Annotated in this window: 58 protein-coding genes (1 of these 58 only partly in view); 37 read left to right on the top strand and 21 right to left on the bottom strand. The window is 66.3% G+C overall.

Translation table 11 applies throughout. From position 1 onward, the window contains the following. The 5 genes from typA to AC3WRC_RS13895 all read left to right on the top strand — a co-directional run. Positions 1 to 923, top strand: partial view of a translational GTPase TypA gene (typA, locus tag AC3WRC_RS13915; RefSeq protein WP_055755091.1) — the 3' portion only. Its footprint begins 910 nt before the window's first position; the window shows 923 of its 1,833 coding nt (coding positions 911–1,833); its start codon lies beyond the left edge, outside the window; its stop codon occupies positions 921 to 923. A gap of 51 nt (positions 924 to 974) precedes the next feature. Beyond that, positions 975 to 3,680: a [protein-PII] uridylyltransferase gene (gene glnD / locus AC3WRC_RS13910; protein ID WP_492304232.1), complete on the top strand. Its 2,706-nt coding sequence runs from the start codon at positions 975 to 977 to the stop codon at positions 3,678 to 3,680. A 36-nt stretch (positions 3,681 to 3,716) separates the two neighbouring features. Next, positions 3,717 to 5,312, top strand: a complete 1,596-nt coding sequence (gene murJ / locus AC3WRC_RS13905) for a murein biosynthesis integral membrane protein MurJ (RefSeq protein ID WP_153924247.1) — start codon at positions 3,717 to 3,719, stop codon at positions 5,310 to 5,312. A gap of 125 nt (positions 5,313 to 5,437) precedes the next feature. Then, on the top strand, positions 5,438 to 6,481 hold the full coding sequence (gene trpS, locus AC3WRC_RS13900; protein WP_492304231.1) for a tryptophan--tRNA ligase: 1,044 nt from the start codon (positions 5,438 to 5,440) through the stop codon (positions 6,479 to 6,481). Beyond that, positions 6,481 to 6,945 (top strand): OsmC family protein, encoded by a 465-nt coding sequence (locus AC3WRC_RS13895; protein ID WP_492304230.1) that lies wholly within the window; start codon positions 6,481 to 6,483, stop codon positions 6,943 to 6,945. The genes trpS and AC3WRC_RS13895 overlap by 1 nt, the downstream gene beginning before the upstream one ends. A gap of 5 nt (positions 6,946 to 6,950) precedes the next feature. Here the strand turns inward: AC3WRC_RS13895 and AC3WRC_RS13890 are convergent, their stop codons facing one another. From AC3WRC_RS13890 to AC3WRC_RS13880, 3 genes are read right to left on the bottom strand one after another with little or no spacing between them, the layout of a single operon-like run. Beyond that, positions 6,951 to 7,757, bottom strand: a complete 807-nt coding sequence (locus AC3WRC_RS13890) for a dienelactone hydrolase family protein (RefSeq protein WP_492304229.1) — start codon at positions 7,755 to 7,757, stop codon at positions 6,951 to 6,953. Next, positions 7,754 to 8,392 carry an alpha-ketoglutarate-dependent dioxygenase AlkB gene (locus AC3WRC_RS13885; RefSeq protein WP_492304228.1) on the bottom strand — a complete coding sequence of 213 codons (639 nt, stop codon included), beginning with the start codon at positions 8,390 to 8,392 and terminating at the stop codon, positions 7,754 to 7,756. Before AC3WRC_RS13885 ends, AC3WRC_RS13890 begins: the two co-directional genes overlap by 4 nt. Continuing rightward, entirely contained in the window at positions 8,355 to 8,723 is a 369-nt protein-coding gene (locus tag AC3WRC_RS13880) for a hypothetical protein (protein ID WP_055755085.1), read from the bottom strand. The genes AC3WRC_RS13885 and AC3WRC_RS13880 overlap by 38 nt, the downstream gene beginning before the upstream one ends. Positions 8,724 to 9,013: 290 nt before the next feature. Between AC3WRC_RS13880 and dnaK the strand changes: the two genes are divergently transcribed. From dnaK to dapB, 3 genes are all read left to right on the top strand, one after another. Next, positions 9,014 to 10,921, top strand: a complete 1,908-nt coding sequence (gene dnaK / locus AC3WRC_RS13875) for a molecular chaperone DnaK (RefSeq protein WP_492304227.1) — start codon at positions 9,014 to 9,016, stop codon at positions 10,919 to 10,921. A 175-nt stretch (positions 10,922 to 11,096) separates the two neighbouring features. Next, positions 11,097 to 12,299 (top strand): molecular chaperone DnaJ, encoded by a 1,203-nt coding sequence (gene dnaJ / locus AC3WRC_RS13870; RefSeq protein WP_055809618.1) that lies wholly within the window; start codon positions 11,097 to 11,099, stop codon positions 12,297 to 12,299. Continuing rightward, entirely contained in the window at positions 12,296 to 13,045 is a 750-nt protein-coding gene (dapB, locus tag AC3WRC_RS13865; RefSeq protein ID WP_066553577.1) for a 4-hydroxy-tetrahydrodipicolinate reductase, read from the top strand. The genes dnaJ and dapB overlap by 4 nt, the downstream gene beginning before the upstream one ends. Before the next feature lie 68 nt (positions 13,046 to 13,113). On the opposite strand, the gene dnaQ is transcribed toward dapB, so the two are convergent. From dnaQ to AC3WRC_RS13840, 5 genes are read right to left on the bottom strand one after another with little or no spacing between them, the layout of a single operon-like run. Then, the gene (gene dnaQ / locus AC3WRC_RS13860) at positions 13,114 to 13,836 is read right to left on the bottom strand and encodes a DNA polymerase III subunit epsilon (RefSeq protein ID WP_492304226.1); all 723 of its coding nucleotides are present in this window, start codon (positions 13,834 to 13,836) and stop codon (positions 13,114 to 13,116) included. 24 nt (positions 13,837 to 13,860) lie between these two features. Next, on the bottom strand, positions 13,861 to 14,493 hold the full coding sequence (gene coaE, locus AC3WRC_RS13855) for a dephospho-CoA kinase (protein ID WP_492304225.1): 633 nt from the start codon (positions 14,491 to 14,493) through the stop codon (positions 13,861 to 13,863). After that, on the bottom strand, positions 14,490 to 15,320 hold the full coding sequence (locus tag AC3WRC_RS13850) for a shikimate dehydrogenase family protein (RefSeq protein ID WP_492304224.1): 831 nt from the start codon (positions 15,318 to 15,320) through the stop codon (positions 14,490 to 14,492). Before AC3WRC_RS13850 ends, coaE begins: the two co-directional genes overlap by 4 nt. Then, complete coding sequence (locus AC3WRC_RS13845) at positions 15,317 to 15,913, bottom strand: Maf family protein (RefSeq protein ID WP_492304223.1); 597 nt, start codon at positions 15,911 to 15,913, stop codon at positions 15,317 to 15,319. The genes AC3WRC_RS13850 and AC3WRC_RS13845 overlap by 4 nt, the downstream gene beginning before the upstream one ends. After that, positions 15,910 to 16,779 (bottom strand): pyruvate, water dikinase regulatory protein, encoded by an 870-nt coding sequence (locus tag AC3WRC_RS13840; protein WP_055809600.1) that lies wholly within the window; start codon positions 16,777 to 16,779, stop codon positions 15,910 to 15,912. Before AC3WRC_RS13840 ends, AC3WRC_RS13845 begins: the two co-directional genes overlap by 4 nt. 449 nt (positions 16,780 to 17,228) lie before the next feature. Here AC3WRC_RS13840 and hemE point away from each other — a divergent pair, with 449 nt between their 5' ends. The 11 genes from hemE to AC3WRC_RS13785 all read left to right on the top strand — a co-directional run bounded on the left by hemE (position 17,229) and on the right by AC3WRC_RS13785 (position 27,600). Then, positions 17,229 to 18,287 carry a uroporphyrinogen decarboxylase gene (hemE, locus tag AC3WRC_RS13835; protein ID WP_492304222.1) on the top strand — a complete coding sequence of 353 codons (1,059 nt, stop codon included), beginning with the start codon at positions 17,229 to 17,231 and terminating at the stop codon, positions 18,285 to 18,287. Then, positions 18,284 to 19,345: a ferrochelatase gene (gene hemH / locus AC3WRC_RS13830; RefSeq protein WP_492304221.1), complete on the top strand. Its 1,062-nt coding sequence runs from the start codon at positions 18,284 to 18,286 to the stop codon at positions 19,343 to 19,345. The genes hemE and hemH overlap by 4 nt, the downstream gene beginning before the upstream one ends. Then, positions 19,342 to 19,809, top strand: coding sequence for a CopD family protein (locus tag AC3WRC_RS13825; protein WP_492304220.1), 468 nt, complete (start codon positions 19,342 to 19,344; stop codon positions 19,807 to 19,809). Before hemH ends, AC3WRC_RS13825 begins: the two co-directional genes overlap by 4 nt. Positions 19,810 to 20,016: 207 nt before the next feature. Continuing rightward, positions 20,017 to 21,450 (top strand): transcription termination factor Rho, encoded by a 1,434-nt coding sequence (gene rho / locus AC3WRC_RS13820; protein WP_492304219.1) that lies wholly within the window; start codon positions 20,017 to 20,019, stop codon positions 21,448 to 21,450. A 40-nt stretch (positions 21,451 to 21,490) separates the two neighbouring features. Beyond that, positions 21,491 to 21,715, top strand: a complete 225-nt coding sequence (locus AC3WRC_RS13815) for a DUF6489 family protein (RefSeq protein ID WP_017505399.1) — start codon at positions 21,491 to 21,493, stop codon at positions 21,713 to 21,715. Positions 21,716 to 21,751: 36 nt separating this feature from the next. Continuing rightward, positions 21,752 to 23,062 carry a tRNA uridine-5-carboxymethylaminomethyl(34) synthesis GTPase MnmE gene (gene mnmE / locus AC3WRC_RS13810; RefSeq protein ID WP_492304218.1) on the top strand — a complete coding sequence of 437 codons (1,311 nt, stop codon included), beginning with the start codon at positions 21,752 to 21,754 and terminating at the stop codon, positions 23,060 to 23,062. Between the two features lie 102 nt (positions 23,063 to 23,164). Next, positions 23,165 to 25,045, top strand: coding sequence for a tRNA uridine-5-carboxymethylaminomethyl(34) synthesis enzyme MnmG (gene mnmG, locus AC3WRC_RS13805; protein ID WP_492304217.1), 1,881 nt, complete (start codon positions 23,165 to 23,167; stop codon positions 25,043 to 25,045). Next, on the top strand, positions 25,045 to 25,677 hold the full coding sequence (gene rsmG, locus AC3WRC_RS13800; RefSeq protein WP_055755071.1) for a 16S rRNA (guanine(527)-N(7))-methyltransferase RsmG: 633 nt from the start codon (positions 25,045 to 25,047) through the stop codon (positions 25,675 to 25,677). Before mnmG ends, rsmG begins: the two co-directional genes overlap by 1 nt. Beyond that, on the top strand, positions 25,658 to 26,476 hold the full coding sequence (locus tag AC3WRC_RS13795; protein ID WP_039246649.1) for a ParA family protein: 819 nt from the start codon (positions 25,658 to 25,660) through the stop codon (positions 26,474 to 26,476). Before rsmG ends, AC3WRC_RS13795 begins: the two co-directional genes overlap by 20 nt. Positions 26,477 to 26,500: 24 nt before the next feature. Next, positions 26,501 to 27,391 (top strand): ParB/RepB/Spo0J family partition protein, encoded by an 891-nt coding sequence (locus AC3WRC_RS13790; protein WP_492304216.1) that lies wholly within the window; start codon positions 26,501 to 26,503, stop codon positions 27,389 to 27,391. Positions 27,392 to 27,417: 26 nt separating this feature from the next. Continuing rightward, positions 27,418 to 27,600, top strand: coding sequence for a hypothetical protein (locus tag AC3WRC_RS13785; protein ID WP_292076810.1), 183 nt, complete (start codon positions 27,418 to 27,420; stop codon positions 27,598 to 27,600). A gap of 2 nt (positions 27,601 to 27,602) precedes the next feature. Here AC3WRC_RS13785 and holA read toward each other — a convergent pair whose 3' ends face one another. The 4 genes from holA to AC3WRC_RS13765 form a co-directional block, all read right to left on the bottom strand. Beyond that, positions 27,603 to 28,655 (bottom strand): DNA polymerase III subunit delta, encoded by a 1,053-nt coding sequence (gene holA / locus AC3WRC_RS13780; RefSeq protein WP_492304215.1) that lies wholly within the window; start codon positions 28,653 to 28,655, stop codon positions 27,603 to 27,605. Continuing rightward, entirely contained in the window at positions 28,652 to 29,131 is a 480-nt protein-coding gene (gene lptE, locus AC3WRC_RS13775) for an LPS assembly lipoprotein LptE (RefSeq protein ID WP_066627101.1), read from the bottom strand. The genes holA and lptE overlap by 4 nt, the downstream gene beginning before the upstream one ends. After that, positions 29,131 to 31,710: a leucine--tRNA ligase gene (gene leuS, locus AC3WRC_RS13770; protein WP_492304214.1), complete on the bottom strand. Its 2,580-nt coding sequence runs from the start codon at positions 31,708 to 31,710 to the stop codon at positions 29,131 to 29,133. Before leuS ends, lptE begins: the two co-directional genes overlap by 1 nt. A 160-nt stretch (positions 31,711 to 31,870) precedes the next feature. Next, positions 31,871 to 32,335 carry a DUF3576 domain-containing protein gene (locus AC3WRC_RS13765; RefSeq protein WP_066553623.1) on the bottom strand — a complete coding sequence of 155 codons (465 nt, stop codon included), beginning with the start codon at positions 32,333 to 32,335 and terminating at the stop codon, positions 31,871 to 31,873. 363 nt (positions 32,336 to 32,698) lie between these two features. On the opposite strand from AC3WRC_RS13765, the gene AC3WRC_RS13760 reads away from it, so the two are divergent. Then, complete coding sequence (locus tag AC3WRC_RS13760; RefSeq protein ID WP_066553626.1) at positions 32,699 to 33,079, top strand: NtrZ family periplasmic regulatory protein; 381 nt, start codon at positions 32,699 to 32,701, stop codon at positions 33,077 to 33,079. A 10-nt stretch (positions 33,080 to 33,089) separates the two neighbouring features. Here the strand turns inward: AC3WRC_RS13760 and AC3WRC_RS13755 are convergent, their stop codons facing one another. Beyond that, positions 33,090 to 33,734: a thiamine phosphate synthase gene (locus AC3WRC_RS13755; RefSeq protein ID WP_492304213.1), complete on the bottom strand. Its 645-nt coding sequence runs from the start codon at positions 33,732 to 33,734 to the stop codon at positions 33,090 to 33,092. Between AC3WRC_RS13755 and AC3WRC_RS13750 the strand changes: the two genes are divergently transcribed. Together AC3WRC_RS13750 and AC3WRC_RS13745 are read left to right on the top strand one after the other, a co-directional pair. Beyond that, on the top strand, positions 33,733 to 34,449 hold the full coding sequence (locus AC3WRC_RS13750; RefSeq protein ID WP_492304212.1) for a YggS family pyridoxal phosphate-dependent enzyme: 717 nt from the start codon (positions 33,733 to 33,735) through the stop codon (positions 34,447 to 34,449). The two genes, AC3WRC_RS13755 and AC3WRC_RS13750, sit on opposite strands and share 2 nt — an antisense overlap. A 65-nt stretch (positions 34,450 to 34,514) precedes the next feature. Continuing rightward, positions 34,515 to 35,201 carry a response regulator transcription factor gene (locus AC3WRC_RS13745; protein WP_066553631.1) on the top strand — a complete coding sequence of 229 codons (687 nt, stop codon included), beginning with the start codon at positions 34,515 to 34,517 and terminating at the stop codon, positions 35,199 to 35,201. A 4-nt stretch (positions 35,202 to 35,205) separates the two neighbouring features. On the opposite strand, the gene yczE is transcribed toward AC3WRC_RS13745, so the two are convergent. Then, entirely contained in the window at positions 35,206 to 35,805 is a 600-nt protein-coding gene (yczE, locus tag AC3WRC_RS13740) for a membrane protein YczE (RefSeq protein ID WP_492304211.1), read from the bottom strand. Positions 35,806 to 35,816: 11 nt separating this feature from the next. On the opposite strand from yczE, the gene yczR reads away from it, so the two are divergent. After that, positions 35,817 to 37,316: a MocR-like transcription factor YczR gene (gene yczR / locus AC3WRC_RS13735; protein ID WP_492304210.1), complete on the top strand. Its 1,500-nt coding sequence runs from the start codon at positions 35,817 to 35,819 to the stop codon at positions 37,314 to 37,316. A gap of 3 nt (positions 37,317 to 37,319) precedes the next feature. Here the strand turns inward: yczR and AC3WRC_RS13730 are convergent, their stop codons facing one another. The 4 genes from AC3WRC_RS13730 to AC3WRC_RS13715 all read right to left on the bottom strand — a co-directional run bounded on the left by AC3WRC_RS13730 (position 37,320) and on the right by AC3WRC_RS13715 (position 40,986). After that, complete coding sequence (locus tag AC3WRC_RS13730; protein WP_492304209.1) at positions 37,320 to 38,117, bottom strand: exodeoxyribonuclease III; 798 nt, start codon at positions 38,115 to 38,117, stop codon at positions 37,320 to 37,322. 217 nt (positions 38,118 to 38,334) lie between these two features. Further along, entirely contained in the window at positions 38,335 to 38,838 is a 504-nt protein-coding gene (locus AC3WRC_RS13725; RefSeq protein WP_492304208.1) for a hypothetical protein, read from the bottom strand. A gap of 47 nt (positions 38,839 to 38,885) precedes the next feature. After that, positions 38,886 to 39,818: a Gfo/Idh/MocA family protein gene (locus tag AC3WRC_RS13720; RefSeq protein ID WP_492304207.1), complete on the bottom strand. Its 933-nt coding sequence runs from the start codon at positions 39,816 to 39,818 to the stop codon at positions 38,886 to 38,888. A gap of 4 nt (positions 39,819 to 39,822) precedes the next feature. Next, the gene (locus AC3WRC_RS13715) at positions 39,823 to 40,986 is read right to left on the bottom strand and encodes a DegT/DnrJ/EryC1/StrS family aminotransferase (RefSeq protein WP_492304206.1); all 1,164 of its coding nucleotides are present in this window, start codon (positions 40,984 to 40,986) and stop codon (positions 39,823 to 39,825) included. A gap of 176 nt (positions 40,987 to 41,162) precedes the next feature. On the opposite strand from AC3WRC_RS13715, the gene AC3WRC_RS13710 reads away from it, so the two are divergent. The 3 genes from AC3WRC_RS13710 to AC3WRC_RS13700 all read left to right on the top strand — a co-directional run bounded on the left by AC3WRC_RS13710 (position 41,163) and on the right by AC3WRC_RS13700 (position 43,690). Beyond that, a complete protein-coding gene (locus tag AC3WRC_RS13710) occupies positions 41,163 to 42,239 on the top strand; it encodes an AGE family epimerase/isomerase (RefSeq protein WP_492304205.1) in 1,077 nt (358 codons plus the stop codon). Further along, positions 42,236 to 42,745, top strand: coding sequence for a D-glycero-alpha-D-manno-heptose-1,7-bisphosphate 7-phosphatase (locus AC3WRC_RS13705; RefSeq protein ID WP_492304204.1), 510 nt, complete (start codon positions 42,236 to 42,238; stop codon positions 42,743 to 42,745). Before AC3WRC_RS13710 ends, AC3WRC_RS13705 begins: the two co-directional genes overlap by 4 nt. A gap of 63 nt (positions 42,746 to 42,808) precedes the next feature. Then, positions 42,809 to 43,690, top strand: a complete 882-nt coding sequence (locus tag AC3WRC_RS13700) for an alpha/beta fold hydrolase (protein ID WP_055755054.1) — start codon at positions 42,809 to 42,811, stop codon at positions 43,688 to 43,690. Here AC3WRC_RS13700 and AC3WRC_RS13695 read toward each other — a convergent pair. Next, positions 43,687 to 44,661, bottom strand: a complete 975-nt coding sequence (locus AC3WRC_RS13695; RefSeq protein ID WP_045810932.1) for an ABC transporter ATP-binding protein — start codon at positions 44,659 to 44,661, stop codon at positions 43,687 to 43,689. The two genes, AC3WRC_RS13700 and AC3WRC_RS13695, sit on opposite strands and share 4 nt — an antisense overlap. A gap of 185 nt (positions 44,662 to 44,846) precedes the next feature. On the opposite strand from AC3WRC_RS13695, the gene AC3WRC_RS13690 reads away from it, so the two are divergent. The 5 genes from AC3WRC_RS13690 to polA all read left to right on the top strand — a co-directional run bounded on the left by AC3WRC_RS13690 (position 44,847) and on the right by polA (position 49,516). After that, positions 44,847 to 45,131 (top strand): hypothetical protein, encoded by a 285-nt coding sequence (locus AC3WRC_RS13690; RefSeq protein ID WP_492304203.1) that lies wholly within the window; start codon positions 44,847 to 44,849, stop codon positions 45,129 to 45,131. Between the two features lie 56 nt (positions 45,132 to 45,187). Continuing rightward, positions 45,188 to 45,427 carry a zinc-finger domain-containing protein gene (locus tag AC3WRC_RS13685; protein WP_017505425.1) on the top strand — a complete coding sequence of 80 codons (240 nt, stop codon included), beginning with the start codon at positions 45,188 to 45,190 and terminating at the stop codon, positions 45,425 to 45,427. A gap of 81 nt (positions 45,428 to 45,508) precedes the next feature. Then, positions 45,509 to 45,949, top strand: coding sequence for a VOC family protein (locus AC3WRC_RS13680; RefSeq protein WP_165114650.1), 441 nt, complete (start codon positions 45,509 to 45,511; stop codon positions 45,947 to 45,949). Then, positions 45,949 to 46,566 (top strand): DUF6655 family protein, encoded by a 618-nt coding sequence (locus AC3WRC_RS13675; protein WP_017505427.1) that lies wholly within the window; start codon positions 45,949 to 45,951, stop codon positions 46,564 to 46,566. The genes AC3WRC_RS13680 and AC3WRC_RS13675 overlap by 1 nt, the downstream gene beginning before the upstream one ends. Positions 46,567 to 46,603: 37 nt before the next feature. Beyond that, positions 46,604 to 49,516, top strand: a complete 2,913-nt coding sequence (gene polA / locus AC3WRC_RS13670) for a DNA polymerase I (protein WP_492304202.1) — start codon at positions 46,604 to 46,606, stop codon at positions 49,514 to 49,516. A 7-nt stretch (positions 49,517 to 49,523) separates the two neighbouring features. Here polA and AC3WRC_RS13665 read toward each other — a convergent pair whose 3' ends face one another. After that, positions 49,524 to 50,678, bottom strand: coding sequence for a hypothetical protein (locus AC3WRC_RS13665; RefSeq protein ID WP_492304201.1), 1,155 nt, complete (start codon positions 50,676 to 50,678; stop codon positions 49,524 to 49,526). A 157-nt stretch (positions 50,679 to 50,835) separates the two neighbouring features. Here AC3WRC_RS13665 and AC3WRC_RS13660 point away from each other — a divergent pair, with 157 nt between their 5' ends. Further along, positions 50,836 to 51,039 carry a twin transmembrane helix small protein gene (locus tag AC3WRC_RS13660; protein WP_055755048.1) on the top strand — a complete coding sequence of 68 codons (204 nt, stop codon included), beginning with the start codon at positions 50,836 to 50,838 and terminating at the stop codon, positions 51,037 to 51,039. A 2-nt stretch (positions 51,040 to 51,041) separates the two neighbouring features. Beyond that, the gene (locus tag AC3WRC_RS13655; RefSeq protein ID WP_039246607.1) at positions 51,042 to 51,614 is read left to right on the top strand and encodes a cob(I)yrinic acid a,c-diamide adenosyltransferase; all 573 of its coding nucleotides are present in this window, start codon (positions 51,042 to 51,044) and stop codon (positions 51,612 to 51,614) included. 10 nt (positions 51,615 to 51,624) lie between these two features. Here AC3WRC_RS13655 and AC3WRC_RS13650 read toward each other — a convergent pair whose 3' ends face one another. Further along, positions 51,625 to 51,969 (bottom strand): hypothetical protein, encoded by a 345-nt coding sequence (locus AC3WRC_RS13650; protein ID WP_492304200.1) that lies wholly within the window; start codon positions 51,967 to 51,969, stop codon positions 51,625 to 51,627. Positions 51,970 to 52,085: 116 nt separating this feature from the next. Between AC3WRC_RS13650 and AC3WRC_RS13645 the strand changes: the two genes are divergently transcribed. The 4 genes from AC3WRC_RS13645 to AC3WRC_RS13630 all read left to right on the top strand — a co-directional run bounded on the left by AC3WRC_RS13645 (position 52,086) and on the right by AC3WRC_RS13630 (position 54,403). After that, positions 52,086 to 52,850 carry an electron transfer flavoprotein subunit beta/FixA family protein gene (locus AC3WRC_RS13645; protein ID WP_017505433.1) on the top strand — a complete coding sequence of 255 codons (765 nt, stop codon included), beginning with the start codon at positions 52,086 to 52,088 and terminating at the stop codon, positions 52,848 to 52,850. Between the two features lies 1 nt (position 52,851). Then, positions 52,852 to 53,781 (top strand): electron transfer flavoprotein subunit alpha/FixB family protein, encoded by a 930-nt coding sequence (locus tag AC3WRC_RS13640; protein ID WP_492304199.1) that lies wholly within the window; start codon positions 52,852 to 52,854, stop codon positions 53,779 to 53,781. A gap of 76 nt (positions 53,782 to 53,857) precedes the next feature. Then, on the top strand, positions 53,858 to 54,148 hold the full coding sequence (locus AC3WRC_RS13635; RefSeq protein ID WP_492304198.1) for a DUF167 domain-containing protein: 291 nt from the start codon (positions 53,858 to 53,860) through the stop codon (positions 54,146 to 54,148). Positions 54,149 to 54,202: 54 nt separating this feature from the next. Beyond that, entirely contained in the window at positions 54,203 to 54,403 is a 201-nt protein-coding gene (locus AC3WRC_RS13630) for a hypothetical protein (RefSeq protein WP_055755043.1), read from the top strand. Positions 54,404 to 54,678: the final 275 nt, after the last annotated feature.

Here is a 54,678-nt window from a genome sequence, read left to right as displayed (position 1 = left end):
CCGCCCAGCCGATCGATCCGCCCACCATCTCCATGACCGTCTCGGTTAACGACAGCCCCCTGGCCGGTCGCGAAGGCGACAAGGTCCAGTCGCGCGTCATCCGCGACCGTCTGCTGAAGGAAGCCGAGGCCAACGTCGCCATCCGCGTGACCACGACCGAAGGCGGCGACGCCTATGAAGTCGCCGGCCGTGGCGAACTGCAGCTGGGCGTTCTGATCGAGAACATGCGCCGCGAAGGCTTCGAGGTCTCGATTTCGCGTCCGCGCGTGGTGTTCCAGACCGGCGAGAACGGCGAGAAGCTGGAGCCGATCGAAGACGTCATGATCGACGTCGACGACGAGTTCTCGGGCATCGTCATCGAGAAACTGTCGGCCCGTAAGGCCGAAATGACCGACATGGGCCCGTCGGGCGCCGGCAAGACCCGCATCAGCCTGAAGGCGCCGTCGCGTTCGCTGATCGGCTATCAGGGCGAGTTCCTGACCGACACGCGCGGTTCGGGCGTGCTGAACCGCGTGTTCAGCCACTATGAGCCGCACAAGGGCGCGATCGCCGGCCGTCTGAAGGGCGTTCTGATCTCGAACTCTGACGGTGAAACCGCCGCCTTCGCCCTGTGGAACCTGGAAGACCGCGGCATCATGTTCGTCGGCGCCGGCGAGAAGACCTATCAGGGCATGATCATCGGCGAGAACGCGCGCTGGGACGACCTGGACGTCAACCCGATCAAGGGCAAGCAGCTGACCAACGTCCGCGCCTCCGGCAAGGACGAGGCCGTTCGCCTGACCCCGCCGCGCCAGATGTCGCTGGAACAGGCCATCGCCTATATCGACGACGACGAGCTGGTCGAGGTGACGCCCAAGTCCATCCGCCTGCGCAAGCAGACGCTGAACCCGTCGTTCCGCAAGAAGCGCGTTCGCCCGGAGTAGTCAGCAATCCCTGACTGACGTGCGGTGGGATGCGGCCTATAGACGGCTGACATGAACGCCTCGCCCAGTCTGGATGACCGCCTTGACGAGGCCGCCCGCGCGGAAGACCCGCGCGCGGCGGTCTCTGTCGTTTTGCGCGAGACCTATGACGCCGCCCGCGCCCGGGCGGAGCGCAAGCTGGATGGCGGCATGAAGGGCCGCGATGTGGCGCGTCTGTACGCCGCCGCTGCCGACGAGATGCTGGCCGGCCTGTGGCGGGTGGCGACCCAGACGCTGTGGCCGACCTCGCCGGTCGAGGCCGAGCGGCTGGCCCTGGTCGCGGTCGGGGGCTACGGCCGGGGCGTGCTGGCGCCCCATTCCGATCTGGACCTGCTGTTTCTGAAATCGTCCAAAGCGACGCCGCGCGGCGAGCAGGTGATCCAGTTCGTCCTCTATGTGCTGTGGGACCTGGGGGCCAAGGTCGGGTCGGCGGTGCGCTCGGTCGAAGAGTGTCTGAGCCTGTCGCGCACCGACATGACGGTGCGGACGACCCTGCTGGAGGCGCGTCCGCTGGCGGGGGACGAGGCGCTGGCCCAGCTGATGATCGGCCGGTTTCGCGACATGGTGTCGAAATCCGATTCGCGCCCCTTCATCGCCGCCAAGCTGGAGGAGCGGGCCGCCCGGCACGAAAAGGCTGGCTCGACCCGCTACAAGGTCGAACCCAACGTCAAGGACGGCAAGGGGGGCTTGCGCGACCTGAACACCCTGTACTGGATCGCCCGGTCCCTGGCGCCCGAAAGCCGTCTCGGCGCGACGGTGATGGACGAGCTGTTCACCCCGCGCGAGCGACGGACGTCGGACGAGGCGTTCGACTTCCTGTGGCGGGTCCGCATCCATCTGCATCTGATCGCGGGCCGGGCCGAAGAGAAGCTGACGTTCGACATGCAGCCCGAGGTGGCCCGGCGCATGGGTTGGCGCGGGCGCGGCGACGAACCGGCGGTCGAGCGGTTCATGCGGCGATACTTTCTGGTGGCCCGCGACGTCGGCGCCCTGACCCGCGCCATGTCGGCCAAGCTTGAGGCGCGCCACCAGAAGACGGCGCACGGCCTGTCGCGTCTGATGGCGCCGTTCCGGCCCGCCCCCCGGCGCAAGCTTGAGGTCGAGGGGTTCTGGATCGATCAGGGGCGTCTGTCGGTCGAGGGGCCGGAGGTGTTCGCCGCCGATCCGGTCAAGCTGCTGACCCTGTTCGTCTGCGCCGACAAGCACGACCTGGACCTGCATCCAGACGCCTTTTCGGCGGTGACGCGATCGCTGTCGCTGGTGACGCCCCGGCTGAGGCGCGATCCGGCGGCGACGCGCGCCTTCCTGGACGTTTTGGCGCACGGGCAGCGGCCCTATCGCGTCCTGACCATCATGAACGAGACGGGTCTGTTGGGTCGGTTCCTGCCCGAATGGGGGCGGATCGTCGGCCAGACCCAGTTCAACATGTACCACGCCTATACGGTCGACGAGCATACGCTTCAGGCCATCGGCATCATCAACGACATCGCGCGCGGCAAGCTGAAGACCGACCACCCCATGGCCAGCGAGATCGTGCACCTGATCTCGGACATGGAAGCCCTGATGCTGGGCATGCTGCTGCACGACGTCGGCAAGGGCGGCGAGCGGGGGCAGCTGGAGGATGGCGCTATCGCCGCGCGTCGGGCGTGCGAGCGGCTGGGCGTCGATCCGCGCCGGATCGAACTGGTCGTCTGGCTGGTGCGCAGCCATCTGGCGCTTTCGGACTACGCCCAGAAGCGCGACCTGTCGGACCCGGCGACCATCCGCGCTTTCGCCGAACTGGTCGGCGACCCCGAGCGGCTGCGGATGCTGCTGGTCCTGACCGTCGCCGATATCCGGGCTGTGGGGCCGGGGGTGTGGAACGGCTGGAAGGGTCAGCTGATGCGCACCCTCTACAACCAGGTCGCCGCCCTGTTTCGGGGCGAGGACGTGACGCGCGAGGATCCGCTGGCGGCGCATCCGGCCCTGGTCCAGCGGGCGCGCGAGACGGGCGCGGCGGCCGAGAGCGCGCCCACCGCGCCGGTGCAGGGGCTGACGGTGCAGACCACCGAAATCTCCATCGCAGCGGCCGACCGGCCGGGCCTGTTCGCCGATCTGGCCCAGACCATGGCCGCGCTTGGGGCCGACGTGACCGACGCCCGCGTGGCGACCGAGGACGGCGTCGTTCTGGACGTGTTTCGTGTTCAGGACGGAGCGGGCCTGCCTTATGGCCAGGCCGAGCCGCGTCGCCTGAAGGCTTTGGTCGAGGCCCTGGAAAAGGCCGCGCGGGGCGAGGGCCGTATCGGCCAGGCGCCCGATCCGACCGGCAATGCGCGCAAGGCGGCCTTTGAAGTCCGGCCGGTGGTCATGGTCGATCACCACGCCAGCGAGGTCGCCACGGTGGTCGAGGTGTCCTGCGCCGACCGGCCGGGTCTGCTGGCGGACCTGTCGCGCGTGTTCAACGACGAAGGCCTGAGCATCCGCTCCGCCCATGTCGCCAGCTATGGCGAGCGGGCGGTGGACAGTTTCTACGTCGTGGATCGCAAGGGGCGGAAGATCACCTCGGAACAGCGGATCGCCGAACTGCGCACCGCGCTTGAGGCCGTGCTGGACAGCCGCGCGCCCGCGCCCGCCGGACGCAAGGTCGCCTCGGCCCGCGCCAGCGCGCGCGACGTCTCCGACCTGGGCCGCCGCAGCCCGCGCGCAAAGCCCGTATCGCCCGGCGAACAAGCGCGCTAAGCGACAACCTTCCTCCGCGCCCTGTCGAATGTCCGCATGAGCCTCGCCCGAAACACCCTGGTGCAGTCGACCCTGACGCTGGGCAGCCGAATTCTCGGCTTCGTGCGCGACATGGCGCTGGCGGCGCGCTTCGGCCAAGGGCCGATGATGGACGCCTTCACCACGGCGTTGATGCTGCCCAACATGTTCCGCCGCCTGTTCGCCGAGGGCGCCTTCGCCCAGGCCTTCGTGCCGGTCTATGGCGGGGTTCGGGCGCGCGAGGGCGAGGAAGCCGCCGCCGTCACGGCGTCCGAGGCGCTCAGCTTCATGCTGGCCGTGGTCGCCGGCTTCTGCATCCTGCTGCAGGTCGTGATGCCCTGGATCATGCCATGGCTGCTGTCGGCCTATCAGGGTCAGCCCGAGGTGCTGCGCGCCGCCGTAATCGCGACCCAACTGGCCATGCCTTATCTGGCCTGTATGACCGTGGCCTCGCTTCTGTCGGGCGTGTTGAACACGGGCGGTCGGTTCGCCCTGTCGGCGGCCGTGCCGGTGTTTCTGAACCTGTGCACCCTGGCCGCCCTGATGCCGCCGCTGATCTTGCCGATCCCGCAGGAGACGGTGCTGCTGATGGTGACGGCGGCGGTGACGGTGTCGGGCCTGATCCAGGCCGGTCTGCTGTGGTGGGGCGTGCGGCGTCTGGGCGTTCGGCTGAAGATCGGCCTGCCGCGCATCACGCCGAACGTGCGTCACACCCTGGCGCTCGCCGTGCCCGGCGCCCTGGCGGGCGGGGCGCTGCAGATCAACTCTCTGGTGTCGCAGTTCCTGACCGGGTCGGACGAGGGCGCGCGTTCGGTGCTGTATAACGCCGACCGGCTGTATCAACTGCCGCTGGGCCTGGTGGGCGTCGCTATCGGCCTGGCCCTGGTGCCGCGCCTGACCAAGGCGTTTGTCGATGGGGATCACGAGGGCGGGCAGAAGACGCTGGACGACGGCATCAATCTGGCGATGGCCTTCACCCTGCCGGCGGCCGTGGCCCTGTTCGTCATTCCCTTCTTCATCATCGACGCGACCGTGACGCGCGGCGCCTTCACCTCGGCCGACGCCGCCCGCACCGCCGATGTGCTGCGTCAGTTCGCCTGGGGCGTGCCGGCCTTCGTCCTGGCCAAGGTTCTGACCCCGCCCTTCTTCGCGCGCCAGGACACGCGCCGTCCGATGATCTTCGCCGTGGCCAGCGTGGTCATCACCGTCATCCTGGGCTCGGCCCTGTTCTTCTGGTTCCGCCGTCAAGGTTGGGACGGGGTGCTGGGCCTGGCCATCGCCACCAGCACCTCGGCCTGGGTCAATGTCGCCCTTTTGGGCGGGGTCCTGATCCGCGAGAACAGCTGGCGGCCGTCGCCGGCCTTTTTGTCGCGCATCGCCCGCGTGATCGCCGCCAGCGCCATGATGGCCGCCCTGCTGTTCGCCGCCGACGTCTTCTATCCGCAGCTTAGCCGCCTGTTCCTGGCCAAGGAGATCGCCGTCCTGGTGGTCTGCGGCGCCGGGGCCGGGCTTTACGGCTTCTGCCTGCTGGCGTTCCGGGCGGTCACCATCTCGGAACTGAAGGCCACGCTGAAGCGCGAGCCCGGCGGCGGCGCGGTCTCCGGTCTGGACTGACAGGCGGCGAACCGATAAGCGCGAGGCCATGACGACCTCGGGCCTGATCCATGACCTGCGATGGCGCGGCTGAGCCGCCGCCTGCCTCGCCACGCCTGCCTTTCGACCTTCCGAGACCCGATCCCATGACCGACCAAACCCCCGCCGTTGCGACCTATGACGGCCCTCGCCGCATCCTGTCCGGCATCCAGGCCTCAGGCGCGCTGCACCTGGGCAACTACCTCGGCGCCTTGAAGCGGTTCGTGGAGCTGCAGGACCAGGGCGCGCCGGTCTATGTCTTCGTCGCCGACATGCACGCCGTCACCGTGTGGCAGGATCCCGCCAAACTGACCGCCCAGACGCGCGAGATCGCCGCCGCCTATCTGGCCTCGGGCCTGGATCCGGAAAAGGCGATCATCTTCCCGCAATCGGCCGTGCGCGCCCATGCGGAACTGGCTTGGATCTTCAACTGCGTCGCCCGCCTTGGCTGGCTCGACCGGATGACCCAGTTCAAGGAGAAGTCGGGCAAGCACAAGGAACGCTCCTCGGTCGGCCTCTACACCTATCCCGTGCTCCAGGCGGCCGACATCCTGCTTTACAAGGCCACCGAAGTGCCGGTCGGCGAGGACCAGAAGCAGCATCTGGAGCTGACCCGCGACATCGCCGCCAAGTTCAACAACGACTTCGGCGTTCCCGGCTTCTTCCCCGTACCTGAACCGATCATCCAGGGGCCGGCGACCCGCGTCATGTCTCTGCGCGACGGGGCGGCTAAGATGTCCAAGTCGGATCCGTCCGACAACAGCCGCATCAACCTGACCGACGACGCCGACACGATCGCCTCCAAGATCAAGAAGGCCAAGACCGATCCCAAGCCGTTGCCGGAAACCCTGGAGGGCCTGAACGAACGGCCCGAGGCCAAGAATCTGGTCGCCATCTATGCGGCGTTGGCGGACCTGACCCGCGAACAGGTGATCGCACAGTTCGGCGGCCAGGGCTTCGGCGCCTTCAAGCCGGCGCTGGCGGATCTGGCGGTGTCGTCCTTAGCGCCCGTGACGGCCGAGATGCGCCGCCTGATGGACGATCCGGCCGAGATCGACCGCGTGCTGAAGGCCGGCGCCGAACGCGCCGCCGAGGTCGCCGATCCCGTGGTGGACGAGGTCAAGAAGATCGTCGGCTTCTGGAGGGCGTAATGGGCGTCTATGAAGCCAAGGTCGTCTGGGACCGCGGCGACCAGCCCTTCCTGGACAAGGGCTACAGCCGCGCCCATTCCTGGAGCTTCGACGGCGGGGCGGTGGTGCCGGGGTCGTCGGCGCCCTCAAGCGTGCCCGTGCCGATGTCCGATCCGGCCGGCGTCGATCCGGAAGAGGCGATGGTCGCCTCTCTGTCCAGCTGTCACATGCTGTGGTTCCTCGCCTTCGCCGCCAACGCCGGCCTGGTGGTCGACACCTATGTCGACGAGGCGTCGGGCAAGATGGGCAAGGACGATGACGGCAAGCGCTACCTCGCCGAGGTGACGCTGCGCCCCTTCACCAGTTTCACCGGCCGCAAACCCGACCAGGCCGAGATCGACGCCCTGCACCACCAGGCCCACGACCAATGTGAAATGGCCCATTCGGTGAGGGCGACCATCACGGTCGAGGCGACGATCGGCTAGGCGGCTCAGCCGTGTGGGACGGCGTCGGTCAGGAAGGCGCCGAACCGGCGCAGGGCTTCGGTCGTCAGTTCCGGGTCGTGGCGCATAGGGCCGTTGTTGGTGGGTTCGTCGAAGGCGTGGGTGCCCCCGGCGATCCAGCTTTCGACCTCGGAGCCGCAGTTGCGGATCATGGCGTTGACCTGTTCGGCGTTGCGCACAGTGGTCAGGTGGTCGCGCTTGCAGGTGACGGCCAGGACGCGCGGGCAATGCCGCCAGGGCTTCAACCGGTTGAAGGCGAACGGGCCGATGTAGGGATAGGCCAGCCAAACCGCCTTGACGCCGGACAGGTCGGCCTCGGCGGGATCGATCACGCCAAAGGCGCCGGGCGTCGGCGCGCCGCTCATCATCTCCATGATCGACCAGCCGCCGTGGCTCCAGCCGGCCAGGGCCAGCTTCGTCGCGTCGACATCGGGGCGGGCCGAAACGCCCTGGATCGCCGCCAGGACGTCGCCCACCCGCTCATAGCCCCGGAACGACAGGCCGGTGCAGACCGCCGCCAGGGTGAAGGCCCGGCCCCAGCCGCGCGGGCCGTAGGAATCGACGATGAAGGCGCGCCAGCCCGCTGCCTTGGCGACCTCGGCATAGCGGGACAGGTGATCGCGCAGCCCCCCGCAGCCGTGGAAAAGCAGCACGGCGGGGCGAGGCCGCTCGTCGTCCGGCCCGACGACGGTGACATGGGGCTCCAGCCGGGCCCAGCGGCGCTTCAGATCGTCCATGGCCGACATACGCCGCAGCTTGTCGTCGAAAGCCAGTCCAAAAAATCCGGCGCTCAACCGGCGCAGCGCAGCGTCAGGTTCAGCCGGCCGCCGCCGGGGATCAGGCGCGACGATCCGGCCAGCACGCGGTCGACGCCGTGACGGGCCAGGCGCGCGGGGCCGGTCAGGGCGCAGACGTCGCCGCTGTTCAGCCTCAGCGTCGTGGTGCGTCCGCCCTCCGCCGCAACGATGCGGAACGTCGCCGTGTCTCCGAGTGATACCGACAGGACAGGCGCGCCCAGATCGGCCTCGTCCTTGTCCTGGTGCAGGCCCATCTTCGCCGCATCGCGATACAGATTGACCAGACAGGCGTCCGGCGGCGTGGGCCAGGCGACCGTGGCGTCCCACAGGTCGAGCAGCACAGACGGGATCGCGGGCCAGGGTCGCCAGGTCTCGGGATGGGTCGACTGATAGCGATAGCCGCCCCGGTCGGAGACCCAGCCCAGCGGCCCGAAGTTGCTCATCTGAACCGAAAAGGGCCGCCCGCCCGGCGTAGTCGGCCGATAGAGGGGCGCGTCATCCAGCCGGGCGAACACCTCGGCGACCAGATCAGCCTGCGCCGATGCATCGAGCGCCCCCGGCCAGAGCCGGAAGCCCTCGACGGCGCTCTTCACCTCAACGGGTATAGGTGTATTCGCTGACCTCACAGACATTGATGCGCGACCGCGTCAGCTCCTGACCGTTGGTGAACTCGGCCTTGAAGTCATAGATGCAGGCGCCCGAGCCGTCATCGATGTTGATGCGCACATCCTGCCCGCTTTCCAGAACGTCCGAGCCCAGGATGTCCTCTTCCCAGTCGTCGCTGCGCGAATCCGACGCGTAGAAGCGCAACATGGTCCAGCCGGTGCGGTTCTTGATGGTGACGTGCCGATCATAGCCGTCCTTCGACTGCACCATCGGCGTCGCAGCAGGCGGCGCGGCGGCCGCTGCGGAGCCGACAAGAATGGCTGCGGCGACGACGGCCTTGAGCGTAGTCTTGATCATTGTTTCCTCTCCCTTCCTCGATCGCGTTCCTCAGAGCGCGATGCAAAATCTTATGCGCCGTAATCGCCGCGCCTGCATCTTCGAATTTCAACGTTCTTCGAAAGCGTTGAATCGCATAACGCCCTTGCGGGCCGGGGGGACTTTCCCATATCGGGGCCAGCTTCGGAGAAACCCCGATAACCTTGGGGCTATCCAGCCTGATCCACGCCAACCCAACCGGGGGCGGTCACGCGCGGCGCTTCGTCGAAGGCCGCCGCATCGCCCGCTGAACGAGAGAGACTGAAGAGCACATGGCCAAGATTATCGGCATCGACCTGGGCACCACCAACTCGTGCGTCGCCGTCATGGACGGCAAGACGCCGAAGGTGATCGAAAACGCCGAGGGCAACCGCACGACCCCGTCGGTCGTGGCGATCCAGGACGGCGCGGAAGTGCTGGTGGGCCAACCCGCCAAGCGCCAGGCCGTCACCAACCCGTCCAACACCTTCTTCGCGATCAAGCGCCTGATCGGCCGCAACTTCGATGATCCCGTCGTCGCCAAGGACAAGGACATGGTGCCCTATGAGATCGTCAAGGGCCCGAACGGCGACGCCTGGGTGCGCGCCTTCGGCAAGGACTATTCCCCGCAGCAGATTTCGGCCTTCACCCTGACCAAGATGAAGGAAGCGGCCGAGGCCTATCTGGGCGACAAGGTCACCCAGGCCGTCATCACCGTGCCGGCCTACTTCAACGACAGCCAGCGTCAGGCCACCAAGGATGCCGGCAAGATCGCCGGCCTGGAAGTGCTGCGCATCATCAACGAGCCGACCGCGGCGGCCCTGGCCTATGGTCTGGAAAAGAACGACGGCCAGAAGATCGCCGTCTATGACCTGGGCGGCGGCACCTTCGACGTTTCGATCCTGGAGATCGGCGACGGCGTGTTCGAGGTGAAGTCGACCAACGGCGACACCTTCCTGGGCGGCGAGGACTTCGACCTGCGTCTGGTCGATTACCTGGCCGACGAGTTCAAGAAGGAGCAGTCGGTCGACCTGCGCCAGGACAAGCTGGCCCTGCAGCGCCTGAAGGAAGAGGCCGAAAAGGCCAAGAAGGAGCTGTCGACCACGACCCAGTACGAGGTCAACCTGCCGTTCATCACCATGAACGCCTCGGGTCCGTTGCACCTGAACATCAAGCTGACGCGCGCCAAGCTGGAAAGCCTGGTCGAGGATCTGGTCCAGCGCACGATCGAGCCGTGCAAGAAGGCCCTGGCCGACGCCGGCCTGAAGGCTTCGGACATCGACGAAGTGGTTCTGGTCGGCGGCATGACCCGCATGCCCAAGGTCGTGGAAGCCGTGAAGGCCTTCTTCGGCAAGGAGCCGCACAAGGGCGTGAACCCTGACGAAGTCGTGGCCCTGGGCGCCGCCGTTCAGGCCGGCGTTCTGCAAGGCGACGTCAAGGACGTGCTGCTGCTGGACGTGACGCCGCTGACCCTGGGCATCGAAACCCTGGGCGGCGTGTTCACGCCCCTGATCGAGCGCAACACGACGATTCCGACCAAGAAGAGCCAGACCTTCTCGACCGCCGACGACAACCAGTCGGCCGTGACGATCCGGGTCTTCCAGGGCGAGCGTCCGATGGCGTCGGACAACAAGATGCTGGGCCAGTTCGACCTGATGGGCATTCCGCCCGCACCGCGCGGCATGCCGCAGATCGAGGTCGCCTTCGACATCGACGCCAACGGCATCGTCAACGTCTCGGCCAAGGACAAGGCGACCAACAAGGAGCAGTCGATCCGCATCCAGGCGAACGGCGGCCTGTCGGACGCCGACATCGACAAGATGGTCAAGGAAGCCGAAGCCAACGCCGCGACCGACAAGGCCAAGAAGGATCTGGTCGAGGCGCAGAATGCCGCCGACAGCCTGATCCACTCGACCGAAAAGGCCCTGGCCGAGCACGGCGACAAGGTCGGTGCGGACGAGAAGACGGCCATCGAGACCGGCTTGGCCGAGCTGAAGACCGCGCGCGAAGGCACGGACCCGGAAGACATCCGCGCCAAGACCAACACCCTGGTCCAGGCCTCGATGAAGCTGGGTGAGGCCATGTACGCCCAGCAGCAGGGCGACGCCGCCGCCGAAGGCCAGCCGGCCGACGACGGCGTGGTCGACGCAGAGTTCGAGGAAGTGTCGGACACGGACGGCGACGACAAGAAGAGCGCCTGATCCGTCACAGGTCGCTGAAATGATACGGCCCCGCTTGTCTTGCGATAGGCGGGGCCTTTTCATGAAACTTGCATCATTGGTCCCGGACCCCATGTCAGCCGGGACATCGATTTCGACCAACGCTCGGTAAGAGGCGAGGCGAAAGCGAACGGGGAAGTATGAGGACGAACGCCCGATGGCGCGTGATTATTACGAAGTTCTGGGTGTCGAACGCACGATCGACGCCCCCGGCCTGAAAGCCGCCTACCGCAAGCTGGCCATGGTTCACCATCCCGACCGCAACGGCGGCTCGGAGGAGTCGATGGCCAAGTTCAAGGAACTGTCCGAGGCCTATACGGTGCTGTCGGACGACAACAAGCGCGCGGCCTATGACCGTTACGGCCATGCGGGCGTGAACGGCGGCGGGGGCGGCAATCCCTTTGGCCAGGGCGGCCAGGGTTTCTCGGACATCAACGACATCTTTTCCCAGGTCTTTGGCGATGCGTTCGGCGACGCGTTCGGCGGACGCCAGGGCCGGGGCCAGCAGGGCGGACCGCGCCGGGGCTCGGACCTGCGCTACGATCTGGAGATCACCCTGGAGCAGGCCTACAAGGGCGAGGACGTCGAGATCGACATCCCCTCCACCATGACCTGCGACACCTGCGAGGGGTCGGGCGCCAAGCCGGGCACCAAGCCCGTCACCTGCACCACCTGCCAGGGCGCCGGTCGCGTGCGTCAGGCCAACGGCTTCTTCCAGGTCGAGCGCACCTGCCCCCGCTGCCACGGCCAGGGTCAGATGATCGCCGATCCCTGCACCACCTGCCACGGGCACGGCCAGGTGCGCAAAACCCGCACCCTGAACCTGAAAATCCCCGCCGGTGTGGACGACGGTTCGCGCATCCGTCTGTCGGGCGAGGGCGATGCGGGCCAGCGCGGCGGACCGCGCGGCGATCTGTACGTCTTCATCTCGGTCACGCCGCACGACCTGTTCGAGCGCGACAACCTGGACCTGCTGGTCACCGTGCCCGTGCCGATGACGGTGGCGGCCCTGGGCGGCGAGATCGACGCCCCTTGCCTGGTCTCAACGGCCTGCGACGGCAAGTGCAAGGCCTCGGTCGCCGTGCCGGCCGGCGCCCAGACCGGCAAGACCGTACGCATCAAGGGCAAGGGCATGCCCCATCTGAACGGCCGCAACCGGGGCGATCTGGTGGTCGAACTGTTCGTCGAGACGCCCACCGATCTGACCGCGCGCCAGCGTGAGTTGCTCGAAGAGCTTGCCCTGTCGTTCGGGGAGGGGCAGAACCCCAGGAATTCCAGCTTTGCCGGAAAGGCGAAGCGTTTCTGGGCCGACATCCTGGGCAGTCAGGACGCGGACGGGTCGAAAGAGAACGCGGTTTGAGCGCAATCTTCCACGCCGGCATTTCCGGCTATCGCGGCCGGATGGGGCGTGCGGTCTCTCAGGTTCTGGATGCCCGCGAAGACGTGGTGGTCGCCGCCCGCTTCGATTGGGGCGAAACCGCCGACCTGTCGCTGTGCGACGTGATCATCGACTTCTCGACCCCGGCCGCCTCGGTGGCCCTGGCCCAAAGCGCGGCCGAGCGCGGCGGCCCGGCCTTGGTGATCGGTTCGACCGGCTTCACGGACGAGCAGGAGGCCGACCTGATGAAGGCCGCCGAGAAGGTCGCCATCGTCAAAAGCGGCAACTTCTCCCTGGGCGTGAACATCCTGATCGGCCTGGTCCAGCACGCGGCCCAACGTCTGGACGCCCAGGATTGGGACATCGAGATCACCGAGGCCCACCACCGCCGCAAGGTCGATTCACCCTCGGGCACGGCCTTGATGCTGGGCGAAGCCGCCGCCGAGGGGCGGTTCGCGGATCTGGATGACCTGCGCTCCAAACCCTATGACGGCGTGCAGGGCGAGCGCGAGAGCGGCAAGATCGGTTTTTCCTCGATCCGCGCCGGCGGCATCATCGGCGAGCATACCGTGCTGTTCGCATCGGAAGACGAGGTGCTGACCCTGAGCCACTCGGCGATCGATCGGTCGCTGTTCGCCAAGGGCGCGGTCGCCGCCGCCGCCTGGGTGCGGACGCGAGGGCCCGGTCTCTATGACATGCAGGACGTGCTGGGCTTCCGGCAGGCTTAAGCCTGGGGCGCTGCGCGCCGCGCTATGTTCGCGACGCGGTCGCTCACGACTTGAGCGCTAAAAAGACACTAAGCCGCGTCTTCCTGCGCCGGCAGGCCGTAAGCGTCCCACAGTGATCGGTCCTTCAGCGCCTTGGCGAGGAAGGCGACGTGGGCGGCCTGTTCTTCGGGCGTGGAGCGCGGCGCCAGCTGGCGAGGGCGCTGACCATAGGCGGCGGTTTCGATGACGCCGCCGGGGCCACGACCGACCGGCGCGGACGACAGGTCCAGCACCCGCTCCTTACCGCCACGAAGCTCCAGATAGACCTCGGCAAGCAGACGGGCGTCGATCAGGGCGCCGTGCAGCGTCCGCTCGACCAGCGACACCTTGTAGCGTTTGCACAGGGCGTCCAGCGAGTTGGGCATCCCCGGAAACCGCGTCTGGGCCAGTTTCAGCGTATCGATCCAGCGCGCCTCGCCGGTGATCGGCCGGCCGCACCGCGCATATTCGAAGTCGATGAAGTTGCGGTCGAAGGCGGCGTTGTGGGCGATCATCTGAGCATCGCCGATGAATTCGATCAGGTCGTCGGCGATCTCGGCGAACTTGGGCGCATCCTTCACCTTCTCATCAGTGATGCCGTGAACCCGGATGGCGTCGGGCGGGATCAGCCGCTCGGGATTAACGAACCGATGGAAGGTCCGCCCCGTCGGCAGCAGGTCCTGGATCTCGATACAGCCGACCTCGATCAACCGGTCGCCCGTCTTGGGGTCGAAGCCGGTGGTTTCCGTATCCAGAACGATCTCGCGCGCCATTCGCCCTTAATGGCGGCATTCGCCTCAGCGCGAAAGGCTCGCCGCGCCGCGCCGAGGAGATATCCACGACGGGTCAAGAACGGCGGCGACGATCGCCTCGACCTCGTCCCGCGCGGCCTCCAACCCCCGGCCGGTGTCGATGACGAAATCGGCGCGGGCGCGCTTTTCGGCGTCCGGCATCTGGCGCGCCAGGATGGCGTCGAACCGTTCGCGGGTCATGCCGGGGCGGGCCAGGACACGCTCCGCCTGGATCGCCGGATCGGCGGTGACCACCACCACGGCGTCGACGGCCCTGTCTCCACCCGTCTCGAACAGCAGGGGGATGTCCAGAACGGCCAGTTTCACACCCGCCGAGCGCGCCGCCTCCAGGTCCGCCGCGCGCCCCTGGGCGACCAGGGGGTGGACAATGGCTTCCAGACGATGGAACGCGGTGTCGTCTTTCCCAAGGGCCTCGGCCAGACGCGTGCGATCGACCGCGCCGTCCACGACGACGCCGGGAAAGGCTTGGCCCACAGGACCGACCGCCTCACCGCCGCGCGCGTAGAGGCGGTGAACCGCATCGTCGGCGTTCCAAACGACGGCGCCCAGATCGGCGAACATGGCCGTCGTCGTCGACTTGCCCATGCCGATGGAGCCGGTGAGACCGAGCAGGATCATGCCGTCTCGCCCAGATGGGTCATCAACAGGGCGCGAAGATCGAGAGGCGGCGGCGCGCGGCAGAACAGGGCTTCGAACGACGGCGCCGCCTGGCCGATCAGCATGGCCAATCCATCCACCGTCGGCAGGCCGCGTTCGCGCGCCGCCGTCAGGAAGGGCGTGGCCAGCGGCTTGTAGGTCATATCCATCACCACCGTGCCGGGCGCGATCCGGTCGAAGTCGATGGTCGGCGGGACGCTGAGCGCATTGATGACCAGGGCCGCGCCGTCGAAGGCGTCGCCGTCCGCCATGACCCGAACCGAGGGTCCAAGATCGGCGGCCAGGGCCTCAGCACGTTCGGGCGAACGGTTGACGATGCGCACCTCGGCGCCGGCCTCGACCAAGGCGCCGGACCCTGCACGGGCCGCGCCCCCGGCGCCCAGCATCACCACCGGCCGCCCGGCCACGTCCAGGTCCGGCGCCTGTTCCTTCAGGCCGAGCATCAGGCCGACTCCGTCGGAACTGTCGGCCAGCACCCGGCCGTTTTCGAACTGCAGGATATTGGCCGAGGACGTCAGCCGCGCCGCCGCCGTCGCCTGATCCGCCAGGGCGAAGGCCTGTTCCTTGAACGGGGCGGTGACGTTCAGCCCCATGATCAGACCGGCGCGCCCCGCGGCGACCAAGGCCTGAAACCCGGCCGCATCGGCAGGGGCGAAGGGAACGTAAGCGCCGTCGATCCCGCCGGCCGCCAGCCAGGCGTTGTGGATGACCGGGCTGAGCGAATGGGCGACGGGATTTCCGGCGATCCCGGCGACCATGGCGGCCCCGGTTATGCGGTGCGTACTCATGCCGCGATCACCCCCGCCCGACGCAGCTCTTTCAACACCGGCCAGAGCGGCAGGCCCAGCACCGTGAAATAGTCGCCGTCCACCGCCTCGAACAGCTGCGAGCCCAGCCCCTCCAGCCGGTAGGAGCCGACACAGGACAGCAGGGCCTCGCCCTCGGCCGCCAGATAGGCGTCGAGGAAGGCGTCCGAGAAATCGCGCATCCGCATCTGAACCGTATCGACACCGGACCAGACGATATGGCCCTTGGTCGCCAGCGCTGCGCCGGAATGCAGCTGGTGCGACTTGCCGCGCATGGCTTTCAGCCGCTCGCGCGCCGCGTCCAGAGAGCTGGCCTTGGAGACCAGGCCGCCGTCAAAGGCCAGGGTCTGATCCGAGCCCAGCACCCAGGCGGTCTCGTCATCACGCGAAACGGCCAAGGCCTTGGCTTCCGCGAGACGAACGGCGAGGGCGGCGGCGTCCAGGTTGCTCGACACGGCCTTGATGGCGTCCTCGTCCACATCGGCGACGCGCACCTCAAAGGCGACGCCGGCGTTTTCCAGCATGGCGCGGCGAGCCGCGCTTTTGGACGCCAGGATGAGAGTTTCAGATTTCACCAGGTGGTCCCGATCTTGTGGTTGCGATGCTCGCTCAGCAGATTGGTGATCGCCGCCGCCGTCTCCTCCACCGAGCGGCGGGTCACGTCGATGGTGGGCCAGCCGCGCCGCTCAAAGGCCCGCCGGGCCTTGATCGTCTCGTCGCGCACGGCGTCCTGATCGGTGTAGTTCGACGATTGGCTGGCGTTCAGATTGTCGATGCGGTTGCGCCGGATCTGAACCAATCGATCCGGCGACACGGTCAGGCCGATCACCAAGGGGTTCTTCAGCTTGGTCAGCCGCTCGCCGTCCTCCTGACCCGGCACCAGGGGCACGTTGGCCGCCCTGATGCCCCGGTGGGCCAGATAGATGCAGGTGGGGGTCTTGGATGTCCGGCTGACCCCGCACAGAACGACGTCGGCGCCCTCCAGCTGATCCAGAGAGCCTTGGCCGTCGTCGTAGGCCATGGCGAAGTCCAGCGCCGCGATCCGGTTGAAATAGTCGTGGTCCAGCGCGTGTTGGGCGCCGACGCGGGTGGACAGGGCCGCGCCGAGATAGCGCGACATGGCGCCGACCAAGGGATCCAGCGCGCCGATCTGGGGCATGTCCAGGCGACGGCAGCCTTCTTCCAGCTGCTCGCGCAGATCGCGGTCGACCAGGGTGTGGAGAACGACGCCGGGCGCGGACTCCACCTCCTGCAGCACCCGCTCCATCTGCTTTGCCGATCGCACTAGGGAATAGATGTGCTCGATCGGGATGACCCCATCGAAGCGCGCGGTCACCGCCTTGGCCATGGCATTCAAGGTCTCACCGGTGGAGTCCGACACCAGGTGAACGTGGAAATAGGTGGCCAGACGGGCCGGTCCCGAGGGTCTCGCAGGGCTCATGAGACTGTCTGTCTCCCTGTTGAAAGTTGGGGGACGGCGTTGGACCGTCGGGGCGCCGTTTTCTTAGCCGCTGATCGATCCGCCCGCGAGCGGGGATGATGGTGGATCACATTGGTTGTCCGCCGCCGGATCATCCCAAGGCGGAAAACCAAATTTCCAACCGCTGTGGAAAATCCTAATGAAAGGTTAACGGCGCTTAACCGCGTTCACAGCCGCAAGTCCCCGCGAACCCTTGCCGGTTAAGGTTTCGTTAGGGATTGTCCACCGGCGGGATTGGTCGTTTCGACATCCCCGTTAAGGATATGGCAGACGTGGATATCCGCTTTTGTTCCGCCGCCTCCGACCGAGTCATCCCCGCCATTCCACCGCCCTACCTGCCACTTCGAATCTTTTAATTCTTAATCTGATTAGGGATTGAGAGCGGGGGGCTGTGACCTTAATCCTCCGGGATGACTGATCAGACCCAGACTGCCGATCCGACACCCTTGGTGCTCCGGGCTCTCCGCGGGGAGACGTTGGAGCGTCCGCCGGTGTGGTTCATGCGCCAGGCCGGTCGGTATCTGCCGGAATATCGCAAGCTGAGGGCCGAGGCGCCCGACTTCATCGCCTTCTGTCTGAACCCGGAAATGGCCGCCGAGGCGACGCTTCAGCCCATGCGCCGGTTCGGCTTCGATGCGGCGATCGTCTTCGCCGACATCCTGCTGATACCGCGCGCCCTGGGCCAGGACGTCTCGTTCGAAACGGGGGAGGGGCCGCGGCTGGGCGAAATGCCGATTCCGGGTCGGATGGCCGAACTGGCTCCGGCGGCGGGCGAGCATCTGTCGGCGGTGGGTGAGACCCTGTCGATCGTGCGCGCGGCCCTAGAGCCGGAACGCGCCCTGATCGGCTTCGCCGGCGCGCCCTGGACAGTGGCGACCTATATGCTGGACGGACAGGCGCGCACCATCGGCAAAGGCGAACGCGCCCAGGCCCGCACCTACGCCTATGCCGATCCTGAACGCGTCGACGAGACGCTGGAGGTTCTGGTCGAGGCCACGGCTCGGTATCTGAAGATGCAGGCCGACGCCGGCGCACAGGTTCTGAAGATCTTCGAGAGCTGGGCCGAGGGTCTGCCGGATGATCTGTTCGAAAGATTGGTCCTGAAGCCCCACCAGGCGCTGGTGAAGCGCACGCGGGAGCTGGGGGTCACTGTACCCCTCATCGGCTTCCCACGGGGCTCTGCGGCGCTCGCAGAGCGGTATGCCGAGGCGGTGGAGGTCGACGCCGTCGCCCTGGACACCGCTTGCCCGCTCGAGGTCGGCAAACGGGTGCAGCAGATCAAGCCGATCCAGGGGGCGCTCGACCCGCTGTTGCTGCGCGCCGGCGGGGATCTGCTGGACCGACGCGTCGATCAGCTGATGGAAGCCTGGGGGCAGGGGCCCTGGCTGTTCAACCTCGGCCACGGCATCCTGCCGGACGTGCCGATCGACCATGTCGAACAGGTTCTGAGACGGATCGGCGCGCAATGAGCGATGCGACCCCCGGCCGCCGCGTTGCGGTGGTTCTGTTCAATCTGGGCGGGCCGGACGATCAGGCTTCGGTCAAGCCGTTCCTATTCAACCTGTTCAACGATCCGGCCATCATCGGCCTTCCGGGGATCTTCCGAACGCCTCTGGCCAAACTGATCTCCAGCCGGCGCGAAACCAGCGCCCAGGCCAACTACGCCCTGATGGGCGGGGGATCGCCGCTGCTGCCCGAAACCCGTCGTCAGGCCGAGGCTTTGCAGGCGGTGCTTGGCGCGCGGCTGGGCGGCGATGAGGTCAAGGTCTTCATCGCCATGCGATACTGGCATCCGTTGACCGAAGAGACGGCGGCCGAGGTCGCCGCCTTCGGACCCGACGAAGTCGTCCTGCTGCCGCTCTATCCGCAGTTTTCGACCACGACGACGGAATCCTCGCTGAAGGCTTGGAACGTTGCCTATACCGGCCCGGGCGTCAGCCGGGCCGTCTGCTGCTATCCGGCCGCGACAGGCTGGGTTGAGGCCCAGGCCCAGGCGATCGGCGAGAAGCTGGACGAGGCGGTAGGTCAGCCGGTGCGGGTGCTGTTCTCCGCCCACGGCATCCCCGAGAAGCTGGTGACCGGCAAGGGGGATCCCTACCAGGAGCAGATCGAGACGACGGTCGCCGCCGTGGTCGCCGCCATCGCGGCGCAGCGCGGGCCGATCGACCACGCCATCTGCTACCAAAGCCGGGTTGGGCCGATGAAATGGCTGGGCCCGTCAACGCCTGAAGCCATTGAAGCCGCGGCCAAAGATGGCGTCGGCGTGGTTGTCACGCCCATCGCCTTTGTCTCGGAGCATATCGAGACCCTGGTCGAGCTGGATATCGAATACGGCGAACTGGCCCACGAAAAAGGGGCCAGTCCCTATTTGCGGGCGCCGGCGGTCGGGATCGAGCCGCTGTTCATAGACGCCTTGGCCGATGCGGCCGTGGGCGCGCTATCCCACGCGGGCGTCGCGCCGTTCGGCCAGGGGTGCAAGGCGGACTGGAAGGCCTGTCCGCATCGCAAGGGAAGACAGGCGGCATGAACACCTACGATCTCGCACGCGGGCTGCACATTCTGGCGGTGATCGCCTGGATGGCGGGCCTTCTGTTCCTGCCTCGGCTCTACGCCTATGACGCCGAACAGAACGCCAAGCCCGAACCGCTGAAAAGTGAAATGCAGGCGCTGTTGCGCCTGTGGCAGACGCGGCTGCTGCGCATCATCCTGAACCCGGCGATGATCCTGGCCTGGGTCTTCGGTCTATGGTTGATCCATATCGACGTCTCGGCGCGCGGAGCGGCCTTCCTGGGCGAGCCGTGGATGGTCGCCAAGCTGGCGGGCGTCTTCCTGCTCAGCGGCTGGCATGGATTTCTGGCGGCCCAAAGGAAGAAGATTGCGGCCGGCACGTCGAAATATTCTGGCAAGTTCTGGCGCATGACGAACGAAGTGCCCTTCGTTCTGGCCATCGTCATGGTGCTGTCGGTGACGACGGAGTGGACGTTCCGATAAGCGGCTCCGCTTGACCTGACCCGCCGCCTGTGGTTCCGCTGGCGGCGAACCGTTCGGCGTCCCGCGTCGGCGGTCCCTCTCTTTCGTGACGCCTGCAGGCCTTGGAGCCAGCGGGAGCCCGTCGCACCTCCCTTCGGCCTTCCGGCCAGACATTTTCAGAGACCCGCGCCGCAGCCGTCTGGCCGCGTGCGCCCGCGAGCCTGCATTATGACCGACGTCCGCGACACCAATACCGACACCCCCGAGAATGAAGGCGTGGAGGTTGAAGCCCCCACCCATCACGGCGCGGCGCATGAAGCCGGCGAGGCGGCGGGCGCCGATTCCGGCGTGGATACGACAGCGGACGATGAAGAGGACGGCGAGCCCGTCGTCGCCAACGGCCGCATCACGCTCGCCGAACTGAACGAGAAGACCCCGGCCGACCTGGTCGCCTTCGCTGAACAGCTGGAGGTCGAGAACGCCTCCAACTTGCGCAAACAGGATTTGCTGTTCGCCATCCTGAAGGCCCTCGCCGACGAAGAAGTCGAGATCATCGCCGACGGCGTGCTGGAAATCCTGCCGGACGGGTTCGGCTTCCTGCGCAGCTCGGACGCCAACTATCTGCCGGGTCCGGACGACGTCTATGTCTCGCCGTCGCAGATTCGCCGCTTCGGCTTGCGCTCGGGCGACACCGTCCACGGCGCCGTGCGGGCGCCGCGCGAGGGCGAGCGTTACTTCGCCCTGCTCAAGGTCGACACGATCAATCTGGAAGACCCAGAGGCGGTCAAGACCAAGGTCCTGTTCGACAACCTGACGCCGCTCTATCCCGAAGAGCGTCTGCACATGGAAATTCAGGATCCGACGCTGAAGGATCGCTCGGGTCGGGTCATCGATATCGTCGCGCCGCTCGGCAAGGGCCAACGCTGCCTGATCGTGGCGCCGCCGCGCGTCGGTAAGACGGTGATGTTGCAGAACATCGCCAAGTCGATCGAACGGAACCACCCGGAGGTCTTCCTGATCGTCCTGTTGATCGACGAACGCCCCGAAGAAGTGACGGACATGCAGCGCACGGTGAAGGGCGAGGTTGTCGCCTCGACCTTCGACGAGCCCGCCACCCGCCACGTCGCCGTCGCCGAAATGGTGATCGAAAAGGCCAAGCGTTTGGTCGAACACAAAAAGGATGTGGTGATCCTGCTGGACTCCATCACGCGTCTGGGCCGGGCCTACAACGCCACCGTCCCCTCGTCGGGCAAGGTGCTGACCGGCGGCGTCGACGCCAACGCTCTGCAACGGCCCAAGCGCTTCTTCGGCGCCGCGCGTAACGTGGAGCAGGGCGGTTCGCTTACCATCATCGCCACGGCCTTGATCGACACGGGCAGCCGCATGGACGAGGTCATCTTCGAAGAGTTCAAGGGCACCGGCAACTCGGAAATCGTGCTGGACCGCAAGGTCGCAGACAAGCGCATCTTCCCCGCCATCGACGTGCTGAAGTCTGGCACCCGCAAGGAGGACCTGATCACGCCGAAGGATCAGTTGGCCAAGACTTATGTCCTGCGCCGCATCCTGAATCCAATGGGTCCGCAGGACGCGATCGAGTTCCTGCTCGACAAGCTGCGTCAGTCCAAGAACAACTCGGACTTCTTCCAGTCGATGAACACGTAATCCGTCTTCGGACGTTTCACGTGAAACAGGAGGCCATGCGATGAAGGTCAATGTGGAAGTCGATTGCACGCCGGCGGAGGCGCGGGCCTTTCTCGGTCTGCCGGACGTGACGCCGCTGAACGACGCAATGGTCGCGGAGATGCAGAAGCGGATGGAGGCCAATGTCGCCGCCATGCAGCCCGAGGAACTTATGAAGACCTGGACCAGCTTCGGCCTCCAGGCCCAGGACCAGTTCCGACGTCTGATGGAAGCGGCGGTAAAATGAGCATCCGCCCACTCCGGAGCCGCTCGGTCTGAGTTGATGATCGACACCATCTTCGCCTTGGCGACGCCGCCCGGCCGAGGCGCCATTGCGGTTTTCCGTCTGTCGGGCCCCGGCGTCGAGGCCGCGTTGACGGCGCTGGGCGCAACCCGCTTGAAGCCGCGCATGGCGTCGGTGCGTGACCTCAGCCATGCCGGCGATCACATCGATCAGGCGCTGGTGCTGCGTTTCGTGGCGCCAAACAGCTACACGGGTGAGGACACCGCCGAACTGCATCTGCATGGCGGTCGCGCGGTCGTGGAGGCCGCCAGCCGGGCCTTGATTGCACTGGGCTTGCGCCCGGCAGACCCCGGCGAATTCACACGGCGCGCGTTCCAGAACGGCCGCATGGATCTGGCGCAAGCCGAGGCGGTCGCCGATCTGATAGACGCGGAGACCAGCGCCCAGGCCAAACAGGCCTTGGGTCAGTTGGACGGCAAGCTCAGCGAGACCTATGCCGGTTTCCGCCGTGACCTTCTTCACGCCCTGGCTCTGGTAGAGGCCGAGATCGATTTTCCGGACGAAGAGGTGCCGGACAATTTGGCCCGCACGGCGGGGCCGGTGCTGAATCGGCTTGGCGGCGACCTGCGACGCGCGGTTGATACGGGGCGGCGTGGCGAACGGGTGAGGGACGGTTATCGCATCGTCCTGATCGGTGAGACAAACGCCGGTAAGTCGTCGCTGTTCAATGCGTTGGTTGCGCGTGAGGCGGCCATCGTGACGCCGATCGCCGGCACCACACGGGATGTGTTGGATGCCGATCTGGTAATCGGCGGCTATGCTGTGACCTTGTCGGATACGGCCGGCCTGAGAGACAGCGATGACCCGGTCGAGGCCGAGGGCGTTCGTCGCGCCCGGGTGCGCGCTGAACAAGCCGACGTGCGGCTCTGGGTCCGCGCGCCGGGTGATCCGGACGGGGTGGCTGCGAACTACGTCAAGGATGGCGATCTGATCGTGGCGACCAAGTCCGACCTTGGCGCTTGGTCAGGAGGGGCAGATGGTCTTGAGACTTTAGCGGTCAGCACCGCGACCGGTGAAGGCCTGATCGAGCTTCGGGACTGGATTGCTTCCCGTCTTGCGAGAGATCTTTCCGGCGCCGACTTCCCTGCCGTGACGCAAGAGCGCCATCGGCTGCGTTTGCTTGAGGCGCTGGAAAGCGTTGATGCGGCGCGGGCGGCGCTCGATGTTGCGCCTGAAATGGCTGGCGACGATCTGAGACGGGCTGCCGACGCCTTGGCGCGCGTCACAGGTGCGATCGGTGTCGAGGAAATTCTGGGCGAAGTCTTTTCGACTTTTTGCATCGGAAAGTAGGTCTAGCCATACCGCTGTTTCACGTGAAACGGAGGGGCATCGTAGTCTGACGAGCTTGGCCTGCCTCTGGCGATGACACCCGTTTTGCCCTATGTGGCGGCGATGATTTCTCACCCTGATCTCGTATTCGACGTCGTCGTCATCGGCGGCGGCCACGCCGGCTGTGAAGCGGCGGCGGCCTCCGCACGGGCGGGCGCCCGCACCGTCTTGCTCACCCAGAAGTTGGAGACGATCGGCGAGATGTCGTGCAATCCGGCTATCGGGGGGCTGGGGAAGGGGCATCTCGTTCGCGAGATCGATGCCATGGACGGCGTGATGGGCCGGCTGGCCGATGTGTCAGGCATCCAATTCCGCCTCCTAAACCGATCCAAGGGCGCCGCCGTTCGGGGTCCGCGCAGCCAGATCGACCGCAGGCTCTATCGCGAAGCCATGCAGGCCGAACTTCACGGCACGCCCAATCTGACCCTGATGGCGGGGACGGCCGAGCGACTTATCCTTGAAGGTGACCGTGTGGTCGGCGTCGTGACCGGCGGCGGAGAGACGGTTCGCGCTGGGGCGGTCGTCCTGACGACCGGCACCTTCCTGAACGGCGTCATCCATCGCGGCGATGAACGCATCCCGGCGGGGCGGCATGGTGAGGAGCCCTCGACCGGTCTGGCCGCCGATCTTCATGCGGCCGACCTGATGATGGGGCGTTTGAAGACGGGCACGCCCGCACGCCTGGACGGGCGGACCATTGACTGGGATCGTCTGGAAATGCAGCAGGCGGATGAGGCGCCGTCGGCCTTTTCCTTCCTGACTGACCGTATAGACGTGCCCCAGATCGCCTGTGGCGTGACGCACACGACAGAGGAGACCCATCGGATCATCGCAGAGAATCTCGGCGAGAGCGCCGTCTATGGCGGCAAGCTGTCGGGCCGGGGGCCGCGCTATTGTCCGTCGATCGAGGACAAGGTCGTTCGGTTCGCCGACAAGACGAGCCATCAGATTTTCCTGGAGCCGGAAGGGTTGGACGATCCCACGGTCTATCCAAATGGGATTTCGACCTCGGTATCGGAGCCGACGCAGCTCGCCTTCCTGCGAACTATACCGGGATTGGAAGCGGTCGAGGTGTTTCGATACGGCTACGCCATCGAATACGACTATGTCGACCCTCGCGAGCTGACGGCGGCGCTGGAGGTGAAGAAGCGTCCCGGACTGTATTTGGCCGGACAGATCAACGGGACGACCGGTTATGAGGAGGCCGCGGCGCAGGGGCTGATGGCGGGGCTGAACGCCGCGCGTTCAGCGGCCGGCCAGGAGCCGGTGATCCTGGGGCGTGATCAGGCCTATATCGGCGTCATGATCGACGATCTGGTGACACGCGGTGTCACCGAACCGTACCGGATGTTCACCAGCCGGGCGGAATATCGGCTCACGCTGCGAGCGGATAACGCTGACCTTCGGCTCACACCCATTGCGACGACACTCGGCATTGTTGGCGATAAGCGGCGTATTCGGTTTGGAGCCAAGGCCTTGGCGCTTGCGGCAGCGAATGCTGTTTCACGTGAAACACTGTTCACCCCCAACCAAGCCAGCGCACTCGGCATATCTGTAAATGCTGATGGTCGTCGACGGTCGATGCGCGAACTGTTGGCCTTCCCCGATGTGACTTTGGATCAATTCCTCTCGGCAGTGCCCGTCATTGCCGATTGGACCACTGAAGTCCGCGAGCAGGTCCAGATCGACGCGGCCTATGCCAACTATTTGGATCGCCAATCGCAGGATGCGGACGCTCTGAAGGTGGAGGAGGGGCTGATGCTTCCGACCGATCTCGACTACGGCGCCGTCGGCGGTCTGTCGAACGAGGTGAAGGAGAAGTTGGCTCGCGTGCAACCTCGGACCCTGGGCCAGGCTGGCCGGATCGAGGGCATGACGCCCGGCGCTTTGACGGCGCTGCTGGCCTATGTGAAGCGCGCGCCCAAGGCGTCGGTCGCGGCCTGATGTTGGAGGCTGAACAAGAGGCGTTCCGTGCACGCGCCAATGCGTCAGCGGAACAGATCGCCGACCTTGAAGCCTTTCGTCTGCGGTTGGTCGAGGCCAATGCGGTGATGAATCTAGTCGGCCCGGACAGTCTGCCAGACTTCTGGAACCGCCATGTCTGGGACAGTGCGCAACTGCTTGATCTGGCGCCGGACGCGAAGACCTGGGCGGATCTGGGGGCAGGGGCCGGCTTTCCCGGGCTAGTGCTTTCCACCATGCTGAAGGGGCGGGATGGGGCCCATGTCTGGCTGATCGATAGCCTGGCCAAGCGCTGCCGATTCCTTCAGGAGGTTGTGAATGCATTGTCCTTGCCGGCGACGGTCATCGTCGGTCGAGCTGAGGCGCAGACTGTGACGTGTGACATCGTCACCGCCCGAGCCGTCGCGCCAATGGAGAAACTGTTAGGTTATGCACAGCCCTACTTCCAAAGGGGTGCACAAGGTCTGTTCCTAAAGGGGGAGCGTGCCGAATCCGAGTTGATCGAAGCGCGCAAATCCTGGCATTTCGAGGCTGAACTGGCCCCGTCGCAAAGCGACGTGCGCGGCCGCATCGTGACAATCCGGAGCCTCCGCCGTGCCCGCTCAACGCGCTAGAAAGCCCGCCCGCGTCCTCGCCGTGTCCAACCAGAAGGGCGGGGTCGGCAAGACGACGACAGCCATCAACCTCGGCACCGCTCTGGCCGCCATCGGGGAGCGCGTACTGATCGTGGATATGGACCCGCAGGGCAATGCCTCAACGGGTCTGGGTGTTCCACGTGAAACACGGCGGGTGACCATCTATGATGTCGTCGTTGACCAGCGCTCCATCGCGGATGCCTCGGTGCAGACGACTGTGCCGGGTTTGTGGATTGTCCCGGCCGACGCGGACATGTCGGGCGTTGAGATCGAACTGAGCCAAGCGGATCGCCGTTCCTATCGGCTGCGTGATGCTCTTCGCGCGCACGACGACGGCCCTACCGCGTATGATTACGTCCTGATCGACTGCCCGCCGTCGCTGAACCTGCTGACGCTGAATGCGATGGCGGCTGCGGACGCGGTGCTGGTGCCGCTGCAATGCGAGTTCTTCGCCCTGGAAGGTTTGAGCCAGCTGATGCGCACCATCGACATGGTCAAGCACAGCCTCAATCCGTCGTTGGAAATCCAGGGCCTGGTCCTGACCATGTTCGATCGTCGCAGCGCCTTGTCGGGCCAAGTGGCGAACGACGTCCGCGCCCACTTCGGGGACAAGGTCTATGAGAGCGTCATCCCGCGCAACGTCCGCGTCGCCGAGGCGCCGTCGTTCGGCAAGCCGGCGCTGATCTATGACCTGAAGTGCGCCGGCAGCCAGGCCTATCTGCGGCTGGCCAAGGAAGTGGTGAAGCGCGAACGCCAGCGCCTGAAGCTGGCCGCCTGAGTTTATTAGAAACGGAACAGTATCTTGGCTGAACGACAAAGAGGTCTGGGCCGCGGCCTGTCGGCGTTGATGGGACAGGACGCCGAAGCGCCGGTCGTATCTGACGCGCCCGTGCCCGCCGGTGTGCAACGCGTGCCGATCGAAAACCTGAAGCCCAATCCGGACCAGCCGCGCAAGACCTTCCGCCAGGAGGATCTGGAGGAGCTGACCGCCTCGATCCGCGACAAGGGCGTGCTGCAGCCGATCCTAGTGCGGACCCAGCCGGGTGAGGACGGCGTCTGGCAGATCATCGCCGGCGAACGCCGCTGGCGCGCGTCGCAGGCGGCGCGCCTCACCGAGGTGCCGATCGTGGTCCACGAGATGGACGACGTCGAGGTGTTCGAAGTCGCGATCGTCGAGAACGTCCAGCGCGCGGATCTGAACCCTCTGGAAGAGGCCGAGGCATACCGCGTTCTGATGGAGCGCTTCGGGCGGACGCAGGATGCGGTGGCGGGCGTGGTCGGCAAGAGCCGCAGCCATGTGGCCAACACCATGCGCCTGCTGCAACTGCCCGAGCGGGTGCTGTTCTATGTGCGCGAAGGCAAACTGTCTGCGGGTCACGCCCGGGCCCTGATCAATACGCCCGATCCGGGTCAGTTGGCGGACATCGCCTTCGTGGATGGTCTCAGCGTCCGTGAGACAGAGGCCCTGGCGCGCCGTGCGGTGGAAGGGCCGAAGCCGACGAAGGCCAAGTCGGCGTCGGCGGCCGCAGGCGGGGAGGGGGCGGCCGATGTCGCCGCCCTGCAGCAGGATCTGGCCGATGCGCTGGGCCTGAAGGTCCAGTTGTCGGACAAGGGCGGGAAGGGCGAGCTGACGATCGGCTACGGCTCGCTGGAGCAGCTCGACGACCTCTGCCGCCGTTTGATGCGCGGCTGACCGCTAGACTGTGCTAGGGTGTCGATATGACTGAAGACACGACAACCACCGCCGCCGACAAGCTGAAACAGGCGCTCGCCGCCAAGAAGGCCAAGGCGGGTCATGGGTTCAACGCCCAGCCGGGCGCCAAGGCCGAAGAGAAGGCTGTGTCAGCGCGCAACGTCGCCATGGCCCAGCCCGCCTTCCGCAAGGCGTCCAAGCGCGGCTAGGGCTACAGCCCCAGCCGTCTGGCGCGACCTGCGATTTCCAGCAGCAGGCGTTCGGCGATCAGTTGGTCCGGCATTCCGGTCGTTTTGGTGGCGACATCGGCGGCGTTGATGCTGTCCAAGACCTCGTCCAGGGCTTCGAGCCGCCAAGATCGCGCCTGACGCAGCATTTCCGCCTCCTGTTTCCAGAAGATGCCAGCGGCCTTGGCGGCCTCCTTGGCGTTTGCGCCGTTAGCCTGCAAGATATTGATCCGGCGTAGCTTTCCGAGATGGATCGCCGCAGAGCGAACGGCGAGCACCGACGATTCGCCCTCGGCGAAGGCGCGCCTGAGCCCCGCCTGCGCTGGGCCGGGACGCGCGCCGAAGGCCTGAAGCGCCGCATCCGACAGGGAGGCGTCCGGCTCGACGCCGAGATGATGCTCCAGCGCGTCCATATCCAGCGTCTTGCCGGAGCCGGGGCCGATGAAGAGGGCCAGGCGCTCGAGCTCTTGTCGCATCAGGCCCCGCTCGCGCGGCAGGCGCGCGACGAAGCGGTCCAGGGCGTCGGAGGTCAGACCCACCTTGTCGGCGGCCAGGGCCTCGCGGACCATGCGGGCGACATCGCCGGTCTCGTCCTCATAGCAAACGATGCCGACCGCGCCGTTTTCCTTCTCGGCCGCCTTTCTGAGCGCGGATTCGCGGCCCAGCTGGTCGGCCTCGACCACCATCATGGCGTCGGGATTGTAGCCGCCGTCGGCGTGGATCTTCAGCGCGGCGGCGACAGCCTTGTCCACGCCGGGCTTCAGCGCCGACAGACGGATGCGCACCAGACGACGGCCGCCCATCAGGGACATGGCCGTCAGCGCTTCTTCCAGCTTCGTTTCGTCGCCATCGATGTCGCTGTCGGTCAGCACGGTGACGTTGAAGGGGTCGTTCAGGTCGGGCGTGACCGTCTTGCACAACACCTCGGCCCGCTCGGCGACGCCCGACCGGTCCTTGCCGTGGATCACCGCCGCCCGGATCGCCGGATCGGGCGCCTTCAGAAAGCGATCGATCTCGGGGCGTTTGGCCAGGATCACGGGTTCGACAGCGCCTGCATAAGATCCAGTCGGATCAGGCGGGCCAGTTCGGCTGCGGCGCGCTCCTCTCCGTCCTGCTGGGCGGCGATGGCGGCATAGGGCTGGTCGGCGGTGGCGTAGGTCGTGGTGACGGTTTCCGTGCCGCTGACGGGCGTTCCCCCGGCGGCTGGGGTGAGGGTCCAGGTCGCCTTGACCGTGAGTTCATAGCGGGTGGCGGTGTCGTCGATGCGGCGACCCAGCGAGCGGCGGTTCTGCTGGACCTCGGTCGTCAGGCGATACAACGGCGTCGCGCCGCGATCCCAGGCGAGGACGTCTTCCAGCTGCTCGCGCAGGCGATAGCCCAGGCGGTCATCCTGGGTCGTGACGGCGATCCGGCGCAGAGATGACCCCACGGCCGGCTCGGCGTACATGGGCGTGAAGCCGCAGGCGGACACCGCCAGAGACGCGAGAACCGCGCAAGTCGCCGCAATACGCATCAGCCAGCCACCAGATTGACGATGCGGTCCTTGACCACGACGATCTTCTTCACGCTCAGACCCTCCAGCCGCGCCTTGACCGTTTCGTCGGCCAGGACCAGGGCTTCGACCTCGGACGGCTCCATGCCGCGCGGCACGCGGATTTCCGCGCGACGCTTGCCGTTGATCTGGATGGGCAGGACCACCTCATCGTCGGCCGCGAGCGCAGCGTCCCACACGGGCCACGGCGCGTCCAGAACCATCCCGTCCTCACCCAGTTGTGTCCAGGCTTCTTCGGCCAGGTGCGGGGTGAAGGGGGCGATCAGACGGGCCAGTGCCGACAGGGCTTGACGCTTGGCGTCGCCGCCGGCCTGGGCATTGTCGCGAATGGTGGCGACGAAGGCGTAGAGCTTGGCGATGGCCGAGTTAAAGCGGAAGCCTTCGACCCCTTCGGACACGGCCTTGATGGCCTTGTGCGTCTCGCGCAGCAGATCGGCGTTGGCCTTGTCTTCGCCCGAGAAACCGGCGTCATAGGTGTCGAACAGGGTCCATGCGCGCTGGACGAAACGACTGGCGCCCTCGACGCCGCCAGGGGTCCATTGCACGTCCCGCTCGGGCGGGCTGTCGGACAGGACGAACAGGCGACCGGCGTCCACGCCGTAGCTTTCCAGGATCTCGGCCGGAGCGACCACGTTCTTCTTGGACTTGGACATCTTTTCGATGTCGCCGATGACCAAGGTCTCGCCGGTCGACAGCTGGCGCGCCGAACGCACGCCATTGTCGTTGGTCAGATCGACGTCGGTCGGCTCGACCCAGGCGCCGTCGGCGCGGCGATAGGTCTCGTGGACCACCATCCCCTGCGTGAACAGGCCGGCGAACGGCTCCTTCACCGACAACATGCCGGCGTCAGACAGGGCGCGGGTGATGAAGCGGGCGTAGAGCAGGTGCAGGACCGCGTGCTCGACCCCGCCGATATATTGATCGACAGCTAGCCAGCGGTCGGCGGCGGCCTTGTCGATCGGCGCCTCGGCCGTCGGATCGGTGAACCGCGCGAAATACCAGCTGGAATCGACGAAGGTGTCGAGCGTGTCGGTCTCGCGCGTCGCATCCGCGCCGCACGAGGGGCATTTGACGTGCTTCCAGGTCGCGTGACGCGCCAACGGGTTGCCGGGCACGTCGAAGGTCACATCATCAGGCAGGATGACCGGCAACTGATCGGCGGGAACCTCGACGACGCCGCAAGACGGACAGTGGATGATCGGGATCGGGCAACCCCAGTAGCGCTGGCGCGAGACGCCCCAGTCGCGCAGGCGATAGATGGTCTCGGCGCGACCCTGGCCGGCGGCCTCGACCTTGGCTATGGCGGCGGCCTTGGCGGCCTCGACGTCCATTCCGTCCAGGAAGTCGGAGTTGAAGATGCGGCCGGGACCGACATAGGCCTCGGTTCCGATCTCGATGGTCTCGGCGTCGTCGGGCTTGACCACCGGCGTCACCGGCAGATCGTATTTGCGGGCGAAATCCAGGTCGCGCTGGTCGTGGGCCGGGCAGCCGAAGATGGCGCCCGAGCCATAGGTCGACAGCACGAAGTTAGCGGCCCAGACCGGCAGGGTCTTGTCCGGATCGAAGGGGTGGCGGACGCGGACGCCCAGATCGACGCCCAGCTTCTCGGCCTTTTCGATCTCGGCTTCGCTGGTGCCGGTTTGGGCGCAGGCCTTGATGAAGTCCGCCACGTCCGGCCGGTGCTCCGCGATGGCCTTGGCCAGGGGATGGTCGGGGGCCAGGGCCAGGAAGCTGGCCCCGAACAGGGTGTCGGGGCGGGTCGTATAGACCTCGATGGGGTCGCGGGCGTGATTGGGTTCGCCCTCGGGAGAGGCGGGCAGGAAGGCCGGCGCCTCGGCGATGTCCCACCACAGGGTCGCACCCTTGGACTTGCCGATCCAGTTCTCCTGCATCAGCCGGACCTTTTCGGGCCAGCGGTCCAAGGTCTTCAGGCCGTCGATCAGGTCGTCGGCATAGTCGGTGATGCGAAGGAACCACTGGTTCAGCTTGCGCTTCTCGACCAGGGCGCCCGAGCGCCAGCCGCGTCCATCGATCACCTGTTCGTTGGCCAAGACCGTGTTGTCGACCGGATCCCAGTTGACCACCGCATCCTTGCGATAGACCAGACCGCGCCGATACAGCTCCAGGAACCAGGCCTGTTGCTTGCCATAGTATTCCGGGTCGCAGGTGGCGAACTCGCGCGACCAGTCCAGCGACAGGCCCAGCAGCTTCAGCTGCTCGCGCATGTTGGCGATGTTGGAATAGGTCCAGCCCTTGGGATGGATGCCGCGCTCCATGGCTGCGTTTTCGGCCGGCATGCCGAAGGCGTCCCAGCCCATCGGGTGCAGAACGTCGTACCCTTGCGCGCGCTTGGACCGCGCCACCACGTCGCCCATCACATAGTTGCGGGCGTGACCCATGTGGATGTTGCCCGACGGATAGGGGAACATCTCCAGCACATAGTATTTCGGCCGGCCGGTGTCCTTCGTAACGAAGGCGGAAGCCTCGGCCCATCGGGCCCGCTGGCGGGGTTCGGCGGTCTTGGGTTCGTAACGGGCCACGGTCGTCCTGAAAGTCGAAAGGGCGCTGACGCCCTCCCGGCTCAACTAGCCCGAAGGACGACAGCGCCCAAGAAGTAATGCGTCCTAAAAACTCTTGGACGCGTCGCGCTCAAGCAGCCCGAAGGGCGGTAGCGCCTAGAAATAAGAGCGAGCGCCGGCTTTAGCCGGCGTTCGACAGGTTCAGCTGGCGCGCCTTGGTCAGGATGGCGTTTTCCAGATCGGCCTCGGTCTGGGCGGCGACCGGGGCGGCGGTCCACTGACCATCGGCGCCCTTCACTTCCTTGGTCACCGTGACGTTCAGCGCGTCGGCGCGCAGACGGGTGTCCAGGATGAAGACGGTCGCCTTGAAGCGCTCGTTCGGCGTCTGGGGGTTGATGTACCAGTCATAGTTGATGACGCCGCCCCACGGATCGGCGGTCAGCAGCGGCATGAAGCTGAGCGTGTCCAGCGAGGCGCGCCACAGGTAGGCGTTGACGCCGATGCCCTGTTGCACATTCGTCTTGGGCGCAGACTTCTTGCCGCCGACGAAGGGAATGCTCGAGCAGCCCGACAGGGACGCGCCCAGGGCCACGCCCGAGACCAGCACGACCGCGACGTTCCGAACCAGGGCCTTGTTGAGGCTCATCAAGAGAAGTCTCCGTAAACTCAGGGACGTGAGAGCCCTCGCCCGCACGCGCGCACGGCATGAGGAATGCCGACTGCCAGGCTCTATAACACGGCGAAAAGGGGCGATGACAAGGCGAAGTCGGTTCCCGTCGCATCGCGCGTCGCGGTGTTTTGTGAAGGGCATGTGAGATTTCGCCGGAATCCGCCCGAATCCCGTGACGCTTGAGACACATACGCTGACAACAATGCGCGGGAACCTTGTTATCGCCGGCTCATTGCGTTGACCGCGCAGACACCCGGTGTCTAATCGCGGGGCTCACGACCATATAAGGTCGGTTCAGGGTTGAAACGCCGCCTCATGGCGGGGTTCGAAGGATTCGGTATGCGGTTCGGTGGTTTCCTGGCTGTGGTGATGGCGACGACGGCGATGGCCGCGTCGACGTCGGCGCTCGCCCAAAGCACATCCACCGTTTCTCTTTCGGAAGCGCAGGCGGCGCAGCGCAATGCGCCGGCGCCGCAACGTCGCGGCCTGCGCCTGAACGATCGTGGCCGCTGGGGCCTGGATTTCAACCTGAACCAGCCCGTGGGTCGCGAGACCGACTGGGGTGATGTCGAGGCCGGCGCCTATTACCGCCTGAACGACCGTCTGCGCGTCGGCGCCGCCGCCGCCGTCAGCACGCCGGAAGCCGATCCGGCCCGCGCGCCCGAAACCAATGGTCGGGCCCAGCCCCGCGTCCGTCTGGAAACCATCTTCAAGTTCTGATTTCGATCGGTCAGCGAAACGCTGACTGGATCGCATTTACCGCCGCCAGGCCGCAGGCGCCTGTGTGTGCGAGCGTTGCGGCGTTTTCTGGCGTGACGCCGCCCAGCGCATAAACGGGCAGGCCGGCGGCTTTCACATGCTGTTCGAAAGCAGCGATGCCCAGGGCAGGTTTGCCGGCGGACACGCCGCCCGCTGGAAACACCGGCGACAGGATCAGTGCGTTCAGGTCTTCGGGCGGCAGGGATAGGCCGTGCCAGGCCGCTGTCAAAATCCAGTCGGGTCGGTCTGCGCGAATGCGCGCTGTCTGCTCCACCGCACGTTCAGGCAGGTGGAGCCCGTCGGCGTCGATCGCCTCGGCCAGATCAGGGTCCAGCCCGACCAACAGTTTCACGCCCCGATCGGCCGTCTCTTCCCGAAGCCGATGCCCCGTCTCGACGGCGTCGGAGGCGCCAAAGGCGCGATAGACCACGGCCGAGCCGGCGGGCAGGCGCGCCGCTGTCTCCCACGGTCTGGTCGTGCGATCCGGGTCGGTGAAGAACAGCATCGGCGGCAAGGTCGCTGCGGCCGGGCTGACAGCGGCGGCTGCGCGGTTTAGAGCGGTCGCGGCGTTCCAGAGCGCGCGCGCATCGTCGCTGTAACCGGCCGGCAGGATCATGACCTCTTCTTCCTCCGCTTTTTCCGCCCCGTCCATCGCCGAAAGGGTCGCCGAGGTGCAGGCGCGTATCGATGCCGCCTGCCATGCGGCCGGTCGGGATCCAGCGGATGTGACCCTAACCGCCGTCTCCAAGACGCAAGCCCCCGAGGCCATCGACGCCATACTGGCGACGGGTCAGCGGATCTTCGGCGAGAACCGGGTGCAGGAGGCGCAGGGCCGTTGGGCTGACCGTCGCGGGGAACTGCCGGGTCTGGAACTGCGGCTGATCGGCCCGTTGCAGACCAACAAGGCCGAGGATGCAGTCGCCCTGTTCGACGTGATCGAAACCCTAGACCGTGAAAAACTGGCGCGCGCCTTGGCGCAGGCGGGCGAAAAGCGCGGCCGATCGCCGCGCGTCCTGGTCCAGGTGAACTCGGGCGCGGAGCCTCAGAAAGCCGGGGTCCTGCCCGACGCCGCCGACGCCCTGATTGCGGCGGCCCGCGACACCTATGGGCTGACGCTCGAGGGTCTGATGTGCATTCCACCGGCGGATCAGGACGCAGGGCCGCATTTTCAGATGTTGCGGGACATGGCCGAACGCCACGGTTTGTCGGTCCTGTCGATGGGCATGAGCGGCGACTACGAGACCGCCATCTGGTGCGGCGCGACGCACGTCAGGGTCGGCACGGCCTTGTTCGGGGAACGAAATCGACCCGAAACGCCCTCTAGCTCGTAACCCGATGTGAATATTCGCACCCCCAAGCCTTGGCGCGGGGGCCAAGCCTCGCCATTGTCTGTCCCATGCCTACGCCCAAGACCATTCTGATCATTGACGACGACGACGACCTGCGCGAGGCCTTGGCCGAGCAGCTGAACCTGCATGAGGAGTTCAAGACTCAGCAGGCTGCAACCGCGACCGATGGCGTGCGAATGGGGCGCGAGATCCGCGCCGATCTGATCCTGTTGGACGTCGATCTGCCCGATATGGATGGCCGCGAGGCCTGTCGCCTGTTGCGTAAGGACGGGGTTTCGACGCCGGTGATCATGCTGACGGCGCAATCGGCGGACGCCGACGCCATCCTGGGTCTGGACGCCGGGGCCAACGACTATGTCACCAAGCCCTTCCGGTTCGCCGTGCTGCTGGCGCGCATTCGCGCCCATCTGCGCAGCCATGAACAATCCGAGGACGCCGTCTTCACCATCGGCCCCTACGAGTTCCGGCCTGCCGCCAAGGTGCTGATGGACGCCAAGGGCAAGAAAGTGCGGTTGACCGAAAAGGAAACCAATATCCTCAAATACCTCTATCGCGCCGGGGCCAAGCCGGTGTCGCGCGAAGAGTTGCTGACCGAGGTCTGGGGCTACAACGCCGGGGTCACGACCCACACGCTGGAAACCCATATCTATCGCCTGCGCCAGAAGATCGAACCTGAACCCGGCCATGCCCGCCTTCTGCTGACCGATGCGGGCGGATACCGGCTGCAGCCCTAAGGGCTCAGTCGGCCGTCTTCGGGCGGATCGTGAGCAGCGGCAGGAAGATGTGGACCAGCGGGCCGATGGTCAGGGCGTAGAGCAACGTGCCCACCCCGACCGAGCCGCCCAACAGCCAGCCGACGGCGATAACGGCTAGTTCGATGGCCGTCCGCACCCATTTCACCGGCCAGCCTGTGCGCGCGACGATGCCGGTCATCAGGCCGTCTCGGGGACCGGGACCGAGACCCGCGCCAATATAGGCCCCGCTGGCCACGCCGTTCAGGACGATGCCGGCGATGAGCAGGCCGGCCCGGAGCGGTAGGCCCAGGTCGGACGGGATCCAGTCCAGACCAAAATTGGCGACCGTGCCGATGACCAGAACATTGGCGAAGGTCCCGATCCCTGGTTTCTGGCGCAGGGGAATCCATAGCAGCAACACGGCCATACCGATCAGATTGACCACCAAACCGAAGCTGATCCCGGCGGGTTTCGCGAACCGCTCGAACACCCCTTGGTTCAGCACGTCCCATGGATCCAGACCGAGATCGGCGCGGACGATCAGGGCGATAGACAGGCCGTAGAGAAACAGGCCGGCGAAGAGCTGGATCAGGCGACGGGTCATAAATCGATCCGATGCGCCAAACTGGCTATCAAAAACAGAGCCAGTTATGCCATTCTGGCCCCATGTCGTCGCGGTCGATCGGTCTTGTTTCTCTGACGCGCCACCTCGGCGCCTGGCGGTCGCCGGGCGCAGGCGCAGCCTATCGGCAGCTTTCAGGCGCGATACGACTGCTGATTCTGGATGGCCGACTGCCCTTGGCGGCGCGTTTGCCCGGCGAACGGGAACTGGCCCAGGCGCTGGGCCTGAGCCGAACGACCGTCTCGGCCGCCTACGGACGCTTGCGGGATGACGGGTTTCTCACCGGCGGGCAGGGCGCCGCCGCACGCACCAGCCTGCCGAACGGACCGGCGCCGCGTCATGAGGCGACGCAAACGGACAAGCCCGGTCTAATCGACCTGACCGCCGCCGTCCTGCCGGCCGATGCCAATGTGCATGCAGCCTATGTGCGGGCGCTGGAGCGATTGCCGGCGAACCTGCCCGGACACGGTTATGAGACGGCGGGGCTGGAGGAGTTGCGCGAAGCGGTGGCGGCTGGCTATCGGCGGCGCGGCCTGGCGACCTCTTCCGGTCAGATTTTGATCACGCACGGCGCGCATAACGGCCTGGTTCATCTTCTGCGCCTGACGACGCGCCCCGGCGCCCCGGTGGTGTTCGACCATCCCACCTATCCGCAGGCGATCGACGCCATCCTGGCGGCGGGCGGTCGCGCCGTGCCCGTCGCCTTGCCGGACGGCGAGGGCGAGGAGGGTTGGGATGTCGAGGGTCTGATTGCGGCCTGCCGCAGCAGCAACGCGGCGATGGCCTATCTGGTGCTGGACCACAACAATCCGACCGGCCGGATGATGCGGGCGGCGGACCGGACGCGCTTTCTGGCGGGGCTGAAGGGGTCGGAAACCTTACTGGTGCTGGACGAGACTCTGGTCGAACTGACCTTGAGCGGACCTCCGGCGCTCAGCGCCTCGGCCGTCGATGCGCCGCGGATGGTCAGATTGGGATCGATGTCCAAGAGCGTCTGGGGCGGTTTGCGAATAGGCTGGATCCGCGCGGACCGGGCGGTGATCCAGCGTCTGGCCCAAAGTCGCGCCAGCTTTGATCTGGGTGTCCCGATCCTGGAGCAGCTGGCGGCGGTCGAACTGTTGAACGACGGCGGCAAGGCCCTGGCGGCGCGCCGGCCCCTCTTGCGCGCCCGGCGGGATCATCTGCGGGCGCGGCTCGCTGAAAAACTGCCTGACTGGGTCTGTCCCCGCCCGGCTGGGGGATTGTCCCTGTGGGCGCGCCTGCCGGGGCCGATCAGTTCCGCTCTCACGATCGCGGCCGAGGCCGAAGGCCTGCGCCTCGCCGCCGGTCCGCGATTCGGCGTCGACGGCGCCTTCGAACGCCGGCTGCGCCTGCCCTATACCCTGCCGGAAGATCAGCTGGACGAGGCGGTGGTCCGGCTCGGGCGCGCGGCCAGAAAGGTCGGCCGGGGTCGAAAGGCGCCGGCGTCGGTCAAGCCGGTCGCCGTCTATTGAGGATCAGACATCCAGATCGACCGTCACCGGCGCGTGGTCGCTGGGACGATCCCATTCGCGGACGTCGTCGTGGATGCGGGCGGTGTCCTTGACCACGGCGGGGGTCAGGCCGGGCGACGTCCAGATGTGATCCAGGCGCAGACCGCGATTTGATTTGCGAAAGTCCGCGGCGCGGTAGCTCCACCAGCTGGCCAGTTTCTGGGGCTCGGGGAAGCGGTCACGAAGCACGTCGGCGAAACCACCCTTCTCCTGAAGCCGGTTCAGGGTCTCGACCTCGATCGGCGTGTGGCTGACGATTTTGGACATGTAGCGGTGGTTCCAAACATCGCCCTCTCCCGGTGCAATGTTGAAGTCGCCGGCCATGACCAGGGGGCGAGACTTGTCCTGCTTGGCCACGATCGCGGTCAGCTGTTCATAGAAGTCCATCTTGTGGTCGAACTTGGGGTTCAGCGCCCGGTCCGGAACGTCGCCGCCGGCCGGGATATAGAAGTTCTGCACGTCGATGCCGGACACGCGGGCCGAGACACAGCGCGCATGGCCCAGTTTGCAAACCTGGAAGGTGTCGCTGTCCTCAAGCGGCAGGCGGCTGGCAATGGCGACGCCGTGCCAGCCCTTCTGGCCCGCCACGCGAAGGTGGGGCATGCCCATGTCCTCGAAGGCGCCGCGCGGGAACTGGTCCGTGGTGCATTTGATCTCCTGCAGCATTAGGACATCGGGCGCGCGTTCGGCGACGAAGCGGGCGACCTGGTCGATGCGCAGGCGGACGGAGTTGATGTTCCAGGTGGCGAGGCGAAGGGTCATGCCCCCGTCTAGCAGGCGCGCGGCGTAAAAAAAGCCCGACCGCGACGGGCCGGGCTCTGGGAGGTTCGTCTCTCTCGCCGCCGGGGAGGGGGATATTCCAGGGCGGTAGAACGGCCGCCGCCGCTCGTGTGCTCAAAGTGTCACTGACGAATATAAAAGTCAAATCGTCACAATTGTCCGCTTGTGCGTGCTCATTATGAAACAGTCTGGACGCGGATCAGTCTCGTGGCGTTTGCGCCTGCGGGGCTGTCGCCCATTCGCCGCGCCAGTCGTAGCTGAGCGTCACGCAGTGCCGATAGGCGCCGTCCGACCACCGACCCACCGCCTGCATCGTCAGGGGACGGGGCGCACGAACGCGACCCATGATCAGCCAGACCTCGTCGGCGCCGGGACACAGGGCGCGCGACAGGCCGCGGCCGTCGCCGTCCTGATCGATGCCGTAGATATCGTTTTCCTCGGCGCCCTGCGGCAGGACGCGCCGAGCGGCGTCCGGTCCGCCGCGCGTGAAGCCTGCCGTGCCGCGCGCGGTGGTCGAAAACAGACGTTCCACCTGCACCGCGCCGAACAGACCGCGCCGCACCTGCAAGGTGACGCCCTTGGTCAGCGCCTGGGTGATCCGGTCCGATGCATTATAGGCCAGGTAGCGGGTGTCCGCGTGGGCGGGCGCCGCTGCCGAACCGACGACGATCAGGGCGAGAGCGGTGGCGGTGATACGGCGCATACGTTTCTCTTCCTCAGTTTTTGCGGCGAGAACGGGGCCTGATCAGATCAGTGCTCGCCGAGGCAGCGCAGCGCGACCTCGAGATTGCGCAGGCCGTCTTCACCGGTGACCGCCGGCGTTTCGCCTTTCGTGATGGCCCGAGCGAAGGCCTCCAGCTCCTTCTTCAGGGGTTCGGCCGGCCAACTGTTCAGCATCCGGGTCGAATAGGAGCCGTCCGGCTGCTGGCCGAAATACTCGGTGACCTGGCGCGTGATCAGATCGGCGACGATGAATTTGGTCTTGGTCGCGACCTGCAGCGTGCGGGTCTTGTAGGGGGTGACCCAGTTGGTGGTGATATGGGCGATCACACCGGTGTCCAGACGGAACTGGAGCAGGGCCGTGTCCTCGCGGTCGGCGCGGGTGCGGGCCAGTTGCGGCTGCACCTCGACGATCTCGGAGCCCGTCAGGTGGCGGATGATGTCGATGTCGTGCACGGCCAAATCGATGACCACGCCGACCTCGCCCATGCGGGGCGGGAAGGGCCCGACCCGAGTGATCTGGATCGAGATGATGTCGTCGTCGGCGACGGCGCGCTTGACGGTTTCGACCGCGGGATTGAAGCGCTCGACCTGACCGACCATCAGAACGCGGTCATTGGCCTTGGCCGCATCGATCATGCGCTGGGCGTCGGCGACGCTGGCGGCGATCGGCTTTTCGACCAGAACGTGGACGCCCTTTTCCAGCAGGGCGACGCCGATTTCGGCGTGGAACCGGTTGGGCGTGGCGACGATGGCGGCGTCCAGACCGGCGTCGACGAAGGCCTGGGCCGTCGTGACCGGTGATGCGCCATAGGCGGCGGCGACGCCCTCGGCCGTCACCGCATCGGGATCGAAGACGGTGGTCAGGTCGAACTCGCGCATTTCGGAGGCGACGCGCGCATGGTTGCGGCCCATGACGCCGACGCCGGCGACGCCGATCTTGAGGGTGGGGGTGTTCGGCATAGGCTTAGCCCTTGTAGCTGGCGACGGTGGCGACGACCTTGTCCTGGGTCGTCTCGTCCAGATCGGCGTGCATCGGCAGGCTGAGGACGCGGTCACTCAGCCGTTCGGTGACGGGCAGGCCGCCCGCACCCTGCGGGAAGCGCTGATAGGCCGGCTGCATATGCATCGGCACCGGATAATAGACGGCGGTGGGCACGCCCTGATCCTTCAGGTGCGCGGCCAGTCCGTCGCGATCCTCATGCTCGATCGTGTACTGCGCCCAGATGGAGACGCCGCCGTCGATGACGTGGGGCACCGCCGAGACATGGGGCGCGAGCCGTTCGTTGTAGCGGGCGGCGATCTGGTTGCGCCACTCGATCTCCTGACCGAAGACCTTCAGCTTCTCGATCAGGATGGCGGCCTGGATGGTGTCCAGCCGGCTGTTCATGCCGATGCGCATGGCCAGATATTTGGGGTCGTGGGCGAAGGCGGCGGCGCCGGCCTCCAGGTCCTTGGCGACGACCTTGCCGTGCACGCGAAGGGAATCCATTTCCTGCGCCAGATCGTCGTCGTCGGTCAGCACCGCCCCGCCGTCGCCGTAGCAGCCCAAAGGCTTGGCCGGGAAGAAGCTGGTCGTGGTGACATCGGCCCACTTCAGCGGATGGTCGCCGTTCAGGGTGCATCCGAAGCCCTGCGCCGAATCCGAGATCAGCTTGAGCCCGTGGCGGTCGCAGATCGCGCGGATGGCGGGATAGTCGGCCGGCTGACCAAACAGATCGACGGCGATGACCACCTTGGGCGTCAGGCGACCTTCGGCCTTGACCGCTTCGATGGCCGCCTCAAGCTTGGCCGGGTCCATATTGTAAGTGTGGGCGTCGACGTCCACGAACACAGGCGAGGCGCCCAGCCACGGCACGACCTCGGCCGTGGCCGTGAAGGTGAAGCTGGGGCAGAAGACGGCGTCGCCGGTGCGGACGCCCCAGGCGATCAACGGCAGGATCAGGGCGTCGGTGCCGTTGCCGCAGCCCAAGGCGTGTTTGGCCTGACCGAAGGCGGCGAGGTCGGCCTCGAACTGGCGGACCTGCGGACCCATGACCCAGGCGCCGCCGACGACGGCTTCCTGAACGGCGGCCTCGATCTTGCCGCCGAGGCGCTGGCGCTGGGCCTGAAGGTCGATGAAGGGGATCATGGGGGACGCTCTCCACGGGGGAATCGGGGGCGGCGGCCGGACAGGCGGGCCGCGAATGTCGGGTCGTCCTAGCAAGATCGGGCGCGCGGGCCAAATCGCGCGGCGTCACATCGCGTTGCCCTTTGCTACCGCACACAGGTCTTGGCGCCCGTCGGCTTGCGTCTTAAGCCAGCGCCATGACGACGCTTTCCGCCGCCCGGACCAGGGTTTCGAACTGGCTGTTCGACCATGCCCTGCCGCTTTGGGCGGAGCGGGGCGTCGATGCGCAGGGGAGATTCTTCGAGCAGCTGGATTTCGATGGCCGGCCGGTGATCGGTCTTCGTCGTCGCACGCGGGTTCAGGCGCGTCAGGTCTATGTGTTCTGCGAAGCGGCCGCCTTGGGATGGGCGCAGGGCCGTGCGGTGGCCAAGGCCGGGCTGGATCAACTGATAGCCGACCGCCGACGTGATGACGGCCTTTGGGTCTCGGCAACCGATGACGACGGCGTGGTGGTCGATGAGACGCCGGATCTCTATGATTTGGCCTTCGTTCTGTTCGCGCTCGCGGCGGCGCACCGCGTCCTGGGTGATGCGCGAGCGCGGCCTTTGGCGCTACAGACGCTGGCTGCGATCGATCGGTTGATGGCGTCTTCGCATAGGGGATGGGAGGAGGCGCTGCCGCCACGCCTGCCGCGGCGTCAAAATCCCCACATGCATATGCTGGAGGCGATGCTGGCCTGGCATGCGGTTGCGCCTGATCCGGCGTTCGAGATGGCGGCGCGGGTGTCGCTGGACCTGTGCAAACACCGCTTCCTGGTCGACGGCGCGATCCGCGAATATTTCACCGAGGATTGGTCCGCCGATCCAGCGACGGGTCATGTGATCGAGCCGGGCCACCTCGAAGAATGGGCCTGGCTGTTGAAACAGAGCGGGGACGATTCAGATCTGGCCACGGCGCTGCATCGTCGAGCGGCAGCCCAGGGTTATCGCGACGGATTCGCCATCCGCGAGATCGGCCCGGCGGGAGAGGTGCTGGATGGCGGGCGGCGTCTGTGGGCCCAAACCGAGGCCATTCGCACGGGGTTGAGTTTTGGCGACGCCGGCGTTTCGGCACTGATCGCCGCCGTGTTCGACACGCATCTGGCGACCGCTGTGCCGGGCCTATGGGTGGACAACTACGATGCCCAAGGCCGCTCGCACGATGCGGCGGCGCCTGCGTCCAGCCTCTATCACCTGATGACCGCCTTTTCTGAACTACTTCGGAGCGACGCATGACCGGCCGGCCCGCCGCCTTTTTGGATCGAGACGGGGTGCTGATCGAGGACAGCGGTTATCCGCATCGTCCGGAGCATCTGAAGCTGATTCCGGGCGCGGCGGCGGCGGTGCGGCGGATGAATCAGGCCGGCTATCGCACCGTGATCGTGACGAACCAGTCGGGCGTGGCGCGGGGCCTGTTCAGCGAAGAGACGATGAACGCCTTCAACGATCTGCTGGTCGCGCGACTGGCCGAAGAGGGCGCGATCATCGACGCCGTCTATTCCGCGCCCTTCCACCCCGAGGCGATCGAGGCGCGTTACCGCCATCCCGACCACCCTGATCGCAAGCCCAATCCGGGCATGTTGCTGCGCGCCATCAAAGAGCACGATCTGGACCCGACGCAGTCCTTCATCATCGGCGATCAGAAGCGCGATCTGCAGGCCGGAGAGCGGGCCGGGGTGGCGGGCTACCTCTTCGAAGGCGGCGATCTGGACGCTTTCGTACGCGATGTGGTCGGTCTCTAAGACCGGGCGTCGCATTTCCTCGCCTGGTGAATTACTCTGGTCTAAAATCCGAGGAAATCGCCAATGAGCGCGCCCTATCCATTCGTTGAACGCCGCTGGACCTCGCCGGATGGGCTCACGCTCTTTGCGCGGGATTATGCGCCCGGTCCCGGTGTCGCGCGGCCGCCGGTGATCGCCATCCACGGGCTGACCCGCAACAGCGCCGATTTCGAAGCCATCGCGCCGCTTTTGGCCCAGAGCGGGCGTCGGGTGCTGGCCGTGGATGTGCGTGGACGTGGCCTGTCGGACCGTGCGCCCGACCCCATGACCTATATGCCCGACGTCTATGCGCGCGACGTGCTGGCCCTGATGGAGCAGGCCGGGATCGATAAAGCGGTCTTCGTGGGCACCTCGATGGGCGGGCTGATCACCATGGCGCTGACGGCGATGCGGCCGAAGGCGGTTGTCGCGGCGATCCTGAACGACATCGGGCCGGAGGTGGCGCCGGAAGGTCTGGCGCGCATCGCCGCCTACAGCGGTCAGCCGGTGGAGATCGGCTCCTGGGCCGATGCGGCGGCCTATGCGAAGCGGATCAATGCGGTGGCGTTTCCGCACTATATGGATGCGGACTGGGACGCCTTCGCGCGGCGCATTTTCCGCCAGCAGCCCGACGGCGAGATCGCGCTGGACTACGATCCCGACATCGCCGTGCCGATCCGCGCGGCGGGGGCCAAGGCGCTGGTTCCGAACCTGTGGCCCATGTTCCGGCGGCTGGCGAAGAAGAAGCCGACGCTGCTGGTGCGGGGCGCTGCCTCGGATCTGCTGAGCGCCGACATCGCCGCGCGGATGAAGAGGGCGGCTCCAACCATGGCCTATGTCGAGGTTCCCGGCATCGGCCACGCGCCCATGTTGGACGAGGCCGAGGCCAAGGCGGCGATCTTCGAATTCCTGGCCGAGGTCGATTAGTCCCTGGTCGGGTCGACCCGTGACGTATCGCCGTAGGTCAGGGCCAGGAAGACGTCCTCCAGGTCCGGATCTTCGGTGGTGATGTCGGCGATGGTGACGCCGGCGGCGCGCACGGCGTTGATGACCTGCTCGACCGACGACTGCCCCTTTTTATAGGCGACCGCGAAGGCGCCGCCCGGACGGGGCGTAACCTCGAAACCGGCCAGCACCGGCGGCGTCGCCTGGGGCGTTTCCGGGGTCACGACGACATTGCGGCTGTCCAGACGGCGTAGAAGCTGCGGCGTCGGCTCGCAGGCCACCACCTCGCCCCGGTTGACGATGGCGATGGTGTCGCAAAGCTCCTGGGCCTCTTCGAGATAGTGGGTGGTCAGGACGATCGTCACCCCCTCCTCGTTGATGCGGCGGACATAGGCCCACAGCTGGCGACGCAGTTCGACGTCCACGCCGGCCGTCGGCTCGTCCAGGATCAGGATGGGCGGATTGTGGACCAAGGCCTTGGCCACCATCAGACGGCGCTTCATGCCGCCGGACAGGGCGCGGACATAGGCGTTGGCCTTGTCCGACAGGCCCAGCGCGGCCAGCAGTTCGTCGGACCGGCGCTCGTCCTTGGGCACGCCGTAAAAGCCCGCCTGCACCTCCAGCGATTCGCGCGGGGTGAAGAAGACGTCGGCGACGATCTCCTGCGGCACGACGCCCAGAGCGGCGGCGGCGTCGCGCGGCTCCTTGTCGATGTCGCGGCCCCAGATGGTCACCGAGCCCTCGGACTTCTTCACCACCCCTGCCAGGATGTTGATCAGGGTCGATTTGCCGGCGCCGTTCGGGCCCAGCAGGCCGAAGACCGAGCCGCGCGGAATGACCAGATCGACGCCGCGCAGAGCCGTCTTGGGGGCGGCCTTCTTGGACCCGGCATAGGTCTTCTTCAGTCCCCGCACCTCGATGGCGTTGTCGGGCAGGGCGGGGGTCTCTGACATGGTCGGCTATTCACTCGGACGGGACGGCGAGCGGCATAGGTAGGGCGCACGATCGCAATCGCCAACCTGTCTTGCCGACAGCATCAGACAAGCAGACCTGTCTATGTGTCAATGGTGCTTGACTTAAGCATTTCGCGTGTCTAGCTTGCTTGTCATTAAGACAACCAAACTTGATGGAGATCGACGTGACCGCCGTTCAAAAAGGCAAAACGCCTCTGACCCGCACCCGCCTGATCGGCTTCGTCGCCATGGCGGTCTGCGCCATCGGCTACATTGGTGGAGGAGTGGCGCTGCTGGCGGGCAAGACCGATCAGATCGAGATGACGCATGCCGCCATCGCCGGCGCCGCCCTGCTGCTGATCGGCGAAATCGGTCTGTGGGTCGGCGCGGCCTGTCTGGGCCTGACGCTGTTCAAGAAGCGCAAGGCGATGCTGAACCGGCTGCTGGGTCGCCGGACCGCCGAGGTTTGACCTTCAGGCCTGCGCCGCCTAGGAAGCGCGCAAGCCTTTCAGACCCGGACCGGACCATGCCTCCCCGCCATTCCGACGCCATCATCCCGCCGCCCGAAGAGATCGTCGTCTCGACCAAACGCGTGGCCTGCGACGGCGGCGGCGGGGCCCTGGGTCATCCGCTAGTCTATATGGACATGGGCGAGGACGACTTCATCGAGTGCGGCTATTGCGACCGGCGTTTCGTCCTGTCGGCCCAGGCCCACGACGAGAACGAATATCTGAGCCCCGCGGCCCGCGCGCCCGAGGCCCACTGAGACCGTAACCTCAGTTCAGTCGCGGTGTTGCGGCGGTTGGGTCTATAGACGGCTGACACGCTGTTCGGACGGAGACGAGCCTTGCGCTATCTGCACACCATGGTCCGGGTAAAGGACATCGACGCGTCGCTGCACTTCTATTGCGATCTCCTGGGTCTGCAGGAGGTGCGCCGCACCGAGAACGAGGCGGGCCGGTTCACGCTTGTGTTTCTCGCCGCGCCCAAGAATCTGGAACAGTCGGCGGCGGAACGCTGCCCCGAGGTCGAGCTGACCTTCAACTGGGATCCGGAAGAGTATCAGGGCGGCCGCAACTTCGGTCACCTGGCTTACAAGGTCGATGACATCTACGCCGCCTGCCAGACGCTGATGGACGGCGGGGTGACGATCAACCGTCCGCCGCGCGACGGCAACATGGCCTTCGTCCGCTCGCCCGACGGCATCTCCATCGAACTGCTTCAGGAAGGCGCGCCGCTGGCGCCGGCCGAGCCCTGGGCCTCCATGCCGAACGTCGGCGCCTGGTGATGACGGCCCGGACGGCGGCTCTGCTGACGGTTGCGGCGGTCGTGCTGTCGGCCTGCGCCTCGACCACCGAAAGCAACACCGGCCGCACGGCGACGGAGCAGCTGCTCTTGGCCCGCGCCTCGGACCGGGCGGTCGAGGGGCTGGTCCTGCCGCTGCCGACGGGCGCTTCGGTCTTCATCGACGACGCCTATTTCCAGGGCGAGGGCACACGCTACGCCGTCAGCGCGATCCGGGGGGCGATCTCGGACGCCGGTTTCAGCCTGGCCCGCAACAAGGACGAGGCGAACGCCGTGTTCGAGATCCGCGCCGGCGCGCTTTCGCTGGAGCAGATGCGGCGCGTCTTCGGCATTCCCGAGATGCGGATCCCGATCAACGAGACCTTCAACGTCGTCTCCCTGCCGGAACTGTCGGTCTACAGCCACCGGGACCGGGTCGGGGTCGCCGAGTTCTCCGGCTTCCTCTATGAAGCCAAGACCGGTGCGCCGCTGGGCGCGGTGGTGCCGATGATCGGCACCTATCGCATCCGCAGCCACAAGGCCTTCATGGTCGTGTCCTGGGGTCAGCAGCAGGCCCAGCCGGGTCAACGCGATCCGGGATCGAGCTGGACCGAATTCTGACGCTGACGCGGGGGCTTTGGAGCCCTATGTTCCCGCCATGACCGAGACGACTGCGCCCGAAAATCCAGAAACCGAACGCCAGATGACGCAGGACGGCCCTGCGCTGCGGCTGTGGATGATCGACGCCTCGGCCTACATCTTTCGCGCCTATCACGCCCTGCCGCCATTAACGAGAAAGTCCGACGGCCTGCCGGTCGGCGCGGTCCAGGGCTACTGCAACATGTTGTGGAAGCTGCTGAAGGACATGAAGGGCGCGGATGGCCCGACGCATCTGGTGGCCATCTTCGACCACTCGGAAAAGACGTTCCGCAACACCCTGTACGATCAGTACAAGGCCCATCGCCCGCCACCGCCCGAGGATCTGGTCCCGCAGTTTCCGCTGGTGCGCGAGGCGACGGCGGCGTTCGGTGTGCATTGCGTCGAACTGCCCGGCTATGAGGCCGACGACCTGATCGCCACCTACGCCTGCAAGGCGCGCGATGCAGGCGGCGAGGCGGTGATCGTCTCGTCCGACAAGGATCTGATGCAGCTGATCGGCGGCGGCGTCGTGATGTGGGACCCGATGAAGGACCGGCGTCTGGCCGAGCCTGAGGTCTTCGAAAAGTTCGGGGTTGCGCCTGAGAAGATGGTCGATCTGCAGGCCCTGATCGGCGACAGCGTGGACAACGTCCCCGGCGCGCCAGGCATCGGACCGAAGACGGCGGCGCAGCTGCTGGACGAATACGGCGATTTGGACACCCTTCTGGCCAACGCCAACGAGATCAAACAGCCCAAGCGCCGCCAGACTCTCATCGACTTCGCCGACCAGATCCGGCTGTCGCGCGAGCTGGTGCGCCTGACCTGCGATGCGCCGGCGCCCGAGGCGATCGACGATTTCGCCGTGCGCGATCCCGATCCCGCGATCCTGTCGGCCTTTTTGGAGACGATGGAGTTCCGCTCGCTGCAGCGCCGCGTCGGCGACGGCAAGGCCGGGCCCAGCGACGTCTCGGCTTTTGCGCCCAAGCGTGCGCCGAACCTGAATGCGCCGGTCGCGACCCCTCGCTACGGCCAGGTCGTCGAAGGCCCGGTCGAGGTTCAGACTTTCGATCACGCGGCTTACGAATGCGTCCAGACAGAAGAGGCCCTGGATCGCTGGATCACGCGCGCGACCGAGGTCGGCGTCGTCGGATTCGACACCGAGACCGATACGCTGTCGGCGACCCATGCGGGCCTGTGCGGCGTGTCGTTGGCGGTGGGGCCGAATGAGGCCTGCTACATCCCCCTGACGCACGAGCACGAGCCGCAGGCCGGCGAGGGCGGTCTCTTTGGTGAAGCGGGAGAGGCGCCCGAGCCGATCCATCAGCTGGACAAGCCCACGACCCTGGCCAAGCTGAAGACGTTGCTGGAAGACCCGTCGGTCCTGAAGGTGCTTCAGAACGCCAAATACGACATCGCCGTCATGGCGCGTCGAGGCATCCGCGTCGCGCCTTATGACGACACCATGCTGATCTCCTATGTGCTGGAGGGCGGACTGCACGGGCACGGCATGGACGAGCTGGCGCGCCTGCACCTGGGCCACGAGCCGATCCCGTTCAAGAGCGTGGCGGGTGCCGGCAAGAGCCAGAAATCCTTCAAGCATGTAGCTTTGAAACCCGCGTCGGAATATGCGGCCGAGGATGCGGACGTGACGCTGAGGCTATGGCGAATCCTCAAGCCCCGGCTGGCGCGGGAGGGCCTGTCCACCGTCTATGAGACGCTCGAGCGCGGCATGCCGACGGTGCTGGCGGACATGGAGTTGAATGGAGTTCGCATCGATCCCGACCGGCTGAAGCGGCTGTCCAGCGAGTTCGGCCTTCGCATGGCCGAGCTGGAGGCCCAGGCCCATGAGATCGCCGGACGGCCCTTCAACATCGGCTCGCCGCGCCAGATCGGCGAGATCCTGTTCGGCGAACTGAACCTGCCGGGCGGCAAGAAGACCGCCTCGGGCCAGTGGGGCACCGACGCCAGCGTGCTGGAGGAACTGGCGCTCAGCCACGATCTGCCGCGCGCGATCCTGGACTGGCGCCAGCTGTCGAAGCTGAAGGGCACCTATACGGACGCCCTGACCGCGGCGGCCGATCCCAAGACGGACCGCGTTCACACCAGCTATCAACTGGCCGCCGCCACCACGGGCCGCCTGGCGTCCAGCGATCCCAACCTGCAGAACATCCCGATCCGCACCGAGACCGGCCGCGAGATCCGTCAGGCCTTCATCGCCGCGCCCGGCAATGTCCTGATCAGCGCCGACTACAGCCAGATCGAACTGCGCCTGCTGGCCCATATCGGCGACATCCCCGAGCTGAAGCGCGCCTTCAAGGCGGGGCTGGACATTCACGCGGCGACGGCCTCGGAGATGTTCGGCGTACCAGTCGAGGGCATGCCGTCCGAGACCCGCCGTCGCGCCAAGGCGATCAACTTCGGCATCGTCTACGGCATTTCGGCCTTCGGCCTGGCCAATCAGCTGGGCATCGATCAGGGCGAGGCGGGGGCCTATATCAAGACCTATTTCGAACGGTTCCCGGGCATCCGCGCCTATATGGACAAGACCAAGGCCGAGGTGCGCCAGACCGGCTTCGTCTCGACCGTCTTCGGCCGCCGCATCCACATCCCGGCCATCCACTCCAAGTCCGGCGCCGAGCGCCAGTTCGGCGAGCGCGCCGCCATCAACGCCCCGATCCAGGGCGCGGCCGCCGACATCATCCGCCGCGCCATGATCCGCATGCCCGCCGCCCTGACCGAAGCCGGTCTTGCTACGCGCATGCTGCTTCAGGTCCACGACGAACTGGTGTTCGAGGCGCCGGAAGCCGAGGCCGACCGCGCCATCGCCGTCATCAAACGCGTGATGGAAAACGCGTCGGACCCAGCCGTGGCCCTGACCGTACCCCTCGTAGTGGATGCCCGCGCGGCGTCGAACTGGGACGCGGCGCACTAGGAACGGGCTAGGCGGCGATCATGCCGATGTCGTCGGGGAGTTCGCCGCGGCCGAGCAGGCCGGTTTCAAAGTCCATGAAGATGTCCATCAACTCCTCGACGTTCACCGGAGCGGCGGAGGGACCGAAGCGGAAACGCCAGTAGCTGACGATGTGCTGGACGGCGCCCAGCTGGTCGCCCAGCTTGGCGAACATGGAGGGGGCGTCCAGCAGGAAGTCGCGGAAGGCGATCGGGCGGCCTTCCTGGGTCAGTTTGGCGTAGGCGTCGTCATAGACGCGCAGAGTGCGACTGACCTCGTCGCACGTCTTGATGATGCGGCCGCGCAGGACATCGCGGCTGCGCGCCAGATATTCCTTGGCGGCGCGATCGACCTTGCCGACGGGCTTGATGGTGCGCACGGCCTCGGCGACGCCGGCGACTTCGCCCAGCAGGGCGGCGAGCGTCCACTTGTAATAGAGGAAGCCTTTCCAGCAGAAGACGCCCTCCTGATACTGTTCGGGCGCCAGGCGCAGCGTCAGTCGCAGGGCGTCCAGCTGATCGCCGGGCGTGTTCGACAGGATCTTTGACGCCATCCGCCCGGCCGAATCCGAGTTCACTGCGATCGTGTCCGCGCCCAGGCTGAGCGTCACCAGCGGCTCGATCTCGCTGCGAACGAAGGCCAGCATGCGCTGAAGATCACTGTCGCTGATCGAGAAGTAGCAGGGCGAGGGGTCCAGGCCGCCGCGCCGCAACTGCTCGCGCAGCAGGAAGGGATCCAGCGACGGCAGTTTGTCGATCAGGCGCAGGGTCTCGATATCGGGATGGTTGGGCGCAACGCCGAACGCCTCCATCATCATCCGCTCAAAGCCGATCTGATTGACGAAGACGTATCGGCCTCCGGTCTTCAAATCTCCATCGTCGATGGGAATGACGACCTTGGTCGCGACCTGGCGTCGGCCGGTGAACAGATCGGTCTCATTGCGTCGAAGACGATGCTTGATGATGAGGGCGCGGTTCAGCGCCGCTGTACGGAAGATCGGACGCGCCGCCCAGTCGGGATTGCGAACGGCGCCGTCGGGCGCGCTGTCGCCGTTCTCCTCCCACACGCGCAGCAGATTCAGCACGCGAGCTGTGGAGGCCGAGCTCTTGAGGTGCTCCAGGTTGCGGACGGCGCGATCAGTCATGGCGCTGACGTTACGCCAACAATCGTCACCAAATGGCTTAGCTCGGGAAATAAAATATCTGCGGTCGGCGAATTTCTGCCGTTCGATCCTGCGCGCCGGACAACGGCTTTGAGCGCTGTGCTGGCGCGTGACGGCGATCCGGGTCTAGAACGACGGCATGCAGATCTTCGACATTCTGATCATCCTCGCGATCCTGGCCGTGACCATCACTCTGGGCTTCGGCCTCTATTCGCTGTTCCGGGGCGGGGACTATGCGCGCAGCCATTCCAACAAGCTGATGCGGCTGCGCGTCGGGCTTCAGGCGGTCGCCGTCATTCTGCTGGTCGTCGGCATGATGTGGAAGGCGACGCAGGGAGCCTGATCATGGTAACGCTGAACAAGATCTACACCCGCACGGGCGATGACGGTCGCACGCGGCTGGCGTCCGGCGCGCCGGTGTCCAAGAGCGACGCCCGGGTCGAGGCCTATGGCGCGGTCGATGAGCTAAACGCGGTGATCGGGGTCGCCCGGCTGAACAGCGGCCAGAACGACCGGATCGACGCGATGCTGGGCCGGATCCAGAATGAGCTGTTCGACCTGGGCGCCGATCTGGCCACGCCTCTGGACCCGCCGCCGGCTTGGGAAGCCTTGCGCATCGTGGAGAGCCAAGTCGCGCGGCTGGAGCAGGAAATCGACTGGATGAACGAGAGCCTGAAGGCGCTCGACAGCTTCATCCTGCCGGGCGGCGCGCCCTTGTCGGCCCATTTGCATGTCGCGCGCACCGTCTGCCGACGGGCCGAACGCGAGGCGGTGCGTCTGATCGAAAACGGCGAGGCCGTGAACGTCGAGGCGGTCAAATATCTGAACCGCCTGTCCGACCATCTGTTCGTGGCTGCGCGACGCGCCAACGCCAACGGCGCTAGCGACATCAAATGGAAGCCCGGCGCGACCCGCTAGGCGAAACCGGTCAGGCGGCGGGACGCGCCGCCGCCAGTGCGGCTTTCTGACGCTCGGCCTCTGCGGCGCGGGCGCGGCTCTGGGCGGCGAGATCCTGTTCGATCCGAACCAGCTCCCGGTTCTTCCCGGCCGAAGCCTCGGCGCGCGACACGCCATTGGGGCGGCCGGTGATCTGCGCGATGGAGATGGGCTGGGCGCAGATGCGGCTTTCCATGTCGTACCATTTGCCCGCCGCCTCGCAGCGTTTGCCGGGCGCGACCCAGTAGTCCTGCAGGGCGAAAATCCCGACGACCGTGAAGCCGAACAGGCCGAAGAAGATCATCGCCAGGCGGGGAAAGGTCAGGAAACGCTTCATCTCGTGGTCCGTTGGATAGGGATCGAAGCCACAGCTTGACCCCACGTTACGTTGACAGGCCTTCGCGACCGCTCCATGTCCTGCCCACACATTCAGGCGATTTCACGGATAGACCCATGAAGGTACTCGTCCCCGTCAAACGGGTGATCGACTATAACGTCAAGGCCCGCGTCAAGGCGGATCAGTCGGGCGTCGATCTGGCCAACGTCAAGATGAGCATGAACCCCTTCGACGAGATCGCCGTCGAAGAGGCGGTTCGTCTGAAGGAAGGCAAGGAACACCATGCCGCCGGCACCGCGACGGAAATCGTCGTGGTCTCCATCGGCGTCACCCAGGCCCAGGAAACCATCCGCACGGCGCTGGCTATGGGCGCGGATCGGGGGCTGCTGATCCAATCGGATACGGATCTTGAGCCGCTGGCGGTCGCCAAGCTGCTGAAGGCGGTGGTCGAGGAAGAAAAGCCCGACCTGGTCCTGATGGGCAAACAGTCGATCGACGGCGACAACAATGCCGTGGGCCAGATGCTGGCCGCCCTGCTGGACTGGCCCCAGGCGACTTTCGCCGGCAAGCTGGTGATCGATGCCGGCAAGGCCACGGTCACGCGCGAGGTCGACGGCGGCCTGCAGACGATTGCTGCCGAACTGCCGGCGGTGGTCACGGTGGACCTGCGGCTGAACACGCCGCGCTATGCCTCCCTGCCGAACATCATGAAGGCCAAGAAGAAGGAGATCGCCATGAAGGCGGTCGCCGACTACGGCGTCGATGTCGCCGACCGCCTGAAGGTCATCAAGGTCACCGAGCCGCCCAAGCGGTCGGCCGGCGTCAAGGTGGCCGATGCGGCCGAACTGGTTTCCAAGCTCAAGTCCGCGGGAGCGCTGTAATATGGCTGTCCTCGTCATCGCCGATCACGACGGTTCGACCGTTCGCGACACCACCCACAAGACCGTGACAGCCGCGCTGGGCCTGTCGTCCGATGTGGACGTCCTGGTCCTGGGGCAGGGGGCGCAGGCCGCCGCCGATAGCGCCGCCAAGATCGCGGGCGTCCGCAAGGTGCTGCTGGCCGAGAGCGCCGGTCTGGGCAAGATGCTGGCTGAGGCGGTCGAGGCGACTGTCCTGCCGCTGGCCGGGGGCTACGACGCCATCCTGACGCCGGCGACCACGGACGGGAAGAACTTCGCCCCGCGTCTGGCCGCCAAGCTGGACGTCGCGCCGATCTCGGACATCATCGACGTGGTGTCGGCCGACACCTTCGTGCGCCCCATCTATGCCGGCAACGCGCTGGAGACGATCCAGTCTGCCGACGCCAAGAAGGTGATCACGGTGCGCCCGACCGCCTTTGCTGCCGCGGCTGAGGGCGGTTCGGCCCCGGTCGAGAGCGTCGCCGGCGCCGATGCGCCCAAGACGGCCTTCGTGTCCGAGGAAATGGTCAAGTCGGACCGGCCCGAACTGGGCGCCGCCAAGATCATCGTCTCGGGCGGTCGCGCCCTGGGCTCGGCGGACGAGTTCCATGCCGTGATGGAGCCGCTCGCCGACAAGCTGGGCGCCGCCATCGGCGCCTCGCGCGCAGCGGTCGACGCCGGCTATGCGCCCAACGACTATCAGGTCGGTCAGACCGGCAAGGTGGTCGCCCCGGCGCTCTACATCGCCATCGGCATCTCAGGCGCCATTCAGCACCTGGCCGGGATGAAGGACTCCAAGACCATCGTCGCCATCAACAAGGATGCGGACGCCCCGATCTTCCAGGTCGCGGACTATGGTCTGGTCGGCGACTACAAGACGGTGGTGCCGGAACTGATGGCCGCCTTGGGCTAGGCCCAGGTCGAATCGATCTGAAGAGGGCGCGGCGCCGATCGGAGCCGCGCCTTTTTTCTTGCCCGCAGAGGACCACATGGCGAACTTGCCTGTAAGGCTGCAGCCCGGCGCTGCGGCCGAGCGCATTGATGGGTGGGCGACCGACGACGAGGGTCGACCCGTGCTCAAGGTGCGCGTCCGCGCCCGTCCGATCGAAGGAGAGGCCAACGACGCCCTGATCCGGCTCTTGGCCAAAAGCCTTGGCGTCCCGAAGTCGTCGGTCAGCATCGGACGCGGCGCACAATCACGTTTGAAAATGATCGTCGTGCAAGGCTTGGATGACGAAGAGCTGCGCTCGCGCCTCGTCGACGGTCTTTCTGGCGATTGAGGAGAGCCATCCGGCCGATTGATGCGTTCTGCATCGGAACAGGAGACCAACCCAATGACGATGGACGCCCGCATCCTCCACGCCCGCAGCGGCGTTACCCTCGAGCAGAAGGACGATGTCTATAGGGTTTCAAGCCTGCGGCTGTCCGACCCGGCGACTTTCTCGGAAGAGGCGGACGCCCAACGCGCCTTCGATGATGAGGTCGCGGCTTCCGAGCAGGATCCAGAGCTGATGTCGCGTCTCGGCGGGGCCTGAGAAGGCGAAACGCCTGGATTTGCGGACCCCAGCTAGACTTGAAGATTGCGATTCCTGATCGACGATCATGAGTCTGCGAGAAACTTCCCCCTGTTGGTGAGAATCCGCTTGCTGACAAATCCCCCTCTCCGTATAGAGCCGCCTCGCTCGGAAACGGGCTGGCCGGCGGGGCGGCGGGGATGAAGATCTCCAAGGTCCCACGGAAGAAAGAAGCGAAAAACTTCTTGCTTTCATCGGTTGGTTTCACTAGGTTCCGCGCTCCAATCGAATCGCCG

The organism is Brevundimonas sp. EU05-FHT14B07 (assembly GCF_058790795.1).
The sequence above is the reverse complement of the archived record's forward strand: the minus strand, read 5'-3'. Positions and strand labels throughout refer to the sequence as shown.

Coding starts and splice junctions, on each gene's coding strand:
- glnD (WP_492304232.1), top strand. CDS start 975: ATGAACGCCTCGCCCAGTCTGGATGACCGCCTTGACGAGGCCGCCCGC.
- murJ (WP_153924247.1), top strand. CDS start 3,717: ATGAGCCTCGCCCGAAACACCCTGGTGCAGTCGACCCTGACGCTGGGC.
- trpS (WP_492304231.1), top strand. CDS start 5,438: ATGACCGACCAAACCCCCGCCGTTGCGACCTATGACGGCCCTCGCCGC.
- AC3WRC_RS13895 (WP_492304230.1), top strand. CDS start 6,481: ATGGGCGTCTATGAAGCCAAGGTCGTCTGGGACCGCGGCGACCAGCCC.
- AC3WRC_RS13885 (WP_492304228.1), bottom strand. CDS start 8,392: ATGTCTGTGAGGTCAGCGAATACACCTATACCCGTTGAGGTGAAGAGC.
- AC3WRC_RS13880 (WP_055755085.1), bottom strand. CDS start 8,723: ATGATCAAGACTACGCTCAAGGCCGTCGTCGCCGCAGCCATTCTTGTC.
- dnaK (WP_492304227.1), top strand. CDS start 9,014: ATGGCCAAGATTATCGGCATCGACCTGGGCACCACCAACTCGTGCGTC.
- dnaJ (WP_055809618.1), top strand. CDS start 11,097: ATGGCGCGTGATTATTACGAAGTTCTGGGTGTCGAACGCACGATCGAC.
- dnaQ (WP_492304226.1), bottom strand. CDS start 13,836: ATGGCGCGCGAGATCGTTCTGGATACGGAAACCACCGGCTTCGACCCC.
- coaE (WP_492304225.1), bottom strand. CDS start 14,493: ATGATCCTGCTCGGTCTCACCGGCTCCATCGGCATGGGCAAGTCGACG.
- AC3WRC_RS13850 (WP_492304224.1), bottom strand. CDS start 15,320: ATGAGTACGCACCGCATAACCGGGGCCGCCATGGTCGCCGGGATCGCC.
- AC3WRC_RS13840 (WP_055809600.1), bottom strand. CDS start 16,779: ATGAGCCCTGCGAGACCCTCGGGACCGGCCCGTCTGGCCACCTATTTC.
- hemE (WP_492304222.1), top strand. CDS start 17,229: ATGACTGATCAGACCCAGACTGCCGATCCGACACCCTTGGTGCTCCGG.
- hemH (WP_492304221.1), top strand. CDS start 18,284: ATGAGCGATGCGACCCCCGGCCGCCGCGTTGCGGTGGTTCTGTTCAAT.
- AC3WRC_RS13825 (WP_492304220.1), top strand. CDS start 19,342: ATGAACACCTACGATCTCGCACGCGGGCTGCACATTCTGGCGGTGATC.
- rho (WP_492304219.1), top strand. CDS start 20,017: ATGACCGACGTCCGCGACACCAATACCGACACCCCCGAGAATGAAGGC.
- AC3WRC_RS13815 (WP_017505399.1), top strand. CDS start 21,491: ATGAAGGTCAATGTGGAAGTCGATTGCACGCCGGCGGAGGCGCGGGCC.
- mnmE (WP_492304218.1), top strand. CDS start 21,752: ATGATCGACACCATCTTCGCCTTGGCGACGCCGCCCGGCCGAGGCGCC.
- mnmG (WP_492304217.1), top strand. CDS start 23,165: ATGATTTCTCACCCTGATCTCGTATTCGACGTCGTCGTCATCGGCGGC.
- rsmG (WP_055755071.1), top strand. CDS start 25,045: ATGTTGGAGGCTGAACAAGAGGCGTTCCGTGCACGCGCCAATGCGTCA.
- AC3WRC_RS13785 (WP_292076810.1), top strand. CDS start 27,418: ATGACTGAAGACACGACAACCACCGCCGCCGACAAGCTGAAACAGGCG.
- lptE (WP_066627101.1), bottom strand. CDS start 29,131: ATGCGTATTGCGGCGACTTGCGCGGTTCTCGCGTCTCTGGCGGTGTCC.
- AC3WRC_RS13765 (WP_066553623.1), bottom strand. CDS start 32,335: ATGAGCCTCAACAAGGCCCTGGTTCGGAACGTCGCGGTCGTGCTGGTC.
- AC3WRC_RS13760 (WP_066553626.1), top strand. CDS start 32,699: ATGCGGTTCGGTGGTTTCCTGGCTGTGGTGATGGCGACGACGGCGATG.
- AC3WRC_RS13750 (WP_492304212.1), top strand. CDS start 33,733: ATGACCTCTTCTTCCTCCGCTTTTTCCGCCCCGTCCATCGCCGAAAGG.
- AC3WRC_RS13755 (WP_492304213.1), bottom strand. CDS start 33,734: ATGATCCTGCCGGCCGGTTACAGCGACGATGCGCGCGCGCTCTGGAAC.
- AC3WRC_RS13745 (WP_066553631.1), top strand. CDS start 34,515: ATGCCTACGCCCAAGACCATTCTGATCATTGACGACGACGACGACCTG.
- yczE (WP_492304211.1), bottom strand. CDS start 35,805: ATGACCCGTCGCCTGATCCAGCTCTTCGCCGGCCTGTTTCTCTACGGC.
- yczR (WP_492304210.1), top strand. CDS start 35,817: ATGCGCCAAACTGGCTATCAAAAACAGAGCCAGTTATGCCATTCTGGC.
- AC3WRC_RS13730 (WP_492304209.1), bottom strand. CDS start 38,117: ATGACCCTTCGCCTCGCCACCTGGAACATCAACTCCGTCCGCCTGCGC.
- AC3WRC_RS13725 (WP_492304208.1), bottom strand. CDS start 38,838: ATGCGCCGTATCACCGCCACCGCTCTCGCCCTGATCGTCGTCGGTTCG.
- AC3WRC_RS13720 (WP_492304207.1), bottom strand. CDS start 39,818: ATGCCGAACACCCCCACCCTCAAGATCGGCGTCGCCGGCGTCGGCGTC.
- AC3WRC_RS13715 (WP_492304206.1), bottom strand. CDS start 40,986: ATGATCCCCTTCATCGACCTTCAGGCCCAGCGCCAGCGCCTCGGCGGC.
- AC3WRC_RS13710 (WP_492304205.1), top strand. CDS start 41,163: ATGACGACGCTTTCCGCCGCCCGGACCAGGGTTTCGAACTGGCTGTTC.
- AC3WRC_RS13705 (WP_492304204.1), top strand. CDS start 42,236: ATGACCGGCCGGCCCGCCGCCTTTTTGGATCGAGACGGGGTGCTGATC.
- AC3WRC_RS13700 (WP_055755054.1), top strand. CDS start 42,809: ATGAGCGCGCCCTATCCATTCGTTGAACGCCGCTGGACCTCGCCGGAT.
- AC3WRC_RS13695 (WP_045810932.1), bottom strand. CDS start 44,661: ATGTCAGAGACCCCCGCCCTGCCCGACAACGCCATCGAGGTGCGGGGA.
- AC3WRC_RS13685 (WP_017505425.1), top strand. CDS start 45,188: ATGCCTCCCCGCCATTCCGACGCCATCATCCCGCCGCCCGAAGAGATC.
- AC3WRC_RS13675 (WP_017505427.1), top strand. CDS start 45,949: ATGACGGCCCGGACGGCGGCTCTGCTGACGGTTGCGGCGGTCGTGCTG.
- polA (WP_492304202.1), top strand. CDS start 46,604: ATGACCGAGACGACTGCGCCCGAAAATCCAGAAACCGAACGCCAGATG.
- AC3WRC_RS13665 (WP_492304201.1), bottom strand. CDS start 50,678: ATGACTGATCGCGCCGTCCGCAACCTGGAGCACCTCAAGAGCTCGGCC.
- AC3WRC_RS13660 (WP_055755048.1), top strand. CDS start 50,836: ATGCAGATCTTCGACATTCTGATCATCCTCGCGATCCTGGCCGTGACC.
- AC3WRC_RS13655 (WP_039246607.1), top strand. CDS start 51,042: ATGGTAACGCTGAACAAGATCTACACCCGCACGGGCGATGACGGTCGC.
- AC3WRC_RS13650 (WP_492304200.1), bottom strand. CDS start 51,969: ATGAAGCGTTTCCTGACCTTTCCCCGCCTGGCGATGATCTTCTTCGGC.
- AC3WRC_RS13645 (WP_017505433.1), top strand. CDS start 52,086: ATGAAGGTACTCGTCCCCGTCAAACGGGTGATCGACTATAACGTCAAG.
- AC3WRC_RS13640 (WP_492304199.1), top strand. CDS start 52,852: ATGGCTGTCCTCGTCATCGCCGATCACGACGGTTCGACCGTTCGCGAC.
- AC3WRC_RS13635 (WP_492304198.1), top strand. CDS start 53,858: ATGGCGAACTTGCCTGTAAGGCTGCAGCCCGGCGCTGCGGCCGAGCGC.
- AC3WRC_RS13630 (WP_055755043.1), top strand. CDS start 54,203: ATGACGATGGACGCCCGCATCCTCCACGCCCGCAGCGGCGTTACCCTC.